The 57,671-nt window shown below is 61.4% G+C and carries 50 protein-coding genes, 1 tRNA gene and 1 pseudogene (1 of these 52 running past the window's edge); 38 read left to right on the plus strand and 14 right to left on the minus strand.

Going from position 1 to position 57,671, the window contains the following annotated elements; genetic code table 11:
• On the plus strand, positions 1-697 hold a 697-nt coding region (locus tag FEF26_RS06090), incomplete at its 5' end, for an ABC transporter permease (protein WP_138252655.1).
• Entirely contained in the window at positions 691-1,641 is a 951-nt protein-coding gene (locus FEF26_RS06095; RefSeq protein ID WP_138252656.1) for a carbohydrate ABC transporter permease, read from the plus strand. The genes FEF26_RS06090 and FEF26_RS06095, both read left to right, overlap by 7 nt.
• Positions 1,642-1,677: 36 nt before the next feature.
• Here FEF26_RS06095 and FEF26_RS15900 read toward each other — a convergent pair whose 3' ends face one another.
• The gene (locus FEF26_RS15900) at positions 1,678-2,067 is read right to left on the minus strand and encodes a cytochrome b5 domain-containing protein (protein ID WP_208012851.1); all 390 of its coding nucleotides are present in this window, start codon (positions 2,065-2,067) and stop codon (positions 1,678-1,680) included.
• 264 nt (positions 2,068-2,331) lie between these two features.
• Here FEF26_RS15900 and FEF26_RS06105 point away from each other — a divergent pair, with 264 nt between their 5' ends.
• The 18 genes from FEF26_RS06105 (at position 2,332) to FEF26_RS06190 (ending at position 27,293) form a co-directional block, all read left to right on the plus strand.
• A complete protein-coding gene (locus FEF26_RS06105) occupies positions 2,332-3,861 on the plus strand; it encodes a glycoside hydrolase family 43 protein (protein ID WP_138252657.1) in 1,530 nt (509 codons plus the stop codon).
• Between the two features lie 33 nt (positions 3,862-3,894).
• Positions 3,895-5,574 carry a ribulokinase gene (gene araB, locus FEF26_RS06110; RefSeq protein ID WP_138252658.1) on the plus strand — a complete coding sequence of 560 codons (1,680 nt, stop codon included), beginning with the start codon at positions 3,895-3,897 and terminating at the stop codon, positions 5,572-5,574.
• A complete protein-coding gene (locus tag FEF26_RS06115; RefSeq protein WP_138252659.1) occupies positions 5,571-6,299 on the plus strand; it encodes an L-ribulose-5-phosphate 4-epimerase in 729 nt (242 codons plus the stop codon). Before araB ends, FEF26_RS06115 begins: the two co-directional genes overlap by 4 nt.
• A complete protein-coding gene (gene araA / locus FEF26_RS06120) occupies positions 6,296-7,813 on the plus strand; it encodes an L-arabinose isomerase (protein WP_138252660.1) in 1,518 nt (505 codons plus the stop codon). Before FEF26_RS06115 ends, araA begins: the two co-directional genes overlap by 4 nt.
• 130 nt (positions 7,814-7,943) lie before the next feature.
• The gene (locus tag FEF26_RS06125) at positions 7,944-8,777 is read left to right on the plus strand and encodes a DeoR/GlpR family DNA-binding transcription regulator (RefSeq protein WP_243730444.1); all 834 of its coding nucleotides are present in this window, start codon (positions 7,944-7,946) and stop codon (positions 8,775-8,777) included.
• The gene (galT, locus tag FEF26_RS06130) at positions 8,774-9,925 is read left to right on the plus strand and encodes a galactose-1-phosphate uridylyltransferase (protein WP_138252661.1); all 1,152 of its coding nucleotides are present in this window, start codon (positions 8,774-8,776) and stop codon (positions 9,923-9,925) included. The genes FEF26_RS06125 and galT overlap by 4 nt, the downstream gene beginning before the upstream one ends.
• A complete protein-coding gene (gene galK / locus FEF26_RS16065; protein ID WP_138252662.1) occupies positions 9,922-12,351 on the plus strand; it encodes a galactokinase in 2,430 nt (809 codons plus the stop codon). Before galT ends, galK begins: the two co-directional genes overlap by 4 nt.
• A 12-nt stretch (positions 12,352-12,363) precedes the next feature.
• Positions 12,364-13,539 (plus strand): Gfo/Idh/MocA family protein, encoded by a 1,176-nt coding sequence (locus tag FEF26_RS06140; RefSeq protein ID WP_138252663.1) that lies wholly within the window; start codon positions 12,364-12,366, stop codon positions 13,537-13,539.
• A gap of 34 nt (positions 13,540-13,573) precedes the next feature.
• Positions 13,574-14,266, plus strand: a complete 693-nt coding sequence (locus tag FEF26_RS06145) for a ThuA domain-containing protein (RefSeq protein WP_138252664.1) — start codon at positions 13,574-13,576, stop codon at positions 14,264-14,266.
• Positions 14,267-14,295: 29 nt separating this feature from the next.
• Positions 14,296-15,363 (plus strand): Gfo/Idh/MocA family protein, encoded by a 1,068-nt coding sequence (locus FEF26_RS06150; RefSeq protein WP_243730445.1) that lies wholly within the window; start codon positions 14,296-14,298, stop codon positions 15,361-15,363.
• Between the two features lie 28 nt (positions 15,364-15,391).
• Positions 15,392-16,447 (plus strand): LacI family DNA-binding transcriptional regulator, encoded by a 1,056-nt coding sequence (locus FEF26_RS06155; RefSeq protein WP_138252665.1) that lies wholly within the window; start codon positions 15,392-15,394, stop codon positions 16,445-16,447.
• A gap of 121 nt (positions 16,448-16,568) precedes the next feature.
• Positions 16,569-17,888, plus strand: coding sequence for an extracellular solute-binding protein (locus FEF26_RS06160; RefSeq protein ID WP_138252666.1), 1,320 nt, complete (start codon positions 16,569-16,571; stop codon positions 17,886-17,888).
• A 3-nt stretch (positions 17,889-17,891) separates the two neighbouring features.
• The gene (locus FEF26_RS06165; RefSeq protein WP_138252667.1) at positions 17,892-18,854 is read left to right on the plus strand and encodes a carbohydrate ABC transporter permease; all 963 of its coding nucleotides are present in this window, start codon (positions 17,892-17,894) and stop codon (positions 18,852-18,854) included.
• On the plus strand, positions 18,851-19,753 hold the full coding sequence (locus tag FEF26_RS06170) for a carbohydrate ABC transporter permease (protein ID WP_138252668.1): 903 nt from the start codon (positions 18,851-18,853) through the stop codon (positions 19,751-19,753). The genes FEF26_RS06165 and FEF26_RS06170 overlap by 4 nt, the downstream gene beginning before the upstream one ends.
• 68 nt (positions 19,754-19,821) lie before the next feature.
• Positions 19,822-21,357 carry an arabinosylfuranosidase ArfA gene (arfA, locus tag FEF26_RS06175; RefSeq protein WP_138252669.1) on the plus strand — a complete coding sequence of 512 codons (1,536 nt, stop codon included), beginning with the start codon at positions 19,822-19,824 and terminating at the stop codon, positions 21,355-21,357.
• 40 nt (positions 21,358-21,397) lie between these two features.
• Positions 21,398-23,023, plus strand: a complete 1,626-nt coding sequence (gene guaA, locus FEF26_RS06180) for a glutamine-hydrolyzing GMP synthase (protein WP_138252707.1) — start codon at positions 21,398-21,400, stop codon at positions 23,021-23,023.
• Between the two features lie 44 nt (positions 23,024-23,067).
• Positions 23,068-27,072 carry a DUF4011 domain-containing protein gene (locus FEF26_RS06185; RefSeq protein WP_138252670.1) on the plus strand — a complete coding sequence of 1,335 codons (4,005 nt, stop codon included), beginning with the start codon at positions 23,068-23,070 and terminating at the stop codon, positions 27,070-27,072.
• A complete protein-coding gene (locus tag FEF26_RS06190) occupies positions 27,069-27,293 on the plus strand; it encodes a hypothetical protein (protein WP_138252671.1) in 225 nt (74 codons plus the stop codon). Before FEF26_RS06185 ends, FEF26_RS06190 begins: the two co-directional genes overlap by 4 nt.
• A 34-nt stretch (positions 27,294-27,327) precedes the next feature.
• Here FEF26_RS06190 and hchA read toward each other — a convergent pair whose 3' ends face one another.
• Positions 27,328-28,200: a glyoxalase III HchA gene (gene hchA, locus FEF26_RS06195; protein WP_138252672.1), complete on the minus strand. Its 873-nt coding sequence runs from the start codon at positions 28,198-28,200 to the stop codon at positions 27,328-27,330.
• A gap of 199 nt (positions 28,201-28,399) precedes the next feature.
• On the opposite strand from hchA, the gene cpaB reads away from it, so the two are divergent.
• Positions 28,400-29,323, plus strand: a complete 924-nt coding sequence (cpaB, locus tag FEF26_RS06200; RefSeq protein ID WP_166432936.1) for a Flp pilus assembly protein CpaB — start codon at positions 28,400-28,402, stop codon at positions 29,321-29,323.
• A 260-nt stretch (positions 29,324-29,583) separates the two neighbouring features.
• Here the strand turns inward: cpaB and FEF26_RS16315 are convergent.
• The 3 genes and pseudogenes from FEF26_RS16315 to FEF26_RS06215 form a co-directional block, all read right to left on the minus strand.
• Positions 29,584-29,676: pseudogene (locus FEF26_RS16315) on the minus strand (FmdB family zinc ribbon protein); the annotation flags it as partial.
• A gap of 54 nt (positions 29,677-29,730) precedes the next feature.
• Positions 29,731-30,360: a 5-formyltetrahydrofolate cyclo-ligase gene (locus tag FEF26_RS06210; RefSeq protein ID WP_166432937.1), complete on the minus strand. Its 630-nt coding sequence runs from the start codon at positions 30,358-30,360 to the stop codon at positions 29,731-29,733.
• A 10-nt stretch (positions 30,361-30,370) separates the two neighbouring features.
• Complete coding sequence (locus FEF26_RS06215) at positions 30,371-32,020, minus strand: dolichyl-phosphate-mannose--protein mannosyltransferase (RefSeq protein ID WP_243730446.1); 1,650 nt, start codon at positions 32,018-32,020, stop codon at positions 30,371-30,373.
• A 51-nt stretch (positions 32,021-32,071) separates the two neighbouring features.
• On the opposite strand from FEF26_RS06215, the gene rsmI reads away from it, so the two are divergent.
• Together rsmI and FEF26_RS06225 are read left to right on the plus strand one after the other, a co-directional pair.
• On the plus strand, positions 32,072-32,977 hold the full coding sequence (gene rsmI / locus FEF26_RS06220) for a 16S rRNA (cytidine(1402)-2'-O)-methyltransferase (protein WP_208012852.1): 906 nt from the start codon (positions 32,072-32,074) through the stop codon (positions 32,975-32,977).
• Between the two features lie 75 nt (positions 32,978-33,052).
• Complete coding sequence (locus FEF26_RS06225) at positions 33,053-34,909, plus strand: AMP-dependent synthetase/ligase (RefSeq protein WP_243730447.1); 1,857 nt, start codon at positions 33,053-33,055, stop codon at positions 34,907-34,909.
• A gap of 11 nt (positions 34,910-34,920) precedes the next feature.
• Here the strand turns inward: FEF26_RS06225 and rsmA are convergent, their stop codons facing one another.
• Both rsmA and FEF26_RS06235 read right to left on the minus strand, forming a co-directional pair.
• Positions 34,921-35,817 (minus strand): 16S rRNA (adenine(1518)-N(6)/adenine(1519)-N(6))-dimethyltransferase RsmA, encoded by an 897-nt coding sequence (rsmA, locus tag FEF26_RS06230; protein WP_138252677.1) that lies wholly within the window; start codon positions 35,815-35,817, stop codon positions 34,921-34,923.
• Positions 35,814-36,716, minus strand: coding sequence for a TatD family hydrolase (locus FEF26_RS06235; protein WP_243730452.1), 903 nt, complete (start codon positions 36,714-36,716; stop codon positions 35,814-35,816). Before FEF26_RS06235 ends, rsmA begins: the two co-directional genes overlap by 4 nt.
• A gap of 171 nt (positions 36,717-36,887) precedes the next feature.
• Here FEF26_RS06235 and FEF26_RS06240 point away from each other — a divergent pair, with 171 nt between their 5' ends.
• The 4 genes from FEF26_RS06240 (at position 36,888) to FEF26_RS06255 (ending at position 41,863) form a co-directional block, all read left to right on the plus strand.
• Positions 36,888-37,901, plus strand: coding sequence for a 4-(cytidine 5'-diphospho)-2-C-methyl-D-erythritol kinase (locus FEF26_RS06240; RefSeq protein WP_138252679.1), 1,014 nt, complete (start codon positions 36,888-36,890; stop codon positions 37,899-37,901).
• Between the two features lie 3 nt (positions 37,902-37,904).
• Positions 37,905-38,666, plus strand: a complete 762-nt coding sequence (locus tag FEF26_RS06245; protein WP_138252680.1) for a TSUP family transporter — start codon at positions 37,905-37,907, stop codon at positions 38,664-38,666.
• Positions 38,667-38,710: 44 nt separating this feature from the next.
• The gene (locus FEF26_RS06250; RefSeq protein WP_138252681.1) at positions 38,711-40,513 is read left to right on the plus strand and encodes an ABC-F family ATP-binding cassette domain-containing protein; all 1,803 of its coding nucleotides are present in this window, start codon (positions 38,711-38,713) and stop codon (positions 40,511-40,513) included.
• A 153-nt stretch (positions 40,514-40,666) separates the two neighbouring features.
• A complete protein-coding gene (locus FEF26_RS06255) occupies positions 40,667-41,863 on the plus strand; it encodes a serine/threonine-protein kinase (protein WP_166432938.1) in 1,197 nt (398 codons plus the stop codon).
• 2 nt (positions 41,864-41,865) lie between these two features.
• Here the strand turns inward: FEF26_RS06255 and FEF26_RS06260 are convergent, their stop codons facing one another.
• Together FEF26_RS06260 and FEF26_RS06265 are read right to left on the minus strand one after the other, a co-directional pair.
• Positions 41,866-43,182 carry a hypothetical protein gene (locus tag FEF26_RS06260; protein ID WP_138252683.1) on the minus strand — a complete coding sequence of 439 codons (1,317 nt, stop codon included), beginning with the start codon at positions 43,180-43,182 and terminating at the stop codon, positions 41,866-41,868.
• 14 nt (positions 43,183-43,196) lie between these two features.
• A complete protein-coding gene (locus FEF26_RS06265) occupies positions 43,197-45,383 on the minus strand; it encodes a vWA domain-containing protein (RefSeq protein ID WP_138252684.1) in 2,187 nt (728 codons plus the stop codon).
• Positions 45,384-45,606: 223 nt separating this feature from the next.
• On the opposite strand from FEF26_RS06265, the gene FEF26_RS06270 reads away from it, so the two are divergent.
• The 6 genes from FEF26_RS06270 (at position 45,607) to pth (ending at position 50,181) form a co-directional block, all read left to right on the plus strand.
• Entirely contained in the window at positions 45,607-46,137 is a 531-nt protein-coding gene (locus FEF26_RS06270; protein WP_138252685.1) for a threonine/serine exporter family protein, read from the plus strand.
• A gap of 48 nt (positions 46,138-46,185) precedes the next feature.
• Positions 46,186-46,256: transfer RNA gene (locus tag FEF26_RS06275), tRNA-Gln, on the plus strand.
• 4 nt (positions 46,257-46,260) lie between these two features.
• Positions 46,261-47,760 carry a bifunctional UDP-N-acetylglucosamine diphosphorylase/glucosamine-1-phosphate N-acetyltransferase GlmU gene (glmU, locus tag FEF26_RS06280; RefSeq protein ID WP_138252686.1) on the plus strand — a complete coding sequence of 500 codons (1,500 nt, stop codon included), beginning with the start codon at positions 46,261-46,263 and terminating at the stop codon, positions 47,758-47,760.
• Positions 47,761-47,778: 18 nt separating this feature from the next.
• A complete protein-coding gene (locus tag FEF26_RS06285; protein ID WP_138252687.1) occupies positions 47,779-48,759 on the plus strand; it encodes a ribose-phosphate diphosphokinase in 981 nt (326 codons plus the stop codon).
• A gap of 175 nt (positions 48,760-48,934) precedes the next feature.
• The gene (locus tag FEF26_RS06290) at positions 48,935-49,570 is read left to right on the plus strand and encodes a 50S ribosomal protein L25/general stress protein Ctc (RefSeq protein WP_138252688.1); all 636 of its coding nucleotides are present in this window, start codon (positions 48,935-48,937) and stop codon (positions 49,568-49,570) included.
• A 32-nt stretch (positions 49,571-49,602) separates the two neighbouring features.
• Positions 49,603-50,181, plus strand: a complete 579-nt coding sequence (pth, locus tag FEF26_RS06295; RefSeq protein WP_138252689.1) for an aminoacyl-tRNA hydrolase — start codon at positions 49,603-49,605, stop codon at positions 50,179-50,181.
• 89 nt (positions 50,182-50,270) lie between these two features.
• Here the strand turns inward: pth and FEF26_RS06300 are convergent, their stop codons facing one another.
• Entirely contained in the window at positions 50,271-50,774 is a 504-nt protein-coding gene (locus FEF26_RS06300; RefSeq protein ID WP_138252690.1) for a DUF2505 domain-containing protein, read from the minus strand.
• 119 nt (positions 50,775-50,893) lie between these two features.
• Between FEF26_RS06300 and FEF26_RS06305 the strand changes: the two genes are divergently transcribed.
• From FEF26_RS06305 to FEF26_RS06320, 4 genes are all read left to right on the plus strand, one after another.
• Complete coding sequence (locus FEF26_RS06305; RefSeq protein WP_138252691.1) at positions 50,894-52,033, plus strand: calcium/sodium antiporter; 1,140 nt, start codon at positions 50,894-50,896, stop codon at positions 52,031-52,033.
• A 26-nt stretch (positions 52,034-52,059) separates the two neighbouring features.
• Positions 52,060-53,328 carry a serpin family protein gene (locus FEF26_RS06310; RefSeq protein ID WP_138252692.1) on the plus strand — a complete coding sequence of 423 codons (1,269 nt, stop codon included), beginning with the start codon at positions 52,060-52,062 and terminating at the stop codon, positions 53,326-53,328.
• 111 nt (positions 53,329-53,439) lie between these two features.
• Positions 53,440-54,093, plus strand: coding sequence for a ClpP family protease (locus FEF26_RS06315; protein WP_138252693.1), 654 nt, complete (start codon positions 53,440-53,442; stop codon positions 54,091-54,093).
• Complete coding sequence (locus FEF26_RS06320) at positions 54,090-54,722, plus strand: ClpP family protease (RefSeq protein ID WP_138252694.1); 633 nt, start codon at positions 54,090-54,092, stop codon at positions 54,720-54,722. The genes FEF26_RS06315 and FEF26_RS06320 overlap by 4 nt, the downstream gene beginning before the upstream one ends.
• On the opposite strand, the gene FEF26_RS06325 is transcribed toward FEF26_RS06320, so the two are convergent.
• Positions 54,701-55,054, minus strand: a complete 354-nt coding sequence (locus FEF26_RS06325) for a helix-turn-helix transcriptional regulator (RefSeq protein ID WP_138252710.1) — start codon at positions 55,052-55,054, stop codon at positions 54,701-54,703. The two genes, FEF26_RS06320 and FEF26_RS06325, sit on opposite strands and share 22 nt — an antisense overlap.
• Positions 55,055-55,117: 63 nt before the next feature.
• Entirely contained in the window at positions 55,118-55,795 is a 678-nt protein-coding gene (locus FEF26_RS06330) for a PIG-L deacetylase family protein (protein ID WP_243730448.1), read from the minus strand.
• 129 nt (positions 55,796-55,924) lie between these two features.
• Between FEF26_RS06330 and FEF26_RS06335 the strand changes: the two genes are divergently transcribed.
• Complete coding sequence (locus tag FEF26_RS06335; RefSeq protein WP_138252695.1) at positions 55,925-56,236, plus strand: thiamine-binding protein; 312 nt, start codon at positions 55,925-55,927, stop codon at positions 56,234-56,236.
• Here the strand turns inward: FEF26_RS06335 and FEF26_RS06340 are convergent.
• A complete protein-coding gene (locus tag FEF26_RS06340) occupies positions 56,233-57,291 on the minus strand; it encodes an NAD(P)H-dependent flavin oxidoreductase (protein WP_243730449.1) in 1,059 nt (352 codons plus the stop codon). The genes FEF26_RS06335 and FEF26_RS06340 overlap by 4 nt on opposite strands.
• Before the next feature lie 30 nt (positions 57,292-57,321).
• Positions 57,322-57,671: the end of a maleylpyruvate isomerase family mycothiol-dependent enzyme gene (locus FEF26_RS06345; RefSeq protein ID WP_166432939.1), read on the minus strand. The gene runs 385 nt beyond the window's last position; only the last 350 of its 735 coding nucleotides appear in the window; its start codon lies beyond the right edge, outside the window; the stop codon is at positions 57,322-57,324.

Consider the following 57,671-nt stretch of genomic DNA (forward strand, 5'->3'; position numbering starts at 1 on the left):
CTACCCGGTCACCGGAACGCCGCTTCCAACTACGCAGACTATTGCTTCCAACTCCGGCTATCCGCCAATTGTGTTGGCGTTGATGTTCAATGAGCTGCGCTCGAACACGTTTAAACGCATCGCCCAATCGATCAGCTATCTCCCGCATTTCATGTCGATTGTGATTGTGGCGGGCATGGTCATCCAGCTCACCAGTTTGAATGGGACCATCAACCAAGTCATCGGGGTCTTCGGTGGTGACGCGGTGCCGTTTATGCAGCTACCAGAATGGTTCCGCACCGTCTATGTCACCTCTGAGGTCTGGCAGACCGTCGGATGGGGCACCATCCTCTACCTCGCGGCGTTGACCACGATCGATCCTCAGCTCTATGAAGCAGCCCGGATCGATGGCGCGAACCGGTGGCAACAGATGTGGCATGTCACCATCCCAGGACTACTGCCCACCATGGTGGTGCTGCTGGTACTCAACGTCGGCACCTTCATGGCTGTCGGGTTTGAGAAAGTACTGCTGCTCTATAGCCCGCTGACCTACGCCACAGCAGACATCATCGCGACCTATGTCTACCGGGTAGGGATCACCTCATCGAACTTCTCCTACGCGACCGCGATCGGTCTCTTCGAAGCGATTATCGGTCTGATCCTGATCCTGTCCGCTAACTACGCAGCACGCAGAATGACGGGGACCTCACTATGGTGACCATCGCCGCTGAACCAGGGACGAAACCCTCGAAGAAAACAACCTTCGACGCCCGCCCCACGAAGACCACCGCGATCCAAGACTCAAAGTCTTATACCGCGTTCCGGATCTTCAACGCCACCGCGATCATCCTGATCTGCGCAGTGACCCTCTACCCGTTTCTGAATATCGTCGCTCAGTCGTTTTCCTCGGAAGGGTTCATCAACGCCGGGCAAGTCAACCTCATCCCGCGGGGATTCAACATCACCACCTTCGAAGTGGTCATGTCCGACCCCATGTTCTGGCGTAACTACGCCAACACCGTCATCTACACCGTGGTCGCGACCCTGATCGCGATGATCCTCACCACCACCCTGGCCTACGCACTCAGTAAGAAATACCTCAAAGGCCGGACCTTCTTCATCGGTGTGGCAGTGTTCACCATGTTCTTCAACGGTGGACTGATCCCGAACTACGTGCTGATCAACACCCTCGGAATGACCAACACCATCTGGGCGATCGTGCTACCGAACGCGATCAGCATCTTCAACCTGCTAGTGATGAAAGCATTCTTCGAAAACTTCTCCACCGAATTAGAAGAAGCCGCCTCCATCGACGGACTCACCACCTACGGCATCCTCTGGCGGGTAGTCATCCCACTATCAAAGGCCGTGATCGCGACCATGGTCCTGTTCTACGCCGTCCAATTCTGGAACGCATGGTTCCAAGCCTTCCTCTACCTCGACCGGCGAGAACTCTACCCCGTGACCGTCTACCTCAGAAACCTCCTCGCAGGAGCCACCGGCACCGAACAACTCGGCGGCGAATCAGCAGAATCCACCCAAATCGCCTCCAACGTCCGAGCCGTCACCATGCTCCTGACCACACTACCCATCATCTGCCTCTACCCCTTCCTCCAAAAATACTTCGTACGAGGCATCATGCTCGGATCCGTCAAACAGTAGGAGGGCAATCGGTCCTGCCGAATAAGGTTGGTCGAGTCAGTCTGACAACACTCCGATCTCGAATTCTGAAAGCTGCTCCTCAGGATTCTCTTGACCGCCGTGCTGGGCGTCGAACGCTTCAGAGGCATCCGTCCCGCAGAGTTGCTCGATGCGTGCTCCGCCGCCGGGATGCTCATCGATCCAGGCAGTGAGGTCATAGACAGCTCCGTCCATCACTGCCCAGCAAGAATCCGGCGCATCATTGTCTTCGACTTCAGCCATGGTGAATGTGTCTGAGTCCGAGGTCTGCTGTGGCTCTTCTGCGACGCCCTCTTCGGGGGCCTGCTCCGGACTGCAGGCGATCAGTGAGAGACAAGCGACCAGTGCGGAAAACGTCGCAGCTGTTCTGCGTGGGGCACTGCGACGGTGGGTGCTGGCTATCGACAAAGATCCTCCTCGATGGTGCGGAATCGATGCACCACGATTCACGTGAATGCACGCCGCCAGTCTACGGAAGTGTCTCAGCAGGGAGGAGCTCGTGAGTCGAGCACCGGGACAATTGACAAAACGTCCTATGTGAACGTTAACATTACAGTGGTGCACATCACGTATATGGTGTCGTTCGCGGGGAGAGGGACCGAATTATGAACGGTATGGCCTTCGACCCAGGCGTCCAGCACCAGCCTTGACCACCTGATGAGAGACGAGTGCATGGCTTACGCAGAGAACCCCATCCTGCCCGGGTGCTATCCCGATCCGAGCATCTGCCGGGACGGGGAGTACTACTACCTGGCTACCTCAACATTCGAGGTGTTTCCCGCTCTGCCGCTTTTCCGCAGCAGCGACCTGGTGAACTGGGAGCAGATCGGGCACGCCATCGATCGTCCCGACCAGATGAGTTTTGAGGGAATCAAGAGCTCCCAGGGAATATTCGCACCCACCATCCGCCACCACGAAGGTGTTTTCTACCTCGTGTGCACTCATGTCGGAACGCCCGAGGGAACACCGGGTGGTAATTTCCTCATCACCGCGACCGACCCGGCAGGGCCATGGTCCGATCCGATCTGGTTGGATGCCGACGGAATCGATCCTTCCATCTTCTTCGACACTGACGGCAAAGTGTGGCTACACGGGACCCGTTTGGCCGAAGCCCCAGAATGGCGCCAGCAGACCGAGGTGTGGCTGCGAGAGTACGATCGCGTTCACAAAGTCCTCCGAGGCCCAGAAACCGTTATCTGGACTGGCGCGCTCAAAGGAGGCATCTGGGCGGAGGCACCGCACATCTTCCGCAAAGACGGAGAGTACTTCCTCCTCGCAGCAGAGGGTGGCACGGCGCACCACCACTCCGTCATGATCGCTAAGTCTGACACCATCACCGGTCCCTACAGAGGCAATCCCGGCAACCCCATCCTCACGCACCGGCATCTGGGCCGTCAGAGCGACGTCGTAGGCGCCGGGCACGCAGATCTGGTCGAAGCCCCCGACGGCACATGGTGGGCAGTCCTACTCGCTATGCGCACCTACGGGGGCTACCACTACAACCTCGGAAGGGAGACCTTTCTGGTGCCCGTGGTCTGGGAGGACGGCTGGCCGGTCTTTGCTCCCGGCGAAGGCCGAGTGCCTCAGCGGGTTCACGTGCCTGACGCAGAAGTACAGGACTCTTCGCACCCATCGCCTGGCGTGATCCCGCCCAATGACCAGCGCTGGACAGCGCTGCGTGGACCCATTGAGTCCTTTGCTGAGCCCTCAGGTCAAGGGTGGAATCTGGCCGTGAGTGCCACCACCATTACCGAACCCTCCACTCCATCGTTCCTGGGGGTCCGTCAGCAGCATATGGACGTGGATGTCACTGCAGAGCTTTCGCTGGAGGGGCTCGCGGTGGGGGAGAGGGTCGGCCTCCTGATCCGCCAGTCAGAGGACGATCACGCCACACTCGACATCCGTCGCGAACACCATGGCGATACCGCGCGCCTGACACACCGTCGGGCCGGTCACGACACCATCCTGCGCGAAGAGCCAGTCGACGCCTCGCCCGAGGTGACGCTGAGACTGACGGCACGCGGTCAGGACTACCGGCTGGTGGTCAACGGCACATCGATCGGAAGTATCGACGGCCGCTCCTTGGACACTGTCTCGACAGGCGGGTTCCTCGGTCTCTGGATAGGCGTCTTCGCCACAAGTGACGGAGCAGCGACAGAGTCGACGGTGACGCTGAACACCTTCGACTACACACCACGATGACATCCCGGAGAGAAAGCGAACTAGAGGTAAAAGATGGCTGACGACGCCGTGACAATCGGAGTGGACTACGGAACACTCTCCGGCCGCGCCCTCGTGGTGCGGGTACGGGACGGGGCAGAGCTGGGAACGGCAGTGCACCCCTATGAGCATGCGGTGATGGACACTGTTCTCTCTGCCCATCGGGATGAACAGCTTCCGCCTGACTGGGCCCTTCAAGTTCCGCAGGACTACATCAACGTCCTCAAACATGCTGTACCCGCCGCGTTGGCAGAGGCAGGTGTGTCACCACACCAGGTGGTGGGAATCGGCACCGACTTCACTGCGTGCACCATGATTCCAGTGCTCAAAGACGGCACGCCTTTGAATGAGCTCCCTCATTTCGCTGATCGCCCCCACGCCTACGTCAAGCTCTGGAAGCATCACGCCGCCCAGGGCCAGGCCGACCGCCTCAACGAGCTTGCTCATCAGCGTGGAGAAGGGTGGATCCGACGCTACGGCGGTTTCATCTCCTCTGAGTGGGAGTTCGCCAAGGGCCTTCAACTACTTGAAGAGGATCCAGAGATTTATGCAGTGATGGACCACTGGGTTGAGGCGGCAGACTGGATCGTCTGGCAGCTGACCGGGCGGTACACCAAAAACGCCTGCACTGCTGGTTACAAGGCCATTTACCAGGATGGCGCCTATCCCTCGCCAGAATTCCTCGCAGAACTGAATCCCGAGTTCGCAGAGTTCGTCCAGGACAAAGTGGATCACCCGATTGCACCCCTCGGAGGACATGCCGGGTCGTTGACCACCGAGGCCGCCCAGTGGACAGGGCTGCCGGAGGGCATTGCAGTAGCGGTGGGCAACGTGGACGCACACGTCACCGCTCCGGCTGCCAACGCGGTCGAACCGGGTCAGATGGTAGCGATTATGGGAACCTCGACGTGTCATGTCATGAACGGCGAAAGGCTCAGCGAAGTCCCCGGAATGTGCGGGGCCGTTGATGGGGGCATCACCGAAGGGCTGTGGGGATACGAAGCAGGGCAGTCCGGAGTCGGTGACATCTTCGCCTGGTACGTCAAGAACCAAGTCCCCCACGATTACGCCCAGGAAGCCCAGAATGCGGAGCTCAGCCTGCATGAGCTGTTGACCCTCAAGTCCCAAGACCAGCCGGTCGGGGGTCATGGGCTCATTGCCTTGGACTGGCACTCGGGGAACCGCTCGGTCCTAGTTGACCATGAACTCTCAGGTCTGGTGGTAGGGCAAACGCTGGCCACCGCACCCGAAGACATCTACCGGGCACTTCTCGAGGCCACCGCGTTCGGGACCCGAACCATCATTGAAGCGTTCAACGACTCAGGGGTGCCCGTCCGTGAACTTGTCGTTGCGGGAGGCCTGCTGAAGAACACCTTCCTGATGCAGACCTACGCCGACGTCACCAACCTGCCCATCTCCACCATCACCTCCGACCAAGGCCCCGCCCTCGGCTCGGCCATTCACGCCGCGGTGGCCGCCGGTGTCTACGAAGATGTCCGAGCAGCAGGACGCGTCATGGGAGGACGCACCTCTGACGCGTACACCCCAGACCCCGAGCGAGTTGAGCAGTACAACGCGCTCTATGCCGAGTACAAGCGGCTGCACGACTACTTCGGCCGCGGAGACAACGACATCATGCGCCGCCTGAAGGCAATTCGCCGCCAGGCCTACGCTCAGGAGGCACACACATCATGACCATCAGACTTGCCGGTCTTCCGGAAGCGGATCAAGACCGCATTGGCCGAACGCGAGCCAGCGTGGCGGCCCTCCATGCTGAGCTGCCCCGCAACGAGCTGGTGGTCTGGACTGCAGGAAATGTGTCGGAAAAGGTCCCGGAACTCACGTCGGGTCACCAACTGTTCGTTATTAAACCGTCAGGGGTCTCCTATGACGAATTGAGTGCGGAGAACATGGTGGTCTGTACTCTCGACGGGCAGAAGATCGACGACGGCACAGCGGACTCGCTCACCCCCTCGTCAGACACTGCGGCTCATGCCTACGTTTATCGGCATATGGATCATGTGGGGGGAGTGGTCCACACCCACTCCACCTTCGCGACCGCGTGGGCAGCTCGTGCTGAACCGATTCCCTGTGTTCTGACCATGATGGCTGACGAATTCGGCGGTGACGTCCCGGTCGGGCCCTTCGCGCTAATCGGCGATGACTCGATAGGTCAGGGCATCGTCGAAACGCTCCGTGAATCCCGATCCAAAGCCGTACTGATGGAACGCCACGGCCCCTTCACTATCGGGGCAGATGCCAAGGCTGCGGTCAAGGCGGCCGTGATGTGCGAAGAAGTAGCACGCACCGTCCACTACGCGCGGGCCTACGGTGACCCCGTGCGCATCGACCAGGCGCAGATCGATTCACTCTACGCCCGCTACCAGAATGTCTACGGCCAGAAAGGCAACACAGCGTGAGCGCACTTCAGTCACCATTCGAGGGCAAGAGCATCTGGTTCCTCACCGGGTCGCAAGACCTCTACGGCGATGAAACCCTTCAACAGGTGGCTGAGCAGTCTGCGTCCGTCGCTGGCATGCTCGACCAGTCGGGGGATATTGCCGCTGACATCGTGTGGAAGCCGGTGCTCAAAGAGCGTGACTCGATCCACCGTGCGGCGTTGGACGCGAACTCCGACCCAGACTGCCTAGGCGTCATCGTATGGATGCACACCTTTTCTCCCGCCAAGATGTGGATCAACGGTCTGGCAGCTCTCACCAAGCCGATGCTCCATTTCCACACGCAGGCTGAGGCCGCGCTGCCGTGGGACGAGATCGACATGGACTTCATGAACCTCAATCAGGCCGCTCACGGTGACAGGGAGTTCGCCTACATGGCCACGCGTATGGCCACCGCACGCACTACGGTCGTCGGACACGCCAGCGACCCGCGGGTACAGCATAAGATCAGCACCTGGGTTCGCGCCGCCGCAGGGTGGCAGGCTCTGCGAAGCATGAGGCTGTGCCGGTTCGGTGACAATATGCGCAATGTGGCCGCCACCGAGGGGGACAAGACGGAGGCGGAAATTCGTCTTGGCGCCTCGGTGAACACGTGGGCTGTGAATGACCTAGTTGAGCGCGTCGAGTCGATTGACGATGCGGACGTGCAGCAGCTCCTCACAGAGTATGACACCACCTACGACGTGGCCGAAGAATTGAGACCCGGTGGCGAGCGGCGTGACTCGTTGGTCTATGCGGCACGCCAGGAGCTGGGGATGCGCTCATTCCTCACCGAAGGCGGGTTCACGGCTTTCACCACAAACTTCGAAGACCTCGGAGGGCTGCGACAGCTGCCCGGTTTGGCCGTGCAACGGCTTATGGCCGACGGCTACGGTTTCGGCGCTGAGGGAGATTGGAAGACCGCGCTCCTGGTTCGTGCGGCCAAGGTCATGGGTCATGGTTTGCCAGGCGGCGCCTCCCTGATGGAGGACTACACCTATGAGATGACCCCGGGCAAGGAGAAGATCCTAGGCGCACACATGCTGGAAATATGTCCCAGTCTCACCACCGAGGTCCCACGGATCGAAGTTCACCCGCTGGGGATCGGCGACCGAGAAGACCCAGTCCGCATGGTCTTTGACACAGACACTGGCAGTGGCGTCGTCGTTGCCATGTCTGATATGCGGGAGCGGTTCCGGTTCACGGCCAACGTCGTCGACATCGTTCCCCCCGATGCTCCCCTTCCGCGGTTGCCGGTCGCACGCGCCGTATGGGAACCACGGCCGGATTTTGCCACCAGTGCAGAATGTTGGCTCACTGCTGGGGCCGCACACCACACAGTCCTCACCACAGCACTCGGCCTGGAGGCATTCGAGAGTCTTGCCGAGATCGCAGGCGTCGAACTGGCCACAATCGACGCCGGGACCACCACGCGCGGATTCGCCCGCGAACTGCGATGGAACGCCGCCTACTACCGCTTGGCGCAAGGGCTCTAACTCGTCAACGCTAGCGACTCCCCGGAGATCGGGAACTTTGCAAACCAGGTCTGGGATTACGGCGGGCCGAAGTGTTGATTCATGGTGATGATTGATGGAAATTGTTGAAATTGTGTGATGTGATGAGGCAGTGATCACTTCAGACCGCATGCTGGCCGCAGAGCGCCAATCTCACATCATGGATATGTTGCGCACCCAGGGTGCAGTGCGGGTAGCCGACCTCGTGGACTCCATGGGCGTTTCAGACATGACCATTCGTCGCGACCTTGACTCGCTCGCCGCCGAAGGGGCTCTCACCAAGGTTCACGGTGGGGCGGTGTCTCGTGTCACGAGGAGCACTGCGGAGCCGGGCTTCCAGGCCAAATCGGATCAGATGGAACTGGAGAAGATGGCCATAGCTGAGTCCGCAGCGCGCCGAATCGAAGCGGGTATGTCCGTGGTTCTTTCCGCAGGCACCACGACGTGGCATCTGGCGCAACAGCTCAGAGACATCGCCGACCTTACGATCATCACCAACTCGCCGCCGATATCGGACATCTTCCACGCCCAGCCTCGGCTCGACCGCACGGTCATCCTCACCGGTGGAATCAGGACGCCGTCGGACGCGCTGGTCGGACCCACGGCCACCGCAGCGCTCCAGACGATGCACGCAGATGTGGCGTTCCTCGGGGCGCACGGGATGAGTTCCCAGGCGGGATTCACCACACCGAACTACTGGGAGGCTGAGACGAACCGGGCGCTCATGGCAGCTGCGCAGCAGCGCATCATTGTGACTGACCACTCCAAATGGGGTGTTGTCGGCGTCATGACCTTCGCGCACCTGCAGGGTGTGGAAACGGTCATCTGCGATCACCGGCTCTCAGATGAGGCGCAGCAACACCTGCAGGACACTGTCCCGGAACTTCACCTAGCGCGGCCGGACGCACAGCACTCATCAGACCAGACTCACCGAGAGACCTCATGAACAGAACAGCAGCACACCTGGCCGACGGCCGTGACATCTTCTTCTTCGACGACGCACCCCGGAATCGTCAGGTCCGGGACCCCCGTGACATTGCCCGAACAACGGGCGCATCGGAGCTTCGCTACGATCCCTTCCTCGATGAATGGGTGGCAGTGGCCGCCGCACGGCAGCACCGTACGCATCTGCCCAGCACCGATCAGTGCCCACTCTGCCCGTCCACAGAGTCCCGAGCGACAGAGATTCCCCAGGACGACTATGACGTGGTCGTTTTTGAAAATCGGTTCCCGTCTTTCTCCGGAGGTGGGGCGCTAGCACCCCACCTGGCCGGCGATGCGCTGGCGGCTTTCGGGACGAAGGATGGCGACCTCGCTGACATACGCCATCCGGGGGCTGGGCGGTGTGAGGTCGTGTGCTTCACCCCTGACCACGGGACCTCGCTCGCCCAACTCTCCGCTCGCCGAATCGAGACTGTGGTGGAGGCCTGGGCTGACCGAACGCAGGACCTGTATGCCACCGGTCAGGTGGATCAGGTCTACTGCTTTGAAAACCGCGGCGAAGAGATCGGCGTGACACTCCACCACCCACATGGTCAGATCTATGGCTATCCCTTCGCCACGCCTCGGACGCGCACCATGTTGAGCCAGGCCCGGCGGTTTCGCGCCGCCACGGGTCTGGATTTGTTCGCGGAGACGCTGCGGGCTGAGCAGCACGCCGCAGAACATTCAGCAACTGGGCGCGTGATCCTCAGCACTGATCACTGGACGGCATTCGTCCCCTCCTGGGCGCGCTGGCCGGTCGAGATCCACATCTACCCACACCGGGCGGTGCGCAGTCTGCCGGAGCTGAGCCCTGCGGAACGCCGCGACTTCGCTCGCCTCTACCTCCAGGTCCTCGGTGCTGGGGACGCACTGTTCGCCACCCCCCTTCCCTATATCTCGGGCTGGCACCAGGCCCCCCTCTCTGCGCCCGAGACCGACTTTCGGCTGCACCTGCAGCTCTTCTCCATCCGTCGGGCGGACAACAAACTGAAGTACTTGGCAGGTTCGGAGTCTGGAATGGGAGTGTTCATCAACGACATCCCGCCTGAGGAGATGGCACAGCGGCTCAGGGACTCCCTCGCAGAAAAAGGCCAGGGCGGCGGCGAATGAAACGGAACAAGACCGAGGACCTCAGGGCCGAATTCGTCGAGCGCTTCGGACGTGAGCCTGACGGGATGTGGGCCGCTCCTGGGCGGGTCAACCTGATCGGTGAACATACCGACTACAACGATGGGCTCGTGCTGCCGTTCGCACTGCCGCAGAACACACTCGCCGCGGCGAGCCGGAGATCAGACACCACACTCCGCGTGCACTCGGTCAATGCCGCCGAGTCGGAAGAGTTTGACCTGGCCACCTTGGCTCCGGGAGCCCACCAGGGGTGGTCCAGCTACGTGGCCGGCGTTTTCTGGGCGCTCCACGAGGCGGGATACGCACCGGCGGGCATGGACATCGCTGTCTACACCACGGTGCCTCTGGGAGCGGGTCTATCCTCTTCCGCCGCGTTGGAATGCGCCGTAGCATGCGCGGTGGCAGAGCTTTCCGGCCACCAGATAGCACCGCTGGAGCTGGCCACGATCGCCCAACGGGCCGAGAACGAGTACGTGGGCATGCCCTGTGGGCTGATGGACCAGATGGTCTCGATGGTGGCCCATGAAGGGTATGCGGTCCTTTTCGATACCCGCAGCCAGCAGGTGCAGCACGTGCCGTTCGCAGGGGAGCACGCGGAGATTCTTGTTATCGACACCAAAGCTCCGCACAAGCTGGTGGACGGCGAATACGCCGCTCGCAGGTCCCAATGCGAACAGGCCTCGACAGAGCTTGGTTTGGCCTCATTGCGGGAGCTCAACGACGTCGCCGAGGACGCATTGGACTCAGCTCTATTCCAGCTCAGCGACGATGTTCTGCGGCGCCGGGTTCGACATGTGGTCACCGAAAACCAGCGAGTGCTCGATATGGTCGAGGCGCTGCAGACGGGCAGGCTCGATGCCGTCGGCGCGCTGATGAACGCTTCGCATGCTTCGCTTCGTGACGACTACCAGGTCACCGTGCCAGAGGTGGATCTCGCCCAGCGCATCCTCGTCTCCGCGGGGGCCTACGGGGCTCGTATTACCGGGGGAGGATTCGGCGGATGTGTGATTGCCCTCATCGACGCAGGCACGGGTGAGTTTCTGCAGCACAAGGTGGCAGAGGCCTACGCGGAGGCAGGCTTCACCGCTCCTGAGCACTTCGTCGCGGTGCCGTCCAGTGGGGCACGGCGTGTCAGCTCCGCTCGTAACTGGGCCGGAAACATCGAATACTCAGCGCGCCGAATCGCAGCTCCGCACAGCTATGACGACCTGCGAAGCCTCATCACCTCTGGAGACCGGGTCAAAGCTGTTGGCAGCCGCCACAGCTTCAGCACCGTCGCCGACACAACGGGCGATCTCATCAGCCTGGAAGATCTGCCCCGGGTCTTCGAAATCGACGACAGGGCACACACGGTCACAGTGGATGCCGGTATCCGATACGGAGAGCTGGCACAACGGCTGCAGGAGTCTGGGTGGGCCCTGCAGAACATGGCGTCGTTGCCGCATATCACCGTGGTCGGATCTGTGGCAACGGGCACCCATGGATCAGGGGACCAGGTTCCTGCGCTATCGGCTGCCGTCAACGCGGTGGAGCTGATGCTGGCTGACGGCAGCACCGGTGTGTGGCGCCGCGGTGATCACGACTTCGGCGGCGTCGTCGTCAGCCTGGGAGCATTGGGTGTGGTCACTCGCCTCAGTCTGGACATCGTGCCCAGCTTTGAGCTCCGGCAAGATGTATATGGCGGACTGCAGTGGCAGGCTGTCCTGGAAAACTTCGAGGTCCTCACAGGGTCCGCCTACAGCGTGAGCCTTTTCACCCGGTGGGTGGGAGAGACTTTTGGACACGCCTGGCTGAAGTCAACACAGAACCCGCCAGAAGAACTGCTGGGTACACGCGCGCTGGCCCACGACGTCGGATTGGTCGAGGGTGCGGTAGAAGCGACCACAGCGCAGTCGGGAGTCTGGGGAAGTTGGGATTCTCGCCTGCCGCATTTCAAGCTCCACTTCGCACCCAGCAACGGCGACGAGTTGCAGAGTGAATACCTTCTTCCGCGCGAACAGGCGGTGGAAGCTCTTCGCCGAATACGCTGTCTGGGGTCGCGCATGGAGCCACATCTGTTGCTCAGCGAAGTCCGCACCATGGCGCCGGATGATCAGTGGATGAGTCCTGCCTACGGCCGTCAGACGGTGGGCATCCACTTCACATGGCGTCAGCACCCCACGGAGGTGGCTGCGCTGCTTCCGCTGATCGAAGAGCAGCTCATGCCGCTGGGAGCCCGTCCTCACTGGGGAAAGCTCTTCGCCGCCTCGCAACTGGGCGAGCTTTACCCCAAGTTTTCCGAATTCCGTCGGCTCGCGGCACAGCTTGATCCCGAGGGGCGCTTTCGAAACGCCTACCTCGACCGATTGTTCGCGCACGACGGTGCTGACGGGTATAAGGTTGATCCAGATCACATTCCATCGTTGTAGTCGGGAGTTTGGGTGTCGTCATCAGTTCGAATCGCCGTCATCGGGCACGCCTTTATGTGCAAGGCCCATATTCACGCCTGGCGGACAGCGGGTCGCTTCTTCGACCTGCCTAAAACTCCAGAGGTGACGCTGCTGGTCGGACGGGATGCAGGCCGCGCGGCCATAGCGGCTGAGCGGCTGAACGTCGCAGAGAGCACGGCGGATTGGCGAGCCGCTGTGACCCGAGATGACATCGACGTGGTCGATATTTGCACCCCCGGAGATTCGCACCGCGAGATCGCCGTCGCCGCACTTGCCGCGGGAAAGCATGTGCTGTGTGAGAAGCCCTTGGCGAACTCCGTCGGAGAGGCCGAGGAGATGACCGCCGCGGCTGCGGATGCCGAGGCCAAGGGCATCGCAAGTTTCTGCGGCTTCAGCTACCGACGCACCCCAGGGCTTGCTCTGGCCCGCAAGTTCGTCCAGGAAGGCCGTCTGGGGGAGATCCGGCATGTGCGAGCCCAGTACCTCCAAGATTGGCTTTCTGATGCCAACGCGCCCCTGACCTGGCGGTTGGACAAAGACAAAGCTGGTTCGGGCGCCCTGGGAGACATCGGCGCACATTCCATCGACGCCGCCCAGTGGGTCTCAGGTCAGCGGATCGGGGGAGTCTCCGCTCTTCTTCACACCTTCGTCACCTCGCGTCCTGTTGGAGGTGTCGCCGAAGGATTGGGCGGGGCAGGAGACTTCACGTCAGAGAGAGGCCCGGTCAGCGTTGACGATGCCGCCGCCTTCACCGCGCGTTTTGACGGTGGTGCGGTTGGAGTATTCGAAGCCACCCGCTTCGCGTTGGGCCGCCGAAATGCGAACAGGTTGGAGATCAACGGCAGTAGAGGGTCCATCGCCTTCGACTTCGAGCGGATGAACGAGCTTGAGTATTTCGACGGGCGTGACGACCAGCAATCCCAGGGTTTCCGCAGAATTCACGTCACCGACGCCGTCCACCCCTACACCGACCGCTGGTGGCCGGTCGGCCACGGTCTGGGTTATGGGGATCTGTTCGTCCACCAGGTGGCCGATGTGGTGGCGGCACTGGAAGGCGACCAGCAGGCTCGCCCGCACTTCGCTGATGCTCTGGATGTTCAACGGGTGCTCCAGGCAGTGGAGGCCAGCGCCGAGGACTCCAGCCGGTACACCCCGGTAGCCCGTTGACAGCATCGATAACGCTAACCGCAAGGAGAAACGCGTGAGCAAGAAAGCCATCATCGTCCGCGGAGGCTGGGAAGGCCACCAACCGGTTGAAGCCACAGGCCTATTTCTGCCCTTCCTACGAGACCACGGGTATGACTGCGAGATCTACGAGTCCCCAGCTGTTTACGCCGACGCCGAGACCATGGGCGCGACGGATCTCGTGGTGCAGTGCATGACCATGTCCACCATCGAAAAGGATGAGGTGATGGGCCTTCGAGCTGCTGTGGAGGCAGGAACTGGTCTGGCCGGCTGGCACGGAGGGATCGCCGACTCTTACCGAGCCTCGGATGACTATCTGCAGCTCATCGGAGGTCAGTTCGCCCACCATCCGGCCAAGCATCCGGATGAACGCACCGGCGAACAGTCCGACTACTACATTCCCTACCGTGTGGATATTCGGCCAGAAGCGGCAGACCATCCCATTACCCGGGGCATCGAGAGCTTCGAACTCGTCACCGAACAGTATTGGGTCCTGCATGACCAGCTGATTGATGTGCTGGCCACCACGACCCTTCCGAAACGGGAGTTCGACCCCTGGTCGGGTGAGCACGTGAACCCGGCCGTCTGGACTCGTCGCTGGGGTAAGGGGCGGATTTTCGTCTCCACCCCGGGACACCGGGTAGATGTTCTGGAGCACCCGAGCGTTCGGACCATGATTGAGCGCGGCATGCTGTGGGCGAGTCGATGAACGCGGGGGTCCCTCAGCTGAGGGTGGGGATGGTAGGCGCCGGCAACATCAGCGGCCAGTACCTCTCCACACTCAGTCGACTCGATGACCTTCACCTGACTGCAGTGGCGGACCTTGATCTCGCACGAGCGCAGGAAGTCGCCGCAGCCCACGGCGCCCGAGCCATGGACGTCCAGGAGCTGATCGCCAGCGAATCCGTAGACGTGGTGCTAAACCTCACGATTCCGCGTGCGCATGCAGAGGTTGCTCTGTCCGCGATCGCTGCAGGAAAAGGTGTGTACACCGAAAAGCCGCTCGCGGCCACGGTGGCCGAAGGGCGGTCTATGGTCGAAGCCGCCCGCTCGGCAGGGGTCGTGATCGGTGGTGCGCCGGACACCGTCCTGGGCACCGGCGTCCAGACCGCGCGTGAGGTCATTGACTCTGGCCGTATCGGCGTTCCGCTGAGCGCTACGGCAACGATGATTATCCCCGGCCACGAACGCTGGCATCCCAATCCGGACTTCTACTACCAGCCCGGTGGCGGCCCGCTGTTGGATATGGGGCCGTACTACATCACCTCGCTCATCACACTCCTGGGGTCAGTCGCCCGCGTCGTCGGGGCGTCCAGTGCTCTGCGGACCGAACGCATCATCGGCTCCGGTCCGAGAGCTGGCGAGCGGCTACCGGTGAACACGCCAAGCCACGTCGCAGGCATTCTGATTCATCACTCCGGGGCCATCTCTTCTGTGGTGATGAGTTTCGACGGAGTGGCCACCCACGCGAAGCCACTGGAGATTCACGGCGAGCATGGCTCACTGACCGTTCCGGACCCGAACAACTTTTCTGGGGAAGTGCAGCTTAACCAGGGGACCGACGGCTGGCAGCAGGTACCGGTATCGGCCGGATACAGACACGCGGCGCGCGGCTACGGCCTGGCTGACCTGTTCTGGTCCGGCGCGTTTGACGGCCAACCTGGGGCAGGACGCTCTCAGGGTGAACTTGCACTGCATGTTCTGGAAGTGATGGAGGCAGTCCTGTCGGCAGCCAACTGCGGCCGCAGTGTGGATATCGACTCTCACCCTGATCGGCCCTCACCGGTTCCGCTTGACGAGAGGTGACCAGACTCAGCTCTCGTACAGTAGAACAATGCCCTACCCCATTTCACGTCCTACCATGCGCGACGTCGCTGAACGCGCCGGAGTGTCGCCGAAGACAGTCTCCAACGTCGTGACGGGGACGGTGCCCGTCAGTGAGAAGACAAGAACGCGAGTCGAAGCTGCGATGGTCGAGCTGGACTTCGTCCCCAACCTCAGTGCCCGCGGCCTGCGCAATGGGCGCACAGGGGTCATCGGTTTTGCGTTGCCCGATCTCGCCACTGCTTTCTCAGCGAGCATCGCCCACTCAGTCGTCGAGGCCGCCCACGCGCGCGGTCTCGTCGTCCAGATCGAGGAAACGGCCTTTGAGCCAGCGCGCGAGTACGACTTGGTCTACCGGGCTCGGACCCATCAGATCGATGGACTGATTCTTAACCCTGTACGTCTCGAAGACAGCGTGGTCGACCACGTTCAACACCTTCCGCCTGTGGTGCTGATTGGTGAAGTCGAGCAACACAGCACGGACCGGGTCTTCATCGACAGTCGTCAGGCGGGGCGGACTGCAGCCCAACATCTGATGGAGCAGGGAGCGCGGCGTATTGCCGTCCTGGGCGGAACAACAACCGATATGTTCGCCAAGCAGGCCACGCTGGGCCAGCGCCTCCAGGGGGTGCTCGATGCCTTCAGTGCTGCCCAGGTCAAAGCTGCGCCGGAGCTGCAGGTGGACGTGCGCTGGAGCATCGCTGGCGGGGCCGACGCTATGCGAGAGATCCTTGCCCGCGAGGTGGAATTTGACGCCGTATTTGCCTTTACCGATTCGATCGCCGTGGGAGCACTCCATGTCTTGCACGATTACGGACTGCGGGTGCCGGAGGATGTGCTGGTGATGGGCTTCGACAACGTTGAGCATGCCGCCTACACGTGGCCGCCCCTGACGACCATAGGTTTCGATCACAAGGACTACGTCACTGCAGCACTGGACCTTCTGGCATCCCGTGTAGCCGACCGCAACGCACCGACCCGCGCGGTGGAAGTTGCGCACACCTTGATCCCCCGGAGGAGCACTCAAGGGCCTCCCCGAGGGCATACGCCTCCCGCTTCTCCTTAAGAACTTCCCCAAAGGGGTGTGACGCAGAGCACATTCTGTGTACTCTGGCTAGCAGCATTACATCGATGTAATGGTGTGACTCTCCTCTTTTTCGGTCAGCGCAGCACAAGGTAGGTGTCCCATGAGTCCCCCTCTTGTCAACAGAAGGCAGTTCCTCGGCGGCAGTTTGGCCGCTGCGGGTGCCCTGGCCTTCACCGGATGTGCCCAGACCGGGCCCGCCAACGCCACAACGGTGCAGTTCTGGCATCTGCTCAGCGGTGGCGACGGCATCACTATGGAAGGGCTGATCGACGGCATCAACGCCCAGTACAGCGAATTCTTTGTCCGCCCCACGGTCTTGGCTTGGGGCACTCCGTACTACACGAAACTCTCTATGGCCGGGGCCGGAGGCCGTGCACCGGAACTCGCCATGATGCACGCGGCGCGGGTTCCCGGATACGTTCCAGGCGGTCTGCTCGACCCGTGGGACCTCGAGATGCTTGCCGAACGCGGGGTGAGTGAAGAGATGTTTACCGCGCCCGTGTGGGAATCCAGCGTAGTGGACAACCAGCTCTACAGCGTGGCGCTGGACGCCCATCCCTTCATTGCCCTGTACAACCGTGACATCTGCGAAGCAGCGGGAGCGCTGGACAGTGACGGGCACCTGCAGCGGCCGGATAGCCCCGATGACTTCCTCGAGATGTGCCGCGAGATCGCAGCGGTGACGGGAGGCCGGGCACTCTCCTACGGGTTTCTCGGCGACGGGAATCAGATGTGGCGGCTGTTCTACACGCTGTACTGCCAGCACGGGGTTGAGATGAGTTTCCCGCAAGGCGGCACCGCCGAATTCGATCGAGAAGCCTTTGTATCGTCCCTGGAATTCATGCACCAGATTGCCGATGGGGAAATCGCCGCGCGGCAGGGAACCATCGACTACGCAATCGCAGAGTTCGCTGGGCAGCAGACCGGTATCCACTTCACCGGAGTTTGGGAACTTCCCACCATGCAAGAGGCCGGTGTTCCCGTGGACGCGACTATGATTCCCCCAATCTTCGGGAACGAAGCGGTCTACGCTGACTCCCACTCCTTCGTTCTACCCCACCAGTCCGAACCGGATGATGAAGCTCGCGGTCACGCTTACACCTTTGTTGCAGAACTGCTGAAGAACTCTCTCACCTGGGCCGGTGCCGGCCATATCCCTGCCTACAGGCCGGTCCTTGAGGATCCGGAGTATGCAGAGCTGCTACCGCAGGCCAACTACGCCGATGCAGCCGACTACCTGGTCTATGACCCCACAGCCTGGTTCACCGGATCTGGCTCCAACTTCATCCAAGACTTCGGTCAGATCGTCGGCGGGGCCATTGTCTCTGGAGACGGTTACGACGCCGCGGCCGACGCTTTTCAGGAGCACGTGGACGCGATTCTCTCCAGAGCTAATCCTGCGAACCCGGAGGAGGGGTGAACCATGACCGATGTCGCAGCAGAACGCAGTGCTATCGGCCCGCGTGCCGACGTCGTGCCCGAGGCCCCCGGCACAGGGCCCACTGCCAAAGTGGCACGACGACGGAACCAGCTCATAGCCTGGGCATTCTTGGCCCCCTTCATGGCCGCGTTCGTATTGTTCGTCATATGGCCTCTGATGCACGGGGTGTACTTGTCGATGACTGACCAGTCTTTGACTGGTGCTGGCGGGCGATTCATCGGACTGCAGAACTACACGGAGGCACTGTCGGATCCTGTGGTCTGGTCATCGATAAGAAACACGGTGTGGTTCACCGTCATTTCGACGGTGCCGTTGATCCTTTTTGCTTTGGTGATGGCACTTTTGGTCAACACAGGACTGCCAGGTCAGTGGCTATGGCGGTTGGCGTTCTTCATGCCTTTCCTTCTGGCCTCAACCGTGATCTCCCAGATCTGGATGTGGATCTTCAACCCAGAGCTCGGTGCGGCAAATGAGATTCTGCAACGGTTCGGAATCGAGCCAATCGCCTGGCTGCAGACAGAACATATCGACATCATCTCCATCACCATCGCCACCGTCTGGTGGACAGTCGGATTCAATTTTCTGCTTTATCTCGCCGCTCTACAGAACATTCCTGATCTGCAGTACGAGGCAGCTGCGGTAGACGGGGCCGGACGTTGGCGTCAGTTGTTCTCGATCACGCTGCCGCAGCTCGGTCCCGTGACGGTGGTGGTGGTGATACTGCAGATGCTGGCATCGCTGAAGCTGTTCGATCAGGCCTATCAGATGATGGACGGCGGCTCTTCCGACACATCAAGGCCGATCGTGCAATACATCTTTGAGGCGGGCTTCACCGGTTACCGGTTCGGCTACGCCTCTGCCATCTCCTATATCTTCTTCGCTCTCATCGTCATCGTGGGAATCTTCCAAATGACGGTCCTGTCCCGTCGGAGGGAGAACCGATGAGCACTTCAGTACCAACTATGCCTGAAACCGATGTCACGGTGTCCACCCGGAGGCCGCGCAAACCGGGGGAGAGTCCTTTCAGCGCTGCTCGCGTGGTGGCTTTCATCGCGCTGGTCACCATGGCGCTGCTGTGGCTGCTTCCCATCCTGTGGGCAGTCGCCACAGCGTTCAAAACCGAAACCGATGCCGCATCCGGGGGCCTCAACCCGATCGGTGAATCTGGTCTTACCACCCAGGCGTTTCGCACAGTTCTGGACGAAGGGAATGTCTATATACGGGGGCTGAACAGCCTCTGGACTTCGGCGGTCATCACTATCATCACCGTGGGCATCTCAGCTCTTGCCGCTTATGCGTTTTCTCGCTTGGCCTTTACCGGTCAGAAGGTGCTGTTCATCGCGGTGATCGCCTCCATTATCGTGCCGCCGCAGGCGTTGATCATCCCGCTCTACTACCAGATGCTCACCTTCAACATGGTGGACACCTACTGGGGTCTAATCCTGCCGCAGGTCGTCATGGCCCCGATCGTCTTCATCCTTAAGAAGTTCTTTGATGCCGTACCTATCGAACTGGAAGATGCCGCCCGGGTGGACGGGGCCAGCCGATTGCGAGTCTTCTGGTCCATCGTTCTGCCGCTGTCTCGGCCTATTTTGGGTGCAGTGTCGATCTTCGTGTTCATCCAGGCGTGGAACAACTTTCTCTGGCCGTTCCTAGTCATCAATGACACGTTCCTGATGACCCTCCCGGTGGGTCTGCAGACAGTGATGAGTGCATACGGCATCCAGTACGCGCAAACCATGGCGCAGGCGCTTCTGGCCGCGCTGCCGCTAATTGTGGTGTTCCTCCTCTTTCAGCGTCAGATCGTCAAGGGAGTCGCGACGACCGGATTCGGGGGCCAGTAGACCCGCTCGCAAGCTCCCTTCCCCACCGCCCCAGATCCATCACCGCACAAGCAGTACAAGGAGAAACAGTGCCATCAGCACGCATCGTCATTGACCGCGACTTCCACATCGGGCAGGTACCCCGCAGGATCTTCGGATCCTTCGTCGAACACATGGGTCGCTGTGTCTACACGGGCATCTACGAGCCGGGCCATCCGGAAGCCGATAGCCGTGGTTTTCGCCAAGACGTTTTATCCCTGGTCAAGGAGATGGGACCCACGGTCGTTCGCTATCCCGGAGGCAATTTCGTCTCCGGTTACCGCTGGGAAGACGGGGTAGGCCCAACGCAGGACCGGCCACGACGTCTAGACGGTGCCTGGCACACGATCGAGACCAACACCTTCGGCCTCCACGAATTCGTGGACTGGGCGAAAGCTGCAGACGTCGAAGTGATGGAAGCCATCAACCTCGGCACGCGGGGCGTGGAGGCTGCCAGAGCCCTGGTGGAATACGCCAATCATCCCTCAGGAACATACTGGTCGGATCTGCGCCGAGCCAACGGAGCTGAGGCGCCCTTCGACATCAAGCTGTGGTGCCTGGGCAACGAGCTGGACGGCCCATGGCAGATCGGTCACAAGACAGCCGATGAGTATGGCCGGCTTGCGCAGGAGTCGGCTAAGGCCATGAAACTGGTGGACCCGAGCATTGAACTTGTCGCCGTTGGCTCCTCCAATCGGGGAATGCCAACCTTCGGAACGTGGGAGCACACCGTGCTCAGTCATACCTACGAAGAGGTCGACTACGTCTCCATGCACGCCTACTACCAGGAGCACGACGGCGATGCCGCCAGTTTCTTGGCTGAAGCAGTGGATATGGACGCTTTCATCGACGGAGTGGTTGCTACCATCGACGCAGTCAAGGCCGCTGGAAAGCACACCAAACAGGTCAACATTTCATTCGACGAGTGGAACGTGTGGTACCAACGCGGCCTCGACTCTGAGGACCAGCCGCATCAGGTGGCCAAAGAGTGGAAAACTCATCCGCGACTCATTGAAGATTCCTACTCAGTGACTGACGCGGTGGTCGTCGGGACCCTGCTGCATTCATTGCTGCGTCACGGGGATCGGGTCAAGATCGCCAATCAGGCGCAACTGGTCAATGTCATTGCACCGATCTTGGCGGAGGAAGGCGGACCGGCATGGCGCCAGACCTCCTTCTGGCCATTCGCTCGAATCTCAGAGCTGGCGCGGGGCAACATCATGCAATTGGTCGTGGAGTCTCCTAAAGTTTCGACTGCCAAGTTCGGTGATGTCGACGCTGTGGATGCTGCTGCTACACGGGATGAGGACACCGGGAAGCTCGCGCTCTTCATCGCCAACCGAGGACTTGAGGACGCTACCGAGATCGCCCTGGATCTCCGAGGCATCGCCGCGACCTCTGTGGCCCGTGCAGAGCTTCTCACGGTCCCGGAGGGCGGTGACCGACACACCGCGAACACGCTGCAGGCACAGCAAGCTGTAGGTTTGGTTCCGCTGGATTCAGTACAGATTGACGACGGCGTCGTCACACTTCGGCTGCCAGCGCTGTCTTGGGCCGTTGTGGAGTTGGAGACCTCCCGCACCTGAGGAAGAGGTGGTCACCGCTGGGTTCGGTCGCGCCGGTCTGATGCTCACCGACTACGATGGTCAGGTGACATCAGATACTCCCGCAGCAGAACGCCCGGACCATACCGCTCAGACCGTCCTAGTCGTCGACTACGGCGCACAGTATGCCCAGCTCATCGCCCGCCGGGTGCGTGAGGCCAGGGTCTACTCGGAGGTGGTTCCTCATACGCTGCCCGCAGCCGACATCATCAGCCGACGGCCCGCCGCAGTCATTCTGTCCGGTGGTCCGTCAAGTGTTTACGCTGACGGTGCTCCAGGGGTGGAGAAAGAGCTGTTTGAGGCCGGTATTCCGGTGCTGGGCATCTGCTACGGCTTCCAAGCTATGGCGCACGCCCTGGGCGGGGAGGTCACCCGCACCGGTCAGCGCGAATACGGAAAGACCGAGGTCCGGGCGACGACCGCCCCCCACGGGCTACTCGACGGGACCGACCGAGTCCAGACCACCTGGATGAGCCACGGTGATGCGGTGACTGCTGCACCAGAGGGCTTCGAGGTCCTCGCCGTTTCGGAGGCTGCTCCCGTGGCCTGTTTCGCCGACGAGGAGCGGAAGCTCTACGGAGTTCAGTGGCATCCAGAGGTGAAGCACTCACCCCAAGGCCAGCGGGTCATCGAAAACTTCCTCTACAGCGGGGCCGGTCTCAACCCCGAATGGACGACCGGAAGCATCGTCGAGGAGCAGGTTGCTGCCATCAGGGAGCAGGTCGGAGATGCGCAAGCCATCTGCGGACTTTCCGGCGGTGTGGACTCGGCCGTCGCCGCAGCCCTTGTTCAGAAAGCCATCGGTGATCAGCTGACGTGCGTGTTCGTTGATCACGGTCTGATGCGTGAGGGCGAGGCCGAGCAGGTCGAACGCGACTTCGTGGCCGCAACGGGTGCCAAGCTGCATGTGGCCGATGAGAAGAAGCGTTTTCTTTCGGCCCTCCAAGGCGTCACCGACCCGGAAGAGAAGCGAAAGATCATCGGGCGTGAATTCATTCGTGCTTTCGAGGAGGCTGAGCGCAACATTCTGGAGGAGGCCCAGGCGGAAGGAGCAAGCGTTGAGTTCCTGGTTCAGGGCACTCTCTATCCGGATGTCGTCGAATCAGGCGGCGGTGAGGGCGCAGCCAATATCAAATCCCATCACAATGTTGGTGGGCTGCCCGATGACCTCGACTTCAGACTGGTGGAGCCTCTGCGTGCACTGTTCAAAGATGAGGTGCGGGCCGTCGGTGCTGAACTGGGACTACCCGCTGAGATAGTCCAGCGTCAACCGTTCCCAGGACCCGGTCTCGGCATTCGCATCATCGGTGAAGTGACTGAACGCAATCTCGATATCCTCCGCACAGCTGACGCGATCGCCCGGGAGGAACTCACCCGCTCCGGGCTGGACTCCGAGGTGTGGCAGATGCCTGTTGTTCTGCTGGCCGACGTTCGCAGTGTGGGTGTCCAGGGTGATGGGCGCACCTACGGACACCCTGTGGTGCTTCGCCCGGTCAGCTCTGAGGATGCTATGACCGCTGACTGGTCACGACTGCCCTATGACCTGCTGGCAACGATCTCTAACCGCATCACCAACGAAGTCGAGGAGGTCAATCGGGTAACCCTCGACGTGACCTCGAAACCACCAGGGACGATCGAGTGGGAGTAGCGGTAGCCTGCGTTCCAGACCTGTAAGTGTTGCGGAGGGAACCGGTGCCAGAGAAAACGTCAGCCTCTTCTGCGGAGTCTCCTGTCCATGAGGATTTTGAGTACGACGACGAAGTGGTATTGCCTCCTGCTGTGGCCTCCCCTGAGGCTGCCGCAGAACCCGCTACTCACCAGACCGCTCCGATCCTCTCCTGGATCGAATCCCAGGGCACTGGCACCGAGAACGACACGATGCTGCGGTTCACTCCCAGCCAGCACAACGCCATTGATCTCACAGAGGCAAACGCTTCTGGGCTGATGCAACTGTTCGGGGGCAGGCGCACTCGTCTGTCTACTCTGCTCAATGACGCCAGTGTGCTGGAACCAGGGCTTAAAGCGGCCTCCAATATCCGCAGCAAGATCCGGGAGCTGTCTGAGGAACGCGGCATCGAAGTCGGATACCTGGCTGCAGGCATCGCCTCCTGGACAGAGACGACCTCTGCAGGGACCGAGTCTTTCACCGCGCCGGTGATGCTGGTCCCGATCACTCTGCGAAGCCGCGCTGAAGGACACACGGGATCGAACGACTACGAACTGCAGTTCACAGCATCGGCAAAGCTCAACCCGGCGCTCCGGCGTCATCTTGGGCAGGTTCACGATGTCACCCTGGACCCTCAGGACTTTCACCAAGCCGGCTACGTCACCGCGCGATTTGACCCCGCACGGACTGCCGACCTGCTGACGAAGATTGCTGCCACCGCCGCCGAAACCGCCCCTGAGACTCCTTTGAAGAGTCTCCAGGTGTGGAAGCAGCTCTACGTCTCGACGTTCGCGGATCTCGCCGATCTTGGCAATCCTTCGGCGCTCAACCTGGATCATCCGCTACTGCAGCAGCTGGCGGAGGGCACAAGCCTGAACCAGGATGAGCCGATTGCTCTCGCTGCAGGACTGGACCCCCTGGATGAACGTTCCCCTGCGTCTGAGCGGCTGATCTGTGATGCGGACCAGGATCAGCAGAGGGCGCTCGACGCCGTGCTCTCCGGGGTCTCGACAGTGGTCTCGACACCCCCTGGGACCGGACAGACTCAGACGGCTGTCAATGCTGTGGCCGGCCTCGCGTGGTCGGGTAAGCGCGTGCTGGTCGTTGCTGAGCGTTCCGATACGCTCGCCGAGTTTTCTGAACGGCTCTCCGCCGCCAAGGCGGGAACTCTAGCTGTCAACGTCACCGCATCGTCGTCGCCGGAGGAGCTCAAAGCTCAAATCGTTCGAGCCATCAAAAGAGCCGAGCGGGCTGAACCTCCCCGACTGGGAGAGCTCCACCGCAAACTCTCCCAGCGCCGGCATGAGCTGCGCGACCATGTAGCCAGCTTGCACAAGGTACGTGAGCGGTGGAGCTGCTCGCCGTACCAGGCCATGCAGGCTCTTGCCGCCCTGATCAGTCTCAACCCTGCGCCGAGCACTGCGGTGCGGCTGAAGCGTTCCGTTTTGGACAACACTGTGGACAGGTCCGGCATCGCGGTCAAACTCAAGCGGATCGCCGAGTTGGGGGAATTCTCCTCCGAGATGCGCACCAGTCCATGGTTCGGTGCAAAACTGTCCAACCGGCAGGAGACCAGAGACGCCCAGGTACTGGTCAACCAGTTGCATGCCGAGCTGCCTGACCTGTGGGAAAAAATCGAATCAGCTTGTCGGTCAGCCAACGTCACGCCCGGTCAGAGCTTCGCAGAGTGGCACTCCCAGGTGCTGCTCTTCCAGCGGGTGCAAGAGTCGCTGGGACGCTTCAGCAGCGACATCTACGCCCGTGATGTTGGTGACCTCATCGCGGCCACTGCACCGGGGTGGTGGCGCCGCCAGAACAATGTTGAGATGAGCTCAATGGCCCGTTCCCGACTGCGCCGTGTGGCTAAGGAGTACATCCGCTCCGGCGTCTCCATCAACGATCTCCACGGATCCCTGGTCGACGTCCAGTCTGAACGAGAAGACTGGGCAAAGTGGGCGAAGGCCAACGACCGCGGAGACACCTCCCTGCCCAAGGTTCCCAAGAATCTGGATTCGCTCGTGGATCGAGTCGGTCAGGTCCAGACCAGGTTAGAGAAACTGACTTCCGTGCTGGTGCCCATGGACGATGCGGGCGCGACTCTGTTCGACGTCCCCGCGGAGACGCTCTTTTCCACTGCAGAAGCCCTCGCGCAGGACGAGCACTCGCTGCAGACTCTGCCCGAACGGACCCTGTTGGCTGAACAGCTGCGGGAACAGGGATTCGACGAACTGCTCAACGATCTGGCCGAACGCGAAGTCCCTGCCAACCACGTGGCAGACGAACTTGAACTCGCATGGTGGCAGTCTGTCCTGGAGGCGATGATCTCCGGGGACGAGTACCTCGCCATGACCTCAGGGGAGAACCTCCGCACTATCGAAGCTGAGTTCCGAGCAGCTGATGCAGCCCACATCGCCACCGGCGCGCAGCGTCTGAACCATACCCTGGCTGTGCGCTGGAAATCCGCAGTTGAGTCCCACCCAGAGGCAGCCGCACACCTGCGAAGCTTGCTGCGTGAAGCCCAACCCACTGTGGCCGATCTGGAGTCAGTGGCATCTGAACTGACCCAGCCGCTGGTGCCCATCTGGGCTACGTCACCACTGGGCCTCGCGGCACATTTCCCTGCCGCCGGCAGAGAGCCGAGTTTCGACGTCGTCGTTCTTCTCGACGCCGAAACACTGTCCGTACCGGCTGCGCTCGGCGCCATCTCCCGGGCTCACCAGGTGGTGGCATTCGGGGACCCCGCAAGCGGTGCACCCAAACCGATGATCGTCTCCGCCGATCCGATCGCCCGCGAAGCTGAGGCGCAGGTACCTGAATCCAGCTACGCAGAATTGGCGCGCATTCTTCCTGAGCATCCCCTGCGCCACGTTCATCGGGGTGTCGACCAGGAACTCACCCAGCTGCTCTCAGAGGAGCTGTACGGGGGCCGACTGGCACGGCTGCCCGACGCCTCCCAGCTCACTGGGCAGGGTAGACGCTTCGGCGTGGAGTACGTCAGGGGGAGCGGCGGCCGCGAACCGGTTGAGTCGCCCACCGCTGAGGTCAACCGCGTGGTAGATCTCGTCTTCGAACATGTCCGTGCTCACCGGAACCGGTCGTTGGCTGTCGTCACAGGCTCCGAATGGCACGCCAAGCGGGTGGCGGACGCTATTCGGCTGCACCTCGCCAACCATCCGTGGGCGTCTCCGTTCTTCGAACATGGGGCGGCCGGAGTCCCAGGTGGTTCCGGTGCCGGAGCAGCAGGTGCTGGAACGGGTGAGAAATTTGTGGTCGCCCCCGTGGAGCGATCTCATGGAATCGTCCGAGACGATGTCATCTTCTCCATCGGGTACGGCCGGAGTGTCAAGGGAGAGCCTGCACACGAGTTCGGCGAACTCTCAGGACCACGCGGGAAAGAGTACTTCGCGCAGGCCGTGACGCGTGCCCGGGGACGGTTGACCGTCGTCAGCTCAATAGCCTCTGAAGATCTCCACCGGGGAGCGCTTCAGCAGGGCGCAGCGCTGGTCTACGACCTGCTGAAGCTCGGAACGGGAGACCCTTCCAACCCGTCGGGCTCGGCAGAACTCGATGATCCCCTTGTCCTTGACCTGGTGGACCGCATCAGGGCTCGCGGCGGCCGGGTCGAGGACGGCTTCCGGGGCACATTGGACCTTGCTGCGTGCCCGCGGCGAATTGCCGCCGAAAGTCCTGTGACGCCGGTTGCCATGGTCTCCGACGGTACGCAGCACTACGCGGAGCTCTCAGTGCGTGAGCGCTCACGTCTGCGGCCCGAACGTTTCGACACTCTCGGATGGCACTACATGGTGCTCTGGACCATTGAAGTTTTCACCGACCCAGGTGCCACAACTGAGATGGTGGCCCAAAAGGTCGGCCTCGGGTCCGGACCGGAATTCGCCCAACACGGCCGTGGGGTGCTTTCTCACACCACGGGCCCCGTGCACTTCGGTGGGGCCGCCGATGCCCAGGATGAAGATTCTCACCGCCGCAACAAACTGTGGCCATCCCCTCAAGAGCGAAGACGACAACCATGAGCGCCCCTGACATGGCTGCAGCAGATGGTGAGGCACCCAAGAGGCAAAACCAGCGCCGGGGCAACCGCCGTGTCACTGCTCCGGCGACCTCTGGCCAGCCCGAAGCTCTGGAATCGCAGGTCCACGATCCGCTGAGCGGCCAGCGCGCCGGAGCCGAGCACGAGGGTCAGCAGCGGGCAGAATGGCTGAAGTCCCAGAGGCCACCACACTGGGAAGACTGATCAGCCTCCCGTCCCAGTCCTCGCTAGGTAAGCCTCAGGCTCCTGACTCGGACAGCAGCGCCTGTGCCGCCATCTTTCCGAATTCGTTCGCAGCATTGGGGCTATCGCCAGTGATGAGCCGGCGATCACGATGGCACGTTCCATTGGCTTGTGAGTTCACGATGTTGACGCCAAGCTCAGTCAGGCGCTCACCGAAGAACCACGGCATATGGCCAGGCATGTAACCGACCAGGGGTGTGATCTTGTCGGTGCGGTCAGGGAAGACCGCCATCGAGTAGCCCCGGTAGGCAAAAGACGTCTGAGACTCGCCAAGATTTTCAGCCAGCAGTGCCGCCGGACCGTGACAGATGCTCAGCATGAAGAGGTCTTCCTCCAGTGTCCAACGGATGACTCGCTGCAGATCCTCGTTCTCGGGTAGGCCGAGCATGGCGCCATGGCCACCAGGAATGAATACGGCGGCGATGTCCTGATGAGCCTGCAGTGTCGAGGCGAAGTCGCTGAGGGAATCTGGGTTGGCGAAAGCATCACGGTAACGGTCATAGATGTCCTGCACGGCAGGGTCCTGATCCGGCATGGCCCACATCTCGATCGCGACCGGACGCCCGGTGGGAGTGACGATGCCGATATGGAAACCGGCCTTCTCCAAATGCAGCATAGGTACCAGCATCTCCACCGGGTGATTTCCGGTGGAGAATTTCTTGCCATTGCGCATCGTCATTTCGCGCTCTTCTGTGCACACCATCAGGATCTTCCTCTTAGGTCCCTGGGGTGCATGCTCATAGACCGTGTTGTCATAGTCGGTCGTGGAGCTTGTGGCCAGCTTCAACGCCAGACGTGAGGGGGAGTACCCGCCGCGCTCATCGGCTTGTGGGCCGATTCTTGCCACGGACCTGATGTTCTGCCACATGTCCAGACTCCATTCCTCGGGGGTCGCCGGTTCTCAGTGCAGCACTCATCATAAGTCCCTTCGTTGCAGAGGCGTTCCTGATTCCTCAGGACTTGACGTTTTCCCCACTCTGAGTCCGAGGCCGCCCGACACTCTGCAAACTCCACAGCAGCCCGGGAGAGGACGGCTTAGTGACACTGAGTTTCGCACGCTGGGCGTTATGAGCAGTGAGAACATCCTCCGCCCGGTGCCCCGGCGAGTCCGCAAAGCCTCACCCTCGGCCCCTGTGGTCGCGGTCAGCGTCACCAGACGTGCGAAGAAGTCAGTCCCCTTCATTCCACATCATCCGAAAGACGACAGGGCACCTGAACAAGCCAAGAAGACTGTTGGTGACTCTGCGCAGACTGCGGCTCGACAGCAGATCAGAGCAGGTCGGAGTCGCAGAGCGAATAAGCCGTCGCGCAGCGGTGCCCTACGAAAACCTCCCCGCGTCCGTCGGCGGCTCAAACCGGGTGGACTCTTCCGCTTGATTCGTCGGTTCCGGATTGCGGTTGCCGTAGTGCTTGCGCTCTCCGCAGCTGCAGCCGCGCTCCTAGCCGGCGAGCGTTCAGAGATGGAGATGGCAACAGTGGTGAGAGTGACCAGTGATGTGGTCTCCGGCGACATTCTCAATGCCTCGGTGCTGGAGCAGGCAGAGATTGATGCGGAGGCTGTCCCTGACCACTACAGTGCGGATATTCACGACATGCTCGGGCAGACTGCGGCCGTGGCGTTGCCGGCCGGGGCGGTGGTTCATCCCACACATTTGGTAGGTCCAGGCCTGCTCACAGGACATGAACCGGGCACCGTGGCGGTGCCGGTGCGTCCCGCAGACACAGCGATCATCGGTCTGCTCTCTCCGGGGCAGCGGGTCGATGTCACGGTATCAGCTGATGGCCCGGAATCGGAGGGAGGTTCTCGCAGGATTGCGGAGGCAGCTCCGGTGCTCTGGATACCGCAGGATGAGTCAGAGAACTGGCTGGGTGCCACGAGTGATTCCAAGAATGTGGTCATCCTGGCCGTCGATTCCGTCACAGCCGCGGAGATCGCTGAGTCCACCAGTTCAGGCAGGCTTCACCTGACTGTGGTCAGTCCAGCAGGCTGAGAAACGAGGATATCGGTCCCCGACTCTTAGCGGGAGGAAGTCGCCGGGGTCTTCGCTGCGGAGCTCCCTGAGTCCGTGGAGGCGCTACTGGTGGACGCTGACTTCTCCTTGGTGGATCCTTCACTACTGGTCGCCGTGGATGTGCTCTCGCCCGAGGAGTCGCTGCTGGAAGAGGCCCCGCGAGAATCGGTCCGGTAGAAGCCCGATCCCTTGAACGTCACACCAATGTTCCCGAACTTCTTGCGCAGCCGACCGTTGCACTGAGGGCATTCCGTCAGCGAATTATCGGAGAAGGACTGCACCACGTCAAACGCGTGATCGCAATCCTTGCAAGCATAGGCATAGGTAGGCATGACAGCGGTCCTTCACGATTGGCACTCTAGAACTTCGAGTGCCAATTATAGGGTCTAAATGTCAAATACGCGGCATTCCGTCACTGCCCGAGCAACCCGCAGGTCGTGACCCTCCACAGGAAATGCTCCGGACTCTACTATCTCCTCGGAGTGAACCACAGCGATCAACTCACAGCGCAGATCTGCGTCATCTTGGAGAACGGATGCCAATACTTCGGCCGTGGTGTCGTAGTACCCACCGCCTTGGCCTAAGCGAGCACCGGTGGAGTCCAATGCCAAGGTGGGGATGAGCAAGACCAGCTGGGCAGAGCCCAGTTCACGGACCGCGGAGGCATGCTCCACCAGCATGGCAATGTCCTCCGGCGTGCCCTCCGAAGGTTCGCTGATCGGAAGCTTCTTGTGTTGGCGCATCGGGGTGTGCGGAGTCCACCGCTTCCACCTGAGAACACGGCCTGAAGGGGGCACTACCGGGACGTAGACACGTCCGGTCCTGGCTGCGTGCCGCTTCAGGAACGGCAGCACATCCGGCTCGCCGGGAAGCGGTACATAACCTGCCACCACGGCCCTGGGGTGGATATGGCGTTCCAAGCAGTCAGCGATCGTCTCGCCCCGACGTGCCACCTCTGCCCTGGTGAGCTTAGCCCTGCCAGCTCTCACCTTCCGGCGAGTCTCCGCTTTCGTCACGTGAGTCCTATCAAATCCACGATTGCACCCACATGCGCAACCGCCACTGATCATAAGGTATGAACTCTGCGGTCCACACTGGCCAGAAGAACACCGATACGGCCACTGAGAGCAGAACAAAGCAGAGCACCATGACCGTATTGCGCTGCTGTGCGGACACGATCTCGGCAGCCGATCGCACTCTGCCAGCTCGGTCTGATGTGCCGGTGCCTGCTCGCAGCAGCAAGGAGGCCAACACCACCACCGTGAGGATGACGAAGGGGTGGTAGCTGATGGTGTAGAAGAAAAACATGGTTCGGTCAGGGAACAGCAACCAGACGGCGCCTCCAGCGATGAATCCGGAAAGTATCGCTCCGTATCGCCAGTCCCGGCGCCCCAGCCACAAAGCCAGCACGACCAGCAGGCCGACTCCGCCGGCCCACCATATGAGCGGGTTCGCTAAGTCCACCACCGCTGAGGAGCAGGACTCCGCCTGGCATATCTCCCCTGTGTGTTCGTACTCTTCTCCCTGACTGCGGCCCTGATAGTGCATCGAGACTGGACGGCCCATGAATGGCCAGGTCAACGGATGTGAGGCGTATTCATGCTCTGAGTCCAAACCAGTGTGGAAATCCGCGGCAGAGCCGTGATAGTTCCACAGCGCGCGAATGGCGCTCGGTACCAGTGCTGCCAGGCCACTGGGGTCTGGGTCGTAGGCGTGCCGTCCCCACCCGGCTTCACTGACCAGCCACCCTGTCCAGGAGACCAGATAGGTGGCAGCGGCAAGGGGCAGAACCGTCAGTGTTGCTGGAAGAGCGTCGAAAAGGAGTCCGGACCGAACCCACTTCCGCACTCCGATGATGCGGCGAGCCTGCAGGTCCCAAAGGACGACCATAATTCCGAAGACCAGCACGAACGACAGGGCTGAGAGCTTCACCGCCACGGCGCAGCCGAGCAGCACCCCAGCAGCCAGTCGCCACGGCCGCCACAGCAGCACCGGGCCTGTTGTCCATTGGGCAGAGTCCCCAGAAGTCTCAGCCGCCCAGCCGGCCAGGCGTCGTCGTCCGCTGTACCTATCAACCAGAAGAGCACCGAATGCTGCGAGGACGAACAGCATGAGGAAGATATCCAGCAGGGCAACACGTGACATCACCAGGTGGTGGCCTTCTACAGCAGTGAGGACCCCAGCAATACCGCCGAGAAACACCGACCGGAACATCCGCTGCGCGATGAAAGAGATCAGCAGTGCGCCCAAGGCGCCCGCCACCGCTGCGGAGAATCGCCAGCCGAACGGATCCTCTATACCGAACGGCAGGATGCCCAAGGCAATCAGCCACTTTCCCAGCGGTGGATGAACCACATAAGAACCCTCATTGGTAGGCTGTGGTGCGCCGGCCAGCCAGTCATCGTCGGCCGAATCTGGCCAGTTCAGCTCATAACCAGCTTGAAGCAGCGCGTAAGCATCCTTCGCGTAGTAGGTTTCGTCGAAGATCAGCGCATGAGGGTTGTTGAGCCCATAGAGCCGAAGGCCCAGGGCGCAGACGAAGACCGCAAGCGGTATGACCCATCCCCAGACCCCAGGTGCAAACCGTTCAGCACCGAGCTTGGTCTCGAAGAACAGCCGAGTCCCGCGTGATCCGGTGGGGGACCGGCGCTCAGTGGTGGAGTCGGCGCGGTTCACCCTGGATATGCTACTTGCCAGGAGACATGTTTCGGTGGAACGAAGGAGAAGATGCAGGTGCTAGACCCGTCTGAGGATTGGCTGTGGGATGCCCCCATCGTCCTGGCCGCCACTCCCATCGGGAATTTGGCCGACACCACACAGCGGCTTCGGATGTTGATTCGCAGCGCAGAGGTGATCGCCTGCGAGGACACCCGAAGCACACGCCACCTCATCCAAGCTCTGGGGGAGCACACAGATGCCCGATTGGTGAGCCTGCATGAGCACAATGAGGCCAGCCGCTCGGCCGAGCTTATTGAGCAGGCCCGGTCAGGATCCAGAATACTGGTCGTCTCCGATGCTGGCATGCCCGCTGTGTCGGATCCCGGGCGCCGCCTGGTGGCAGCTGCCATCGAAGCTGACGTCACTGTCACGGCAGCCCCCGGAGCCTCCGCCGTACCGACAGCGCTCGCGCTGTCCGGACTCGCCACAGATCGCTTTACCTTCGGTGGATTCGTGCCCCGCAAACAGTCAGACCGCCGCGCACTGCTCGAAAGACTGCAGCATGAGCAGTGGACGACCGTCCTTTTCGAATCCCCTCACCGGATCGCTGCGACCGTGGCTGAGTTCGCTGCGGCGCTAGGCAACCACCGCCGAGTGGCCATAGCGCGAGAACTCACCAAGAAATATGAGGAGATTCTGCGCGGAGAGCTCGGTGAGCTTGCCGAGGTTCTCGCAGTGCGCCAGCGAGGCACAGGAATCAAAGGTGAGATCGTTCTGGTCGTGGACAAAGCGGCCCCAGGAGACGGCGGTGAAGTGGACCCGTTGTCTGTCCAGGAAGCTGCCAGCGTCGTCCTCCAGAGTGCCGCGGCGGGGGAGCGGCTCAAGGCTGCAGCGAAACGGGTTGCCGGCGAGCACGGGATGAACGCAAGCGAGTTGTACGACGCGGCGAACCGACTCAGAGGCCCCGGGAGCTGACACAGCCCTTCCCCGTTCAGCTGAGGGGTGGTTCATCACCGGGTTTGCCCAGGGACTGGTGGTTAGACTGGCGCGGTGACTACCGCCCAGCCTATTCGCGAGACCACCACAGAACCGATCACCCGGATTGGGGACCACATCAATGTCACACACGGTGTAGTGGCACTTTGTGAGGCGCAGCCAGGGCACCCCGTCTACGCCATCAGCAACGGGGCTGGTGGATGGCTCGACATCACCATCAGCAGCTTCCTCTCCCAGGTTAAAAAGGTCGCCAAGGGCCTCATTGGTCTCGGAGTTGAACCCGGAGACAAGGTCGCCGTGATGTCGGCGACCAGCTACTCCTGGGCTGTGGTCGATCAGGCTATTTGGTTCGCAGGCGGTATATCTGTACCGATCTACGAAACCAGTTCAGCCCACCAAATCGCTCATCTGCTGGCTAGTTCTGAGGCCCAGTTGGTCCTCATTGGAAGTGATCACCTGCGCAGCGCAGTTCAGGCCGGTGCCAATATGGTCGGTGGCAAGAAATCCGGGTTGGAGATCTACTCCATCGAGTCGACCGCTGACCTGGATGAAATTGCCGCGAATTCGACCAACGTGACCAATAGTCAGCTGGAGACGGCCAGGACGAGAGCCCGGGCGGATGACGTTGCCACGCTGGTCTACACCTCAGGGACTACCGGCAAACCCAAGGGTGTAGAAATCACGCACCGCAACCTTGTCGAGGGAGCGGCAAATATTGTGCCGTTCGCCGCCGATATTTTAGGGGAGGGTGAATCTCGCACGCTGCTTTTCCTACCCTTGGCTCATGTGTTGGCCCGGGCGGTCCAGCTGATCTGTCTGCACCGTGGCATCCAGGTCGCACACACTGCGGATACCTCCACGCTGCTGGATGACCTGGGCACCTTCAGGCCCACCTGGCTTCTGGTCGTGCCACGGGTCCTGGAGAAGGTCTATCATTCGGCGGCAGCCAAGGCCAGCGACGATGGCAAAGGCGCCATCTTCGAGGAGGCCCGCAAAACCGCAGTTGCTTACTCCCAGGCGCTGCAGGCCGCAGCTGACGGCAACGGTTCGGGACCGTCCCTGGCTCTGCGGGCCAAACATGCCCTGTTTTCTCCGCTCGTCTACTCCAAACTTCGCGCGAAACTCGGTGGAGAGGTCACCCACATTGTGTCGGGTGCGTCCCCGTTGAACCCTGAGATCGCACACTTCTTCGCTGGCATCGGCTTGCCGGTTCAGGAAGGCTACGGGCTCACCGAGTCCACAGCACCCATCACGCTCAACATCCCAGGTGCGACCCGGATTGGCACGGTGGGTCTCCCTGTTCCTGGAAATACGGTCAAGATCGCTGAGGATGGAGAGATTCTCCTCAAGGGGCCAGTGATTTTCCACGGGTATTACAACAGGCCGGATGAGACGAAGGAAGCCTTCGATGACAACGGATTCTTCTGCACCGGGGACCTCGGCTCCTTAGACGCCGACGGGTTCTTGTCCGTCACTGGCCGGAAGAAAGAGCTGATCGTCACCGCCGGAGGCAAAAACATCTTCCCGACGCCGTTGGAAGAGTCAGTGCGAAGCGACCCGTTGGTAGCCCAGACAGTCGTCGTCGGTGAAGGGCGGCCCTTTGCTGCAGCTTTGGTCTTTCCCGACCCTGAGGCCGTGAGCTCATGGGCGGAGCACAATGGTTTCGGTCATCTCAGCATTCGGGACGCGCTCGCCGATGAGGCGGCCTCACACGCGCTTCACGCGCAGGTCCAGCAGGCCGTGGATCGGGCCAACACTGAAGTCTCTCGGGCTGAATCGATCCGGTCGTTTGCGCTAGTGGACGCTGAGCTCAGCATAGAATCCGGGCATCTGACGCCGTCGATGAAACTGATCCGCGCCAAGGTGATGGATGATTTCTCCGATGCGGTTGAGGACTTGTACACCGCCTAGTGCACGCCGAGTCAGACCTGTTCGGAGGCTGAGCGCAGTGCAGCGGCGATCCGGGTGAAGTCATGGATGTTCAATGTCTCGCCGCGGGCCTGCGGGTCTACATCTGCCGAACGCAGAACCTGTTCAGCCAACGTTCCGGAGCCGATGAACCCGCTCAGCGCCGCACGCAGGGTTTTGCGACGTTGGGCGAACGCGGCGTCGACCACCGCGAAGACTTCCTGACGAGTCAGCTCCTGGGAGGCTGGTTTTCCTCGGTCGAATCGGACCAGTCCGGAAGATATCCGAGGTTCGGGCCAGAAGACTTTCTTCCCCACGACGCCGACTTTACGCGTCTCGGTGTCCCAGGCGATCTTGGCACTGGGGACACCATAGATCTTGGATCCAGGCGCCGCCGCAAGCCTGTCAGCCACCTCGTCCTGGACCATGACCAGGCCCTTGGTCAGGCTCGGAAGGACCTCCAGCAGGTGAAGGACCACCGGCACCGCCACGTTGTAGGGCAGATTGGCCACCAGCACACTCGGACCGCCCAACGCCCCGGGCTTGAGCCGCAGGGCATCATCGCGGACCACGGTGAGGCTTGAGGCCTTTTCTGGGCGCATACGACCCACAGTCTCCGGCAGCTGTGCCGCCAGTTTCGGGTCAATCTCCACGGCCGTGACATGCTCCGCTTTGTCCAGGAGGCCCAGAGTCAGTGACCCGAGACCGGGACCTACTTCCAACACATGCTCGTCACCGGCCAAGTCGGCCAAATCCACGATCCTCCGGATCGTGTTGGGATCGATGACGAAGTTCTGCCCCCAGCGCTTAGTGGGCCACATATCGAATTCCTGAGCCAGACGGCGGACGTCGGCGGCAGAGAGCAGACCCGGCAATGCACCGTCAGCGCCATCGGGTGTGGGGTGAGTCATTGAGCCGCGGTCCACTGCCCGTAGGCCTGGTGCGTGTTAAACATGACCTGCTGACACAACTGGCTGAGGTCGGAACCGCGGACCTCGGCCATCAGTCGCATCGTCTGCGGCACCATATAGGGGGCGTTAGGCTGACCCCGGTGAGGGTGTGGCGTCAGGAAAGGTGAATCCGTCTCCACCAGAATCAGGTGCGGATCAGCCAGTACCAGGGCCTCTCGCAGATCATGAGAGTTCTTGAAGGTCACGCTCCCGGAAAAGCTCATGTACCACCCGTTGCGGTTGCATATCCGTGCCAGCTCAGCATCCCCGGAGAAGCAGTGGAAGACCACTGCATCGGGGAGGCTGGGGGCATCGTGAAGGACGGCCACCACGTCGCTGTGCGCATCGCGGTCGTGGATTTGCATGGCAAGTCCCCGCTCAGACGTGAGCGCGATGTGATCAAAGAAGCTCCTGCGCTGAGCTTCACGCCCCCACTCACCGGTTCTGAAATAGTCCAGCCCAGTTTCTCCTACAGCGACGACCTCGGGCTCGCTGGCGAGCTGGGTGATGCGGGCGAAGGCGTCGTCGTACTCGCCTTTTTCTGCAAGGTGTGGAGCATCATTGGGGTGCAAGGCTACGGCGGCCTTGGCCCGGTGATCACGCTGAGCGGAGCGAACCGCAAATTCGCTGCTCGCGCAGTCGTAGCCGACCAAGACGGCGCCGGCGACGCCCACGCTCTGGGCAGCATCAAGATGCTGGCTGACGCTGACCTTCACGAGGCCGTCCCGGAAGTCCAGATGCGCGTGATTGTCAATGACCGGTACGGGAAGGGGTTCTGGCGCGGGGGGATATTCGAGCCGACGTTTCTTCTTCGACTTCTCGTCATTCTGGCTGCGCACCGGCCCATCAGCCTCGCCCACAGCTGTGCTGGTCTCCGGCCGGTAGGCCGAAGGCGTCTGACCCGAAATTGCAATTACCTCACTCACAGCACCCCAGTGTATCCACAGCCGGGGCTGCGGCTGAGCGATCCTCTTCTGCTGCGGAGACGACGGAGGACGGGAAAGTGGGTGGTCAGGGCTAAGGTTGAGGGGATGAGAGACAGCGAGTTCTTTGGCCATGTCACAGCCCTGGCCCCGGGCAAAGTGAACCTGAGCCTGCGAGTCGGGCCGCTGCGCGCCGACGGTTACCACGAGGTGGCCACGTTGTACTACGCGGTCTCCCTCTATGAGGAGGTCCTCGCCAGTCCTCGGCAGGACGGCGCGATCACCGTCTCCCTTTCAGAACGCTCAGCTTTCACTGGTGTGGAACACCAAGATCACGCCACAGGCGGGACGGTTCCTGTACAGATTCCTCTGGATGAGAACAACCTCGCCTATCAGGCAGCGGACCTGCTGCGTAAGGCGCTCCAGGAGCGCGACGCCGCCACCTTGAGTTTTCCCGGCACAGAGCGGCCCAGTTACGGCGTGGATCTCACCATCACTAAGAATGTTCCCATTGCAGGCGGGATGGGTGGAGGATCGGCCGACGCTGCAGCCACCCTTGTTGCCTGTTCGGCACTGTGGGAGGCCGGTCTGACCAAAGAGCAGCTGGCGGAGCTTGGCGCGCGCCTAGGTGCAGATGTGCCTTTCGCCATCTTCGGCGGAGCAGCCGTGGGTCAGGGCGTGGGGGATAACCTGTCTCCGCTGCTCACCCGGGGTGAGCTCCACCTGGTCATTGTGCCTGCCAGCACTGGCCTTTCGACACCTGAGGTGTATAGGAAACTGGACGCCATGCGTGATGCTGTTGAGCTGACAGCCGATGACCCCGAGTTGGACGATGATCTTGTGCGTGCCGCGTGTGCTGCGGATGCGGAAATGATCACCACTCTGATGGCCAATGACCTGCAAGCTCCGGCAGTGGCGATGCTCCCCGCTCTCGACGACATGATGGACGCAGGGATGGCAGAAGGTGCGATGCAGGGTATGGTCTCCGGTTCTGGGCCCACGGTGATGTTCTTAGCTCGGGACGCCTCAGCGGCCAGCCAGCTGGCCACTGGCTTGCAAGAGCGGCTTGATGTGTGGGCTATTCCGGTCTCGGGTCCAGCACCCGGGGCACGGCTGCTGTAGACCATGGGCGAAGAAGGCGTACTCCTCGCTGTCGTTTTTGGCCTGATTTTGGTGGCAGCCGTGCTGCAGCGGATCACCGGGCTGGGCTTCGCGATGATGCTTGCCCCTTTTCTTGTGGTCATTCTGGGTCCCCATACCGGAGTGATGCTGACCAATATGCTGGCTTTCGTCGCCCCGCTGCTCATGCTGGCCTTGGTGTGGCGTGACATTGAGTGGCGTCGGCTGCTGTTGATCGCTCCGGTGGCGCTCCTGGTCATGCCGTTGTTCGGCTGGGTCGCCGCTGTGTCTGCGCCAGGACCGCTCTACATCGTGGTGGCGTCTTTGGTGCTGATCGGGCTCTCCCTGTCGCTGATTGTCGGTCGTATCCATGCCCGTGCGGACGGTCCGGTGACTCGCGTGCTCACTGGGATCGGGGCGGGTGGCGGCGTGGTCTTGGCCGGGGTGGGAGGACCCGCCATGACTATCTATGCGGTGGTGTCACGCTGGAACGTCAGGGCGTTCGCCGCGACACTGCAGCCCTTCTGGATTCTGCTCTCAGTTGCCGGATTTTTGACCAAAGTGACGTTCAGCGGTGACGAGATACCCGTCTTCCCCTGGTGGTTCTGGGCCGGAAGCCTGGCAGTTATCGTGGCCGGGTTGGGCATCGGCACCTTGATCCGCGGATGGGTTCGTGATGCTGCCGTGCGCAGGCTGGTGATCTTCCTGGCCTTTGTGGGGGCGCTTCTGTCACTGATCACCGGGATTCGCGAAACTATCGGCGCTTAGGGCCTTCGATTTGTCCAGGACTGGAGTGTCACTACCCTAGACAGGTGGCACATCTACTTGGCGCTGAGGCTCTGCATATCGAGTATCCGACGCATACTGTCTTCGAATCCATCACTCTGGGCGTCAACGAAGGTGACCGGATTGGCATAGTCGGCCATAACGGGGGTGGCAAATCGACGTTGCTCGGAATGCTCTCCGGAAGCGTGGAACCAGACTCCGGCCGGGTCACTCGCCGCAATGGGGTGCGGTTCGGGGTGCTGGACCAATCTGATGATCTGCAGCTCACCGACACAGTGGGCTTTTCGATCGTCGGGGATCAGGCTGACCACGAATGGGCCTCCGATGCCAAGATACGAGAGGTCATCTCCGGACTGGTTTCCGACCTGCCATGGAACGCCACCATCGACTCTCTCAGTGGTGGCCAGCGAAGGCGGGTCGCTCTGGCGAAACTGCTCGTGGGGGAGTGGGACCTGATCGCCCTCGACGAGCCCACCAACCACTTGGACCTCGAAGGCATCGCCTGGTTGGCACGTCATCTCAAACGCCGTTGGGCAAAGAACTCTGGTGGATTGCTGATCATCACCCACGACCGGTGGTTCCTCGATGAAGTGTGCACCACCACCTGGGAAGTCCACGACGGAACTGTGGAACCCTTCGACGGAGGCTATGCCGCCTATGTGCTTCAGCGCGTCGAACGGGACCGCCAGGAGGCCGCAGTAGAGGCCAAGAGACAAAACCTCATGCGCAAGGAACTCGCCTGGTTACGTCGCGGCGCCCCCGCGCGCACATCGAAACCAAAGTTTAGGATCGACGCCGCCAATCAGCTCATCAGCGATGTTCCCCCGCCGCGGGACAGCATTGAGCTGAAGAAAACGGTGACTGCCCGGCTGGGCAAGGACGTTGTTGACCTGCTTGACGTTTCAGTCAGCTACGGGGACAAAACTGTCCTGAAGGAAGTCACCTGGCGTATCGCGCCAGGTGAGCGCACAGGCATCCTGGGACCCAACGGCGCAGGAAAATCCACGCTGCTGGGACTAGTGGCAGGCACTGTGGAGCCTAGCTCGGGGCGCGTCAAGCGTGGCAAGACCGTTGAGATCGGGATCTTGGACCAGCAGTTTTCGCAGCTGTCAGAGATCGAAGGAGACAGGGTCCGTGAAGTGCTCGCGAGGGAGAAAACGGAAGTGATGGTGGAGGGCAAGGAGCTCACCCCCTCCCAGCTCCTGGAACGCTTGGGCTTCTCCCGTGCTCACCTGTCCTCGCGGGTGGGGGACCTCTCTGGCGGCCAACGGCGTCGTCTCCAGCTGTTGCTGGTGCTGCTCAGTGAACCGAACGTGATGATTCTCGACGAGCCGTCGAACGACGTCGACCTCGATATGCTTGCTGCCATTGAGGACCTGCTTGACTCTTGGCCAGCCACACTTCTGGTGGTCTCTCATGACCGCTACCTGTTGGAGCGCGTCACCGACCAGCAGTACGCCATCCTCAACGGCGTGTTTCGCCACGTCCCTGGGGGTGTCGATGAATATTTGGAGCTCCGGGAGCAGCAGGACACCACAAGTTCCAACCCCAAGCAGCCGAACCCCACGGGCTCAGGTGCGCAACAGCAGGATGCCGGGTCCAGCCTCTCCGGCCCCGAGCGCCGTGCTGCGCAGAAGGAAGCCTCCTCCATTGAGCGAAAGCTGCAGAAACTCCAGGAGAAGGTCCACGCCTTGGATGCGCACATGGCGGCTCATGACCAGAGCGACTTCGAGGCCCTTGGCAAAATCACAGCCGAGCGGCAGCAGGTTGCGGCTGAAGTTGACGAGCTCGAGGAACGCTGGTTGGAACTCTCCGAACTGACCGACTGATATCGTGCACGCTGGAGAACACTCAACGCAGGAGGAGAAGAAGTCGATGAAGGTCACACCTGCCACGCGATTCGTGGCTCTGCTTCTGGTGGCCCTACTGATCCTCAGCATCGGAGCCGGAGCCTTCTCAAGCCTCATATAGGGTTGCCACCAGTGGGTGACATATTCGCAGGGCGCTACGAGCTGGTTGACCCCCTCGGTGAGGGTGGTGCTGGCGTGGTCTGGCGCGCCTGGGATCGCAAGACATCGCGCTATGTGGCCGCTAAAGTGCTGCGTCAGGTAGATGCCGCATCATTGCTGCGGTTCATGCGTGAACAGTCCATGCGCCTCGAACACCCCCATGTACTCGCTCCCACAGGGTGGGCTGGGGAGGACGACAAAGTGCTCTTCACGATGCCGATCATTCGTGGTGGGTCGGTCTCCACCCTGGTCAACGATTTCGGCCCACTGCCCTCGGCGCTGACGGCAGTGCTGCTGGACCAACTACTGGCTGCGCTGGAGGAGATCCACGCCGAAGGCATCGTTCACAGGGACGTTAAACCGGCGAACCTCATGTTGGACGCCACCGGACGCGGCATGCCACGACTCTGGCTGGGTGACTTCGGAATTGCCGCAGGGGACAACGCGCCGCGCCTGACCCAGGGGCCGTTCGCTATGGGTACGCCGGGGTATGTCGCACCTGAGTGCCTCCACCAGGGGTGGCAGCCTCACGCCCCAGCTGATCTCTACGCAACTGGCATGTGTGCCGTGGAAATGCTCACTGGCACGGCGCCCGAGGCTGAGACCCATGTCCTCCAGGCATTCTCCATGGCGGAGCGTGAGGAGCCTATCCCACTGGAGCTGACGCGCGTGGTGGCCCGGCTCGGGCAGGCCGTCATTACCGAGCGCTATCAATCTGCTTCAGACGCTCGCGCGGCCCTGGCTGCAACGGGTCTCTTGAGGTCCCAGGCCGCCGAAGAAATCCTCCAGGACATTGAAATCTTCGACCATATTCCCGACCTGCCCGAAGGCTGGGACGAAAACGGGCCTGCCTCAGAGAATCCAACGCGGCCGCGGGCCGTATCCACGACGCGCGATTTGCCGGCCCCGTCGCCGCAACGGCCACTTTCTGTCCCGCAGCTGGCTGTCCGCGACCGGACGACTGACCAGGGATATGTCTCCTATGAGCCTCAGTCGCGGGATCTCAATGGCGCCCGGAATACTGTTGCGCCGCAACAGAGCCCTGCACCGCGTGCGCCCGCACTGAACGAGACTCGGAGAAAGCGGGCCCAGGGTCTCGCAATCGCCTTCATCCTTTTCGGCCTCGGGCTCCTTGTGTTGGCTGCAGCGCTGTTTCTGGGGTTCAGCTGACCTCACTCATCCGCCGGCCGTTTCTGCAAGACCTTCGCAAGGAAAATTCCGCCTCCTATGAGGAGCAACAGACCAAGCACCCCTATCCCAATCGCCGTGGCCTGGCCGGTGCTGAGGCCTGTGCCCGAACCGTCTGTGTCCGCGGGCGAGATGGGGGAGGCATCGTATTCAGGAGGTGGGTCATCGGAAGCGTCGTAGACCGCGGTGGTGAGCCGATACGGAACCTGAAAATCAGCTTCTTCCTCGCTCGGTTCCATGGCGACGGCGAGGTAGTAGCCGCCCGGGACTATCGCGTGGCGAGCATTGTCTCCCGCGCTCTGGGCGTAACGTCCGGCCCAGGTGATGGGGTAGGACTGGGCACGCAGGGTTGTGGCATTCGCGTGGTCCACCCGACTCGATAGGTTCTGCTCGGCTGCTTCTCGCTGCCCCCCTGGTGTGACCGCTCCGCGGTATGGGCTGACGATTGAGATCTGCGCGTCAGTCCATCCGCTGAGACTCTCGGAGAGTTCACTGGTGGGTTCTGGGAAGAACACCTCTGCCTGAATCTGCTGATCCCAGTCGGCGTCGACACGGAAAATGTGCACTTCTCCGGGTGCCAGCTGCGCGTCGTAGGTCAGACCCGGTTCGACTTGTGGGGCGTCGTGCCACGTCGTTCCCGGCTCGATGGGGTTATCGGCCTCTCTGTCGCGCTGGAGTTCATACCAGGGGACGCCGTCTTCTCCCCAGAGATCTGAATCATCCTCAAACGCGTCTCGGAGTTCCTCTGCGCCGACCGGTTCGGGCTCTTCCGCCACCAGAATTTCGAAGTCCTGTTCGCGAAGATCCTCACCGAGTGTGTTGACTGCTAGGAGGAGCTCGCTGTCGGAGCCGCAACCGGGAACGGCCTGACCGCTCTCAGGGTCGAGCGGTGCCGTGGCTCGAACCTGAGTGCCGCGGAGCAGATTACCCGCACTGGAGGCTTCCCAGCCAAGTCGGTCTGAGTCGCAGCTGTCTCCCTCTAAAGTGCTGAGTTCAACATCGACATCGTCGGTCGTCTCGCCGTCAGTGCCGTGAGTGGTCAGGCCCACATGGAGGGTGGAGTCTTCCATGGTCCGGCCCACACGGTAGAACATGGTCTCGGCGTGGAAGGTGTCGATGTAGAGCTGACCGGGCTCCAGGACCGGGGCATTGTCCTGGTTGGAACCCGCCTCGACCCGGTCCCCACGCCATGAGGTATTTTCGTCTGCAGTGGCAGCCACAGCCGGCGGTGCCAGTGCCAGTGCCAGCACCGCCGCTAAGGTACCGCCGAAACCGGCGGCACGCTTAGGTGTCTGGACCATAGTCGGGCTCCTGTTCACTGACGCGTTGTGTCTTCAGAGTTGGACGATGAGAGGACTCGCGCCAGGATGAACCCGCCGACCGCTAATAGGAGAACGGCCAAGGCGCTGAGGCCGAGCAGTAATCCTGTCGCTCCAGACAGGAAGCCCGTTTGCTCCGTTGCCAATGCTTCCTCATTCTCGTCGCTGCTGGCATCCTCGGGTTCACTGTCTGTAGGTTCTGCTGGCGGTTCCGAAGCAGACTCAGTGTCTTGGGGAACTGCCTCTTCATCGGTTTCAGCCGGTTCGGGCTCAGGTGCCGCTTCTGTTGAGTCCGCCTCTCCTGTGCTGGATGCCTCGGCCGAATAGTCGGGGACCTCCGCATCAATGAAGTCGAACGTGTCCGCTGTGAGCCGGTATGGCATGGAATAGCTGACGTTGTCATCAATGGGTTCCGCGCTGACAACTACGTAGTAGTCTCCTGCCACGGTAGCCGGGTGTTCACTGTTGCCTCCCGAGGTGCTGTAGCGGTTGGGCCACCACACTGGATGAGTGAAGCGGTGCAGTGTCGTGGCGTCGGTCCGGTCAAGCCTGGAGCGAGCATCGGCGATATCCGAGCCGCTGCTGTTGCGGGAGGGCGTGGCGGAGCCGCGGTAGGGGCTGAGAATGTCGAGGTGGATCTGGGTGGAGTTGGATTGGATGTTCTCTGAAGGTGCGCTGTCAGGCTCGGGGAAGAACGCTTCGGCCTGGATTTGCTGATGCCAGTCGGCGGCGACTCGGTACACTTGGACCTCACCGGGAAGGATGTCGGTGTCATAGGTCTCTCCTGGTTCCAGTTCAGCCGCGTTGTTCAGCGAGTTACCTGCGATGATCTCCTCATCGTTATCCCGGTCCCGTGGCATGTCTTGCCATTGGAGGTCGTCTGCTTCCCACGGCAGGCCTTGATCTTGGTAGTCGAGGTAGTAGGCCTCGCCGTTAGTGGGGTCGGGCTCTTCTTCAATAATGAGCTCGAATGGTTGACCCAGGATTTCGTCACCCTCGCCGAAGCGTCCACCGGAGTGAATGGCCAGAAGAAGTTCGTCGTTTTCCCAGCAGCCGGCATCACGGCTCTCCCCGTCGTATTCTGGCGCGGCGGAGATTTGAGCTGTGCGGAACAGGTTCGCGCCGGTGGTGCCCCACCGGTTGACCCGGTCTCTCCCGCAGGTTCGGTTATCGCCCATCGTCGTCAGTTCGATTTCTGCGTTTTCCCAGTTGTCCGCACTGTCGTTGTAGGTCGCGATGCCTACGTGGAGTGTGGAATCCTGCATGTTGCGGGGGACCCGGTAGTACATTGTTTCGTACTCGAAGCTGCCGATGTATTGAGCCCCGGGCTCCAATACGGGCGCGTTGTCCTGATTCGATCCCGGCTCCACCTCTTCGCCGAAGAGGCTGAAAGGCATCTGGGCCCGGTAGGTGATCCGCTCCAGCGTGTGGGTGAGCGTTTCGGCGTCGGTTGCGTCGAAGTAGTCGCCGCCGCCTGCTTCAGCAATGCACTGCAGCTGCTCACGGGCGGCCTCGGACTCCTCATCCTCGATCTGGAATCCGACGGTATGGATGGCGACGTCAATGCCTTGGTCGGCGATCGCTTGAGCGGCTTCGCATGGATCCTCGACGCAGTTCTCCTCACCATCGGAGACTAGGACGATAGTGCGGTTACCTTCATCGCCAAGGTCATCGGCTGCTTCTTCCAAGGCGTGGGCCAGCGGGGTGCGAGCACCCACGGCGTCATAGTCGTCGATGGCGGAGCGGAGTTCATCCCTGTTGTCAGTGTCGATGTCCACCACCAGGCGTGAGTCCTCGCAGGCTTCAGGTGCTTCACTGTCCGTGACTTCTCCTGCGAACACTCGCAGCCCCACGTGTTGGTGGTCTTCGAGGGAGTCCACCACGCTGTTGAGAGAGTCTTTGGCCGCAGCGATTCGTGTCTGGTCACCTGCATCATCTGCATTCATGGAGCCGGAGGCGTCCATGACGAGAATCATTTCAGAGTGTTCCATCTGGTGCCTGGGATCCTGCGCAGTATCGTCTGAATCCTCTGGCCCGGTGGTCAGTGGTGTTCCGTAGGCACTTGGCATGAAAGCCCCCACCAGAATTGCTGTGAGGGTCAGGCCGGTCAGGGTTCGAAGCGGGGTGGCCGTGGAAAATGGTGTGCGCTTCGACTCGGGGTAGGTTGAAGGGTGTGGTGTCATTCTGGTGATTCCTTCGGTGTCACGACGCCCCGCTCTCAGACATCTGAACTACATTTGCTAGAGCAAACATATAAGGTTGCTATAGCAAAGTCAATAGCTTGGTGTGCGCCTGTCTCCCTCGGGTTGCAGGGGCCTGTCGGCCCACTTCGGAAGTCTCCGCCGCCTGCATCCATGCCGTAGAGTTTACGGTAGCAAACAGACTGCAAAGGAGTGTGTGTGAGTGATGAGTGATACGACCCACACTAATCGGCAAGCTCAACGGGCTGCCTACGGCGAGCCGCTGAATGAGACATTCGATCGAATCCGACAGGCTTTCGGGCTCAACCAGGCAAGTCTGGCGAGCATCCTGGGCCTGTCAGCCCCGATGCTCTCGCAGCTCAACAGCGCGCAACGCGTAAAGATTGGAAACCCAGCGGTGCTTTCTCGTGTCCATCAACTCAATGAGTTGGTCGACCAGCTGAACTCCGGACAAGCTCACACTGAGGAGATACCTGCACAGCTGGAGCACATCAAAAACTCCAAGGGCACCATGGGGCGGACCACTCAGCTCATGGCGGATCAAGCCTCCGACGCGGCAGTTGTGGCCGGTATCCGTAGTCTTCTGCGCGCTGTCGCCTCCGGCGCTGAGATTCGTGAATCAGCCGACCTGCTGGAAACTTCCCACCCTAAATTGGCTGAAGTTCTGCGGATTTACGGCACCGGGCCGGCCCATCCGGCAGTCGATCACTTCGTTGAACACAAAGATCTGTTCTGAGATCTGCTCCGGGACCGGTACCATGTATTGCGCGCTGGGAGCGCACAGTCCGCCATGGTGTAAAGGCAGCACATCGGTTTTTGGTACCGGTAGTCTAGGTTCGAGTCCTAGTGGCGGAGCTTGATGACAACTGAGAGCAGGAGCGCCTACGTGTCAGACACTGAAGTCCGCCCCACAGCAGTCATTGTGCTTGCAGCCGGGGCCGGGACAAGAATGAAGTCACGTACTCCCAAGATTCTCCATACGCTCGGTGGGCTCTCGATGATCGGCCATTCGCTCTCGGCCGCGCGAGCCCTGAATCCACAGCAATTAGTGGCAGTTGTGCGCCACCAGCGGGAAACGGTCGCCGCACACATCACCAGTCATGACCCTGCAGTCCTTCTCGCGGATCAGGATGATGTTTCCGGCACCGGGCGTGCTGTCGAATGTGGGCTGGAGGCGCTCGCTGCGCGCGGTGTCTCCACCAACACCGGAACAATAGTGGTGACCTATGGAGATGTCCCCCTGCTGACTCCTGAACTGCTGCGCGATCTCGTTGCGGAGCATCATACGACCGGCAGCGCTGCCACCGTCCTGACAACCAGACTGGAGGACCCCACTGGATACGGACGAGTGCTGCGCTCCGGTGATGAGGTGACGGGAATTGTCGAGCAGAAGGACGCCGATGAGGCTCAGCGCCAGGTCAAAGAGATCAACTCGGGGATCTACGCATTCGACGCTGCCGCCCTCACTGAGGCGCTCGCGCAGGTCTCCACAGAGAATGCTCAGGGCGAGAAGTACCTCACTGATGTGCTCTCCATTGCAAGGTCATCAGGACGTCGGGTATCGGCCCTAGTCACTGAAGATCGATGGCAGGTCGAAGGTGCCAATGATCGAGTTCAGCTCCAAGCACTCGGCGCCGAACTCAACCGGCGGACAATCTTCGCTGCGATGCGTGCAGGTACCACTGTCATCGACCCAGCCACCACGTGGATCGACACCACTGTCACGCTAGAAGAGGACACCACCCTACTGCCCGGCACCCAACTGCACGGTGCCACTCATATCTCACGTGATGCCGTCATCGGGCCGGACACCTCGCTGCGCGATGTCACGGTCGGAGAGGGCGCCCAGGTCATTCGAACACACGCCACGGGCGCATCGATCGGAGCAGGCGGCGCCGTCGGACCCTTCAGCTACCTGCGCCCGGGCACAGTGCTTGGCGAGGACGGAAAAATCGGCGCGTTCTACGAAACAAAAAATGTCACCGTCGGGCGCGGTTCCAAACTGTCCCACCTGGGCTATGCAGGTGACACCACAATCGGTGAGTACACCAATATTGGCTGCGGCAACATCACAGCCAACTACGATGGGGAAAACAAGCACCGCACAGTGATTGGATCGCATGTGCGCACCAGTTCCAATACGGTGTTCGTGGCTCCCGTTGAGATTGGCGACGGCGCCTATACAGGAGCCGGTGCCGTGGTGCGCAAGAACGTACCTCCCGGAGCGCTCGCACTCTCCGTCGCCCCACAGCGCAACGCCGAGGGGTGGGTTCAGGGCAAACGGCCTGGCTCCGCAGCAGCGCGTGCGGCCGAGGCTGCACAGAACTATGACGACGACGCCCCCACCGCCACGGACTGAAAGTAGGAACACCCGAGCATGGACGAGATCAGGCAAAGCACTGAGAAGACGATGGTCATCGCTTCGGGGAGGGCGCATCCGGAGCTGGCGCAGGAGATCGTCGAAGAGTTGGGCACCCAACTTCTTCCCATGAGCGCATACGACTTTGCTAACGGAGAGATCTACGTGCGATCCTCCGATTCAGTTCGTGGCAAGGATGTCTTTCTGCTGCAGTCTCACCCAGCGCCGCTGAACAAATGGCTTATGGAGCAGTTGCTGATGATCGATTCCATGAAGCGAGCCTCTGCCAAGCGAATCACGGTTGTCTCTCCGTTCTACCCATACTCGCGTCAGGACAAGAAGGGCCGCGGCCGCGAGCCCATATCCGCCCGTCTGGTCGCTGACCTCTACAAGGCCTCAGGTGCCGACCGCATCATGAGCGTTGATCTGCACACCGATCAGATCCAGGGGTTCTTCGACGGGCCCGTTGACCACCTGTTCGGAATTCCACTGCTCGCCGATCACATCCGTCAGCAGGTCGCGGGTGAGGAGGTCACGGTGGTGTCCCCGGACACTGGCCGTGTGCGGGTCGCGGAGCGCTGGGCGGACCGACTGGGTGGGGTTCCGCTCGCGTTCGTGCACAAAACACGTGATCTCACGCAGCCGAACAGGGCTGAGTCCAAACAGGTTGTTGGCGAGATCGAAGGCCGCACCTGTGTGCTGATCGACGACATGATCGACACCGGGGGGACCATTGCCGGGGCTGTGTCGATTCTCAAGGATGCCGGAGCAAAGAGCGTGATCATCGCGGCGACGCACGCAATCCTCACCGCTCCTGCCACTGAGAAGCTGTCCAACTGCGGCGCTCGTGAGGTGGTGGTGACCAACACGCTGCCCATTCCGGCGGAGAAGCGGTTCGAGCAGCTGACGGTCCTGTCGATCGCCCCGATCCTCGCCCGCGCCATCAAAGAGGTCTTCACCGACGGCTCCGTCACCACCCTGTTCGACGGCGAGGCCTAGGGCTCCGCGGGGTGTACACTATGTAGCTGTGCCCAGGCGAGGGGACTGACGTCGAATATGATGCCAGTCCCGTGATCGACGGGGTGAGTTCATTCTGGCGGCTGCTTGATGCGGCGTCGATCTCTCTCCTTCTCATCAGCCTGGCGAAACGACCACAACTGTTGAAGGATTCCCGATGGCTGACAAGATTCTTATCTCTGCTGAAGTGCGCACCGAGTTCGGCAAGGGCGCTGCCCGCCGTGCACGCCGCGCCGACCAGATTCCCGCTGTGATCTACGGACACGGCGACGATCCACGCCACGTGGTCCTACCTGGCCACCAGACCGCATTGGCCGTGCGTAACCCCAATGCGCTGATCACGCTCGACATCGAGGGTGACGAGCAGATGGTGGTTCCCAAAGACATTCAGCGCGACCCGATCAAGCCCTTCATCGTGCACATGGACCTGCTGGCCGTGCGCAAGGGCGAGAAGATTGTGGTCGATGTGCCTGTGGACGTCATCGGTGAGCCTGCCGACGGCTTCGAGTTCATGCTCGACCAGCCGACGGTTCCCGTCGAAGCCGACGCCCTGAACCTGCCCGACTCGGTGAGCATCGACATCACCGACCGCGACGAGAACGCGCTTCCGGAGTCGCTGGTGCTTCCCTCGGGCACGGAACTGGCGCTCACCGACCTGGAATCCCCTGTGGTCTCCATCTACGAGCCGCAGGAGCAGCCGCTGGAGGACGAGGACGCTGAGGCTGCAGAGGGCGAAGAGTCCGCTGAGGGTGAAGTGACCGAGACCGGCGCTGAGGGTGACGACTCCGAGTGATCGGCAGGGCCGTTGTGCCTTAGCCTGTCTGTATGGCAGATAACACGTGGCTGGTAGCGGGTCTCGGGAATCCTGGGGCTCGCTACCAGGGTACTCGGCACAATATTGGACAGGTCGTCCTCGACGAACTCCTGGAGCGGATGGGCGCGAGCTATACGCGGACCAAGGTCGGCGCGAAGGCGGTGGGCGCGCGGCTCGGTGACGGCGGACCGAAGGTGATCTTTGCGATCTCCGAGGGGTACATGAACGTCTCCGGCAAGCCCATCCGGAAAGTCATGGACTACTTCTCGGTGCCAGCGCACCAGCTGGTGGTCGTTCACGACGAGCTGGATCTGGACTTCGGTCGGCTCAAACTCAAACGTGGTGGATCCGAGGGTGGACACAACGGTCTGAAATCCATCACTCAGCACCTCGGGGGAGACCGAGAGTACATCCGGGTGCGCGTCGGTATCGGCAGACCTCCCGGACGAATGGACACCGCCGCCTATGTGCTGCAGAAATACTCCGACCGGGAAATGAAGGAACTCCCGGAGGTTGTCGGCCGCGCGGCGGACGCTGTTGAGGCTGTCCTTCTTCAGGACCTCACGACAGCGCAGAATACTTTCCACTAATCCCCGCGTCAGGCCGTTGTTGGAGTCTCAGAGTGCTCTAGGAGCCTGATGACCCCACAACTACCTGATAAGTGGCGATCGGGTCCGTCTCAGCCCTGAGACTCGATGAACCTGCTCACCTCTTTGGCCTGCAGCTCTATGAACTTGGCCATATAGGGTTCAGCCTGGGCCTTCAGCTTCTTGCCGATCAGCGGGACCTTCACATCCACGTCTCCGCGCACCGTTGCCAGAGTCTCCGATTCGCTGCGCGAGTGAAGGTTCTGCGAGGCGATTGCCTTCACAGGAGCGTTGGCAACATTCACCAGAGTGTCCGAGCGGCGTGATCCGCCGGCGTCTGGGGCACCCCAAGTGTCGGTGATGTTCACTGTGACAGTGCCCTTCATCACTTTGCGTGCCAGCTCAGGCAGCTTCTCAGAACCCATGGCCTGAACTGAGCTGATCACCACACTGCCGTCATCGGCTCGGGTCACATCGAAGCTCTTCAGCTCCGAACCGACTTTGGAGGCCAGGTGCTTGTGGAACTCCTCAGTGGTGTAGGCCTGGACGATGTTCTCGACCGAGTGGGGGATCACTTTTTCAGATTCGATGGCCACAGTTGCTCCTTGGCTTTGAGGTGCGCCTTCATTGCCCTGTCATCCTAACGGCAGTTTCGGCACCGCGCGTCGGCCAAGAGGTACCCCGTTCGGCTCAGGCACTGAGTACCATGTGACGAGTGACCCTCTTGAGCCTCGTCCTTCTGATCTGTGGTTTCCTCCTCCTCGTCCTGGGAGGCGAAGCCTTGGTCCGCGGTGCTGCCTCTTTGGGGAAAACCGTTGGACTCTCCTCACTGATCATTGGCCTGACAGTAGTGGCGTTCGCCACGTCTACGCCAGAGCTCGCTGTCAGTATGGGCGCGGCCTTCAGCGGATCGCCCGGGTTGGCCGTGGGAAACGTGGTCGGGTCAAATATCGCCAACATACTTTTTGTGATGGGTTTGACGGCGATCTTCGGAGCTCTGCTGGTCAAAGTCCAGCTCATCAAAGCAGATATCCCCATCATGATCGGGTTCTCCGTCTTGGCGCTGGTGCTTGCGCTGGACGGCGGTTTCTCCCTGATCGACGGCGTGGTGATGTTCAGCCTGCTGGTGGTCTACCTCGTGGGGACCATCTGGTACGCCCGCCGGAGGCTGTCCCATGGCGAAGATCCCCAGCTCGGAGTTGAAGGCATCCTCGACCAGGGTGCCGGGCGCCTCACCTCCAGACTGCGGTCCACTCCACTACGGTCCACCACGGTGGACATCATCCTGATAGCGGTTGGTGTGGTGATGTTGGTGGTCGGCGCCCAGTTCCTCGTCAGTTCGGCCACCACTATCGCGGCCGCCCTAGGAGTCAGTGACCTCATCATTGGGCTGACCATTGTGGCGATAGGCACCTCCCTGCCGGAACTGGCCACATCAGTCATTGCTGCGGTGCGAGGCGAGCGGGATATGGCCGTCGGCAACCTCGTGGGTTCCAATATCTTCAACATTGGGGCCGTGCTGGGACTGACCAGCATCTTTTCACCCACGGGAATCGACGTTGACCAGGCTGCTGTGAACTTTGACCTGCCCGTTATGGTCGCCGTTGCACTGGTGTTGCTGCCCTTGGCTTTCACCGGCCAGGCGATCGCCCGCTGGGAGGGTTTCGTGTTGACGGGCATGTATGTGGCCTACGTGGCGTATCTGGTGCTGGCTGCGGCCGACCATGAGGCATTGGGCCCGTTCAGCGCCGCCATGCTGTGGTTTGTGGTGCCTGTGACGCTCCTTTGGGTGAGCGCTCTGGCCATCTACGAGCTTGGCGTATACCTGCGCAGGAGAGCGAAGCCAGCCGACTAAACCGGCCCAGCACGTACCATCGGTGTATGCACCTGGATGATCTCCCCCGGTTCGGCAGTGTCAGCCTCATTGGGCTCTTGGCACTGACATCCTGTGGTGGTGGGGGCGAGGACCACCGTTCATCGGTCGAGTACGAGCCAGCTTCACTCAATGAGGCCGATGCGCTGACGGAAGTGGTCAATGCCTCTACTCGGTTTGGCTCTGAGTCCCTGTCCGAGCTGGCCGAGGGGCAGAATACAGTGGTGTCCCCGGCGTCGATCCTGGTGGCTTTGGCCATGCTCGCCGAAGGTGCCCGGGGTCCCGCCGCGCAGGAGCTGGATGGTCTGCTGGGGGCTGCCGGATCCGAGAGGACTGAAGCGTTCAGCGCCCTCCAAGCAGCCGTGCTGGAATACGATGGTGATCCGGAGGTGGTGCAGGAGGATGAGCTCCCAGAGACCCCGCTCCTGCATCTGGCGAACCAGCTGGTGCTAGCAGAGTCCACCTCACCGGAGCAGGACTTCATGGATGTCCTCGCAGCTGCCTTCGATGCTGGGGTCGTCACCACGGACTTCGGCGCAGCCGGTTCCCAACGTCTCCTCGATGACTGGGTCAACGAGCACACCGGCGGGCTGATCGAGGAGTCTGCTGTCGAGACACCCAATGCTGACTTGGTCTTTGTCCTGCAGAACGCAATTCTCCTGGCTGCCCGGTGGCAGAGTCAGTTCGATCCGGCCGATACTTCGGAAAGAGACTTCACCACCCCTGATGGCGCCACCGTCGATGCGGAGACGATGCACCAGACGCTCGAGGCCGAATACACCGAGCACGACGACGCCCAGATCATACGACTGCCCTACACCGAAGCGTTTGCCATGGATGTGGTGCTGCCTGCTGAGGGGTCTGCACCAACTGACTTCACCGATGAGGACTGGGCTGCTGTGGATGCTGCTTTTATCGGTCAGGAGCGCGCCACGGTGGATCTGGCACTGCCGACCGTGGACCTGCGGACTGGTGAAGACCTCGTCGCACTGTTGCGGAACCTGGGCGGATCAGAGACGGTGGCCGGCAATGACCTGTCGCGGATCGATCCAGCGGTGGAAATCGGCCAGTTGGCCCACCAGGCCGTGCTCACCATCGATGAAGAAGGAACAGTGGCCGCTGCCGTCACCGAGATCGTTGGGGTGACCTCTGCACCTGCGGATCCTCCCAAGACCGTCGAGATGACAGTGGATCGGCCGTTCAGCCTGAGAATCGTGCATGAGGAAACCAGCTGGCCCCTCTTCATGGCTGCCATCTTCGACCCCACTGAGGACTAGTCCGCGGCACGGAGGTCCGGCAGCACCGCCAAGAGCAGCACTGCCCACAGCAGCACTGCCAAGGGCAGCAAAAGTAAGCATCTGTGAGATGCGCAGACAACAGTGGACTCCATGAGCGAAGAGAATACGGGCAGGCACATGAGCGCCCACATCCACGAAGAGTTAGCCCACCGGCGGGTCCTGATGCTTGACTGCGCCCTTGAGGAACACAATGCGTCTTGGCTGATGGGCAAACTGCTCACTTTCGCCGCTGATAGTCCCACCCAGGGCATCTGGCTCTGGATCAACTCACCCGGCGGGTCTGTGCCGGCCATGCTTGCCATACGCGATGTCATCCGGGCCATCCCCAACCCGGTGTCAACCCTGGCGCTGGGCATGGCCGCCAGCGCGGGGCAGTTTCTGCTCTCTGGCGGCACTCCCGGAAGACGCTTTGCCCTCCCGCACGCCAAAGTGCTGCTGCACCAGGGTTCGGCGGGTATCGCCGGCTCGGCCGCAGACGTGGAGTTGGCGGCAGAGGAACTGCGCGATATGCGTAACACAGTGCTCGGCATCGTCGCTGAAGATACAGGCCAACCCGTGGACCGGGTCTTTGCAGACTCGCTACGCGACCGATGGTTCACCGCCGAACAAGCTCAGCAATACGGTTTCATCGATCACATTGTGTCGAGTTTTGCCGATATCTCACCCACCGGGCCACGGCACACCATTGGACTGACCACAGCAGTGGAAAAGGCTGCGTCTTCCGCCGAAGGAGACCAGTGGTGAGCAGCTACACGATTCCTAACGTCATCACCAAGGATTTCCGCGGCGAACGAGTGATAGATGTCTATTCGCAGCTGCTGTCGCAGCGGATCATCTACCTGGGTACGGCTATCGACTCAGGGGTCGCCAATGTGGTGATCGCCCAGCTGCTCCATCTGGAGGCTGAGTCGATGGAGAACCAGGTTGATCTGTACATCAACTGTGAAGGCGGGGACCCTTCCGCGATGATGGCGATCTACGACGCGATGCAGTACATCGCTGCTCCGGTGGCGACGACCTGTGTGGGACAGGCGTTCGCTGCGGGGGCGGTGCTGCTCGCCGGGGGAGAGGCCGGCCGTCGGGCGGTGCTGCCCCACACCCGGATCGTGCTGCACCAGCCGGCCATGAACAGCGGGCGCGCCTCGATACCGGACCTCATTCTGCACGCTGATGAGCTAGTGAGGATACGCGGTGAGATCGAACAGGTACTCACCCGGCATACCGGACAGAATGTGGCGACTCTGCGCGAGGACACAGCCAGGGACCGAGTGTTCACAGCCCAGAACGCCGTGGACTACGGTCTGGCAGACGAGGTGCTGAAGGGGAGGACTGGAGAGTTCACCCCAGAGGGTCATGCCACCAGTGACAGCTGAGTCCAGCTGCCTGAATCTGGCCGCAGTGGGTAGACAGCGTGGGAAGATGTGCCTCGCTGCAGTTCGTCCGTCACATGGGAGGTGAGATCCATCAATGTCAGCCCCAAAGCCCCTGAGATTGCGGCGATCATCTCGGAAGAGGCTTCTTTGCGACCTCGTTCCACCTCGGAGAGGTATTGAGGTGAGACCCCGGCCCTGGCTGCGAGCTCGGTGAGCGTGAGCCTGCGGCTCTTCCGAAGCCTGCGCAGACGTGCGCCCAAGACTTTTCTCCACAGTGGTTGCGCGCTCGGGTGCTCCCTGCGTGACTGCCGGTACCGAGTGAGCTCATCCATGGCGGTCACGATACAGAGTCTCCGGTTCACCAATCCACTACTTCTGCCTTCAGCAGAGAGCCCTCACATTGGGTATACCGCGACGCCCAGGGCGTGGGTGACCGATGAGTCATCAGCCTGCCGCGCGGCCCCGCTGGTCATGCCTTCGATCATCTCGCGCGGGTCCGGGTGGTCACCGAGTTCCGAGAGGTAGGCCTGGTGGGCCTGGAGTGAGCGGATCGCTTGCTCTACAGGTTCGCCTGAGACATCGATGACGTGATCGGCTGCCCCATTGGGCACTAGGAGCCATTGCGCACCCCATGGCTCTAACCCTTCCTTCTCCTGCAGGTCACGGAAGATCCAGGGGTTATCAGCATCGCGGATCGCATCCATGGTGGCGATTCCGGTGGCGCGATGATCAGCGTGGTTGAGTCCCCACTCAACGTAGACGTCCCAGGGCTGGGTGAACACTACATCGGGGCGGAACCTGCGGATGTGGCGTGCTATGTGTTTCCGGGTGGGCAGATCAGGCTGCAGCATGCCGTCGGGAAGGTCAAGTACCTCCAAGTCGCTGACTCCCACTTCCGAACAGGCGCTGCGCTGCTCCTCGAACCGCAGTTCAGCGGCCCTTCCAGGCTCGACGCTGCGCATCCCCGCTTCGCCGGCGGTGAGAAGGAGGTAGGAGACTTCTACACCCATGGCCGTCCAACGAGCGACTGCGGCCGAACCGCCGTATTCCATGTCGTCAGGGTGAGCAACCACGCACAGCACTCTGGTGATCGCACTGTCGTCAAAGAGGGTAAGGAGCCCATGAGCTCAGCATAGGGTGCCTTCACCGTGTTGTCTCCTATGGGGTTCACAACCAGGGCCCAGCCGGCGTAGCCTGAAGCCATGTTGGTTGCCTTTTCTGTTGCGCCCACCACCACAGAGCACGACGACGCCTCCCTCACCAGAGCAGTTTCGGAAGCGGTCAAAGTGGTCACAGAGTCGGGATTGCCCTATGAGCTCAACTCCATGTTCACCATCGTGGAGGGGGAGTGGGGTGAGGTCTTCGAGGTCATTAAACGAGCTACCGACACCGTGGTCGCCACCAGCCCCCGGGTCAGCCTCGTGGTGAAAGCTGATATCAGGCCTGGGCACACCGACCAGCTCACTGAGAAGGTCCAGCGGGTCGAAGCCCAGCTCGGCGGAGCTGAAACTTAGGCTTCGGGATCTGGGTGCCTGGCAAGGCGGCGAATGATATCCGCCGCAGGCTCAGCCACCGCCTCCGCGTATCCGGTGCCAGCCCAGAGGTTGACAGCGCTGCTGTCCCCTTGCGCTGCGGCGGCCTTCCTCAGCGGGCTGGTGAGATAGTGCAGTGCTGGAAAGCCCAGTGGGGCTGAGGCGGAGAATTCTTCAGCGAACTCATTGCGCAGCGCCCGCGCCGGGCGGCCCGAGAACGCCCGGGTCAGTGCGGTGTCAGAGTACTTAGTGGAAGCCAACCCTGCTCTATGTGCGGCGTTGGCGCCGCTCTCCGGGGACCGCAGGAGGACAGTACCCACCACAGCAGCTTCAGCTCCCGCAGCGATGGCCTCCCGCGCCGCGCCAGGTGTCGCGATCCCGCCAGCAGCCCAGAGCGGCAGCGTCGATTCGGCGCCGATAGTGCGCACCAGTTGCGGTGTCGTGGTCTCTTGCAACGGTTGGCGCGGGGACCAGGTCCCCGAATGTCCGCCGGCCTGACTCGACTGCAGGATCAGTCCGTCGACGCCGGCTGCTTGAGCTTGTAGGGCCTCTGCGCCACTGGTGACGGTCTGCAGGACCCTCGAGCCCGCGTGTTGCAGTTCCGTGATGATCTCCGCTTGAGGGAGACCAAATGTCAGACTCACTACGGGCGCTGGCTGGTCGAGCAGAAGCTGCAGCTTTTTCTCCCAGGCGTCGTCGTCCTCCTGAGGCTTTTCAGGCAGATCCACGCCATAATGGTAAGCCCAGTCTTCCAGCTGATCCCGGTAGCGGCAGTACTCGGTGGGGTCCACCGGGAGAGGGTTCGGCACAAAGAGGTTGACCCCAAACAGGGGCGCTACCGCCCGGACGTGATCGATCTGCTCCGCCAACTTCGCAGCCGATGCGTAACCCCCGGCAAGGAACCCGATCCCGCCGGCTGACCACGCGGAGACCACGAGCTCTGGCGTGCTGGGTCCACCCGCCATGGGTGCAGCCACAATAGGCGTCTTCGCACCGAGCTCCGCAGCGAGGCCCGTGGCGCTCATCTGTTCGCTCATGACCGGCATCCTACTAGTTAGGCGAGTCCCTTATGGCACCAGGGATTGCGCGATGAGTTCCGCCGCCTCCGGGTCACCGTAGGCAGGGCTCCAAGGAATCCGGTGCCAGACCAGCAGCAGGAGTTCCGCCGCTGGCCCCTGCACGGCGGCAGTCTGCTTGGCATCTCCGATGACCACCGGTTCTGTGTCAAGATCGGTTGCCGTGAACACCAGACTCCTCTGCAGTGGCGCTACCCGGTCCGCCTTGAGCATCCGCGGGTACATGACGTCGCGGATTTCGGCGACACCATCAAAGGCTAGAACGGGATCGATCTGAAGGCTCTGCCCCTTCGCATGGTGTGCATCCCACAGGTGGACGATAGTTTCGTGTACCTGGCGGC

The sequence above is a fragment of the Nesterenkonia salmonea genome (genome assembly GCF_005771525.1).
Taxonomy (GTDB): Bacteria; Actinomycetota; Actinomycetes; order Actinomycetales; family Micrococcaceae; genus Nesterenkonia; species Nesterenkonia salmonea.

Coding starts and splice junctions, on each gene's coding strand:
- FEF26_RS06265 (WP_138252684.1), bottom strand. CDS start 45,383: ATGACACCACACCCTTCAACCTACCCCGAGTCGAAGCGCACACCATTT.
- rsmA (WP_138252677.1), bottom strand. CDS start 35,817: ATGACTCACCCCACACCCGATGGCGCTGACGGTGCATTGCCGGGTCTG.
- glmU (WP_138252686.1), top strand. CDS start 46,261: ATGACAACTGAGAGCAGGAGCGCCTACGTGTCAGACACTGAAGTCCGC.
- FEF26_RS06290 (WP_138252688.1), top strand. CDS start 48,935: ATGGCTGACAAGATTCTTATCTCTGCTGAAGTGCGCACCGAGTTCGGC.
- araB (WP_138252658.1), top strand. CDS start 3,895: ATGGCTGACGACGCCGTGACAATCGGAGTGGACTACGGAACACTCTCC.
- FEF26_RS06170 (WP_138252668.1), top strand. CDS start 18,851: ATGAGCACTTCAGTACCAACTATGCCTGAAACCGATGTCACGGTGTCC.
- galK (WP_138252662.1), top strand. CDS start 9,922: ATGAAACGGAACAAGACCGAGGACCTCAGGGCCGAATTCGTCGAGCGC.
- FEF26_RS06160 (WP_138252666.1), top strand. CDS start 16,569: ATGAGTCCCCCTCTTGTCAACAGAAGGCAGTTCCTCGGCGGCAGTTTG.
- cpaB (WP_166432936.1), top strand. CDS start 28,400: ATGAGCAGTGAGAACATCCTCCGCCCGGTGCCCCGGCGAGTCCGCAAA.
- FEF26_RS06260 (WP_138252683.1), bottom strand. CDS start 43,182: ATGGTCCAGACACCTAAGCGTGCCGCCGGTTTCGGCGGTACCTTAGCG.
- FEF26_RS06165 (WP_138252667.1), top strand. CDS start 17,892: ATGACCGATGTCGCAGCAGAACGCAGTGCTATCGGCCCGCGTGCCGAC.
- FEF26_RS06105 (WP_138252657.1), top strand. CDS start 2,332: ATGGCTTACGCAGAGAACCCCATCCTGCCCGGGTGCTATCCCGATCCG.
- FEF26_RS06095 (WP_138252656.1), top strand. CDS start 691: ATGGTGACCATCGCCGCTGAACCAGGGACGAAACCCTCGAAGAAAACA.
- FEF26_RS06150 (WP_243730445.1), top strand. CDS start 14,296: ATGGTAGGCGCCGGCAACATCAGCGGCCAGTACCTCTCCACACTCAGT.
- FEF26_RS06190 (WP_138252671.1), top strand. CDS start 27,069: ATGAGCGCCCCTGACATGGCTGCAGCAGATGGTGAGGCACCCAAGAGG.
- FEF26_RS06155 (WP_138252665.1), top strand. CDS start 15,392: ATGCCCTACCCCATTTCACGTCCTACCATGCGCGACGTCGCTGAACGC.
- hchA (WP_138252672.1), bottom strand. CDS start 28,200: ATGTGGCAGAACATCAGGTCCGTGGCAAGAATCGGCCCACAAGCCGAT.
- FEF26_RS06240 (WP_138252679.1), top strand. CDS start 36,888: ATGAGAGACAGCGAGTTCTTTGGCCATGTCACAGCCCTGGCCCCGGGC.
- FEF26_RS06115 (WP_138252659.1), top strand. CDS start 5,571: ATGACCATCAGACTTGCCGGTCTTCCGGAAGCGGATCAAGACCGCATT.
- FEF26_RS06270 (WP_138252685.1), top strand. CDS start 45,607: ATGAGTGATACGACCCACACTAATCGGCAAGCTCAACGGGCTGCCTAC.
- FEF26_RS06245 (WP_138252680.1), top strand. CDS start 37,905: ATGGGCGAAGAAGGCGTACTCCTCGCTGTCGTTTTTGGCCTGATTTTG.
- pth (WP_138252689.1), top strand. CDS start 49,603: ATGGCAGATAACACGTGGCTGGTAGCGGGTCTCGGGAATCCTGGGGCT.
- guaA (WP_138252707.1), top strand. CDS start 21,398: ATGCTCACCGACTACGATGGTCAGGTGACATCAGATACTCCCGCAGCA.
- FEF26_RS06340 (WP_243730449.1), bottom strand. CDS start 57,291: ATGAGCGAACAGATGAGCGCCACGGGCCTCGCTGCGGAGCTCGGTGCG.
- FEF26_RS06315 (WP_138252693.1), top strand. CDS start 53,440: ATGAGCGAAGAGAATACGGGCAGGCACATGAGCGCCCACATCCACGAA.
- FEF26_RS06335 (WP_138252695.1), top strand. CDS start 55,925: ATGTTGGTTGCCTTTTCTGTTGCGCCCACCACCACAGAGCACGACGAC.
- rsmI (WP_208012852.1), top strand. CDS start 32,072: ATGCAGGTGCTAGACCCGTCTGAGGATTGGCTGTGGGATGCCCCCATC.
- FEF26_RS06310 (WP_138252692.1), top strand. CDS start 52,060: ATGCACCTGGATGATCTCCCCCGGTTCGGCAGTGTCAGCCTCATTGGG.
- galT (WP_138252661.1), top strand. CDS start 8,774: ATGAACAGAACAGCAGCACACCTGGCCGACGGCCGTGACATCTTCTTC.
- FEF26_RS06325 (WP_138252710.1), bottom strand. CDS start 55,054: ATGGATGAGCTCACTCGGTACCGGCAGTCACGCAGGGAGCACCCGAGC.
- FEF26_RS06285 (WP_138252687.1), top strand. CDS start 47,779: ATGGACGAGATCAGGCAAAGCACTGAGAAGACGATGGTCATCGCTTCG.